Annotated in this window: 46 protein-coding genes, 4 tRNA genes, 3 rRNA genes and 1 pseudogene (1 of these 54 running past the window's edge); 32 read left to right on the forward strand and 22 right to left on the reverse strand. The window is 62.4% G+C overall.

The features are described 5' to 3' along the window. The 11 genes from secG to LOY42_RS03400 form a co-directional block, all read left to right on the forward strand. A protein-coding gene (gene secG, locus LOY42_RS03350; RefSeq protein WP_258599792.1) for a preprotein translocase subunit SecG crosses the window boundary here: on the forward strand, nt 1-20 show its end. It extends 373 nt beyond the left edge of the window; the window shows 20 of its 393 coding nt (coding positions 374-393); its start codon lies off the left edge, out of view; its stop codon occupies nt 18-20. 20 nt (nt 21-40) lie between these two features. Next, nucleotides 41-126: transfer RNA gene (locus LOY42_RS03355), tRNA-Leu, on the forward strand. A gap of 98 nt (nt 127-224) precedes the next feature. After that, nucleotides 225-301 (forward strand) — tRNA-Met (locus tag LOY42_RS03360). A 129-nt stretch (nt 302-430) separates the two neighbouring features. Continuing rightward, complete coding sequence (gene rimP, locus LOY42_RS03365; protein WP_038707604.1) at nt 431-889, forward strand: ribosome maturation factor RimP; 459 nt, start codon at nt 431-433, stop codon at nt 887-889. Between the two features lie 59 nt (nt 890-948). After that, nucleotides 949-2,430 (forward strand): transcription termination factor NusA, encoded by a 1,482-nt coding sequence (gene nusA / locus LOY42_RS03370; RefSeq protein ID WP_038706865.1) that lies wholly within the window; start codon nt 949-951, stop codon nt 2,428-2,430. A 27-nt stretch (nt 2,431-2,457) separates the two neighbouring features. Continuing rightward, complete coding sequence (gene infB, locus LOY42_RS03375) at nt 2,458-4,989, forward strand: translation initiation factor IF-2 (RefSeq protein WP_102683195.1); 2,532 nt, start codon at nt 2,458-2,460, stop codon at nt 4,987-4,989. 117 nt (nt 4,990-5,106) lie between these two features. Continuing rightward, a complete protein-coding gene (gene rbfA, locus LOY42_RS03380; protein WP_023629337.1) occupies nt 5,107-5,505 on the forward strand; it encodes a 30S ribosome-binding factor RbfA in 399 nt (132 codons plus the stop codon). Between the two features lie 3 nt (nt 5,506-5,508). Further along, the gene (truB, locus tag LOY42_RS03385; protein WP_046854068.1) at nt 5,509-6,426 is read left to right on the forward strand and encodes a tRNA pseudouridine(55) synthase TruB; all 918 of its coding nucleotides are present in this window, start codon (nt 5,509-5,511) and stop codon (nt 6,424-6,426) included. A 150-nt stretch (nt 6,427-6,576) separates the two neighbouring features. After that, nucleotides 6,577-6,846 (forward strand): 30S ribosomal protein S15, encoded by a 270-nt coding sequence (rpsO, locus tag LOY42_RS03390; protein WP_023629335.1) that lies wholly within the window; start codon nt 6,577-6,579, stop codon nt 6,844-6,846. A 248-nt stretch (nt 6,847-7,094) separates the two neighbouring features. Continuing rightward, nucleotides 7,095-9,200, forward strand: coding sequence for a polyribonucleotide nucleotidyltransferase (pnp, locus tag LOY42_RS03395; protein WP_023629334.1), 2,106 nt, complete (start codon nt 7,095-7,097; stop codon nt 9,198-9,200). A 260-nt stretch (nt 9,201-9,460) separates the two neighbouring features. Beyond that, nucleotides 9,461-9,811: a BON domain-containing protein gene (locus tag LOY42_RS03400; RefSeq protein WP_102683196.1), complete on the forward strand. Its 351-nt coding sequence runs from the start codon at nt 9,461-9,463 to the stop codon at nt 9,809-9,811. A 95-nt stretch (nt 9,812-9,906) separates the two neighbouring features. Here the strand turns inward: LOY42_RS03400 and LOY42_RS03405 are convergent, their stop codons facing one another. Continuing rightward, nucleotides 9,907-10,209, reverse strand: coding sequence for a putative quinol monooxygenase (locus tag LOY42_RS03405; protein ID WP_111533405.1), 303 nt, complete (start codon nt 10,207-10,209; stop codon nt 9,907-9,909). A 60-nt stretch (nt 10,210-10,269) separates the two neighbouring features. Between LOY42_RS03405 and LOY42_RS03410 the strand changes: the two genes are divergently transcribed. Continuing rightward, on the forward strand, nt 10,270-10,683 hold the full coding sequence (locus LOY42_RS03410; protein WP_046854071.1) for a VOC family protein: 414 nt from the start codon (nt 10,270-10,272) through the stop codon (nt 10,681-10,683). A 112-nt stretch (nt 10,684-10,795) separates the two neighbouring features. On the opposite strand, the gene LOY42_RS03415 is transcribed toward LOY42_RS03410, so the two are convergent. The 16 genes from LOY42_RS03415 to dksA all read right to left on the reverse strand — a co-directional run bounded on the left by LOY42_RS03415 (nt 10,796) and on the right by dksA (nt 31,319). Further along, entirely contained in the window at nt 10,796-13,732 is a 2,937-nt protein-coding gene (locus LOY42_RS03415) for a DUF748 domain-containing protein (protein ID WP_198754606.1), read from the reverse strand. 79 nt (nt 13,733-13,811) lie between these two features. Then, entirely contained in the window at nt 13,812-14,681 is an 870-nt protein-coding gene (locus tag LOY42_RS03420) for an oxygenase MpaB family protein (protein WP_139673706.1), read from the reverse strand. A gap of 31 nt (nt 14,682-14,712) precedes the next feature. After that, nucleotides 14,713-15,066 carry an antibiotic biosynthesis monooxygenase gene (locus LOY42_RS03425; RefSeq protein ID WP_102683200.1) on the reverse strand — a complete coding sequence of 118 codons (354 nt, stop codon included), beginning with the start codon at nt 15,064-15,066 and terminating at the stop codon, nt 14,713-14,715. A 37-nt stretch (nt 15,067-15,103) separates the two neighbouring features. Next, entirely contained in the window at nt 15,104-16,087 is a 984-nt protein-coding gene (locus LOY42_RS03430; protein ID WP_110701738.1) for a zinc-dependent alcohol dehydrogenase family protein, read from the reverse strand. A 171-nt stretch (nt 16,088-16,258) separates the two neighbouring features. Continuing rightward, a complete protein-coding gene (locus LOY42_RS03435) occupies nt 16,259-16,561 on the reverse strand; it encodes a helix-turn-helix transcriptional regulator (protein ID WP_023631021.1) in 303 nt (100 codons plus the stop codon). A gap of 78 nt (nt 16,562-16,639) precedes the next feature. Next, nucleotides 16,640-18,574: an acetate--CoA ligase gene (gene acs / locus LOY42_RS03440; protein ID WP_139673700.1), complete on the reverse strand. Its 1,935-nt coding sequence runs from the start codon at nt 18,572-18,574 to the stop codon at nt 16,640-16,642. Nucleotides 18,575-18,730: 156 nt separating this feature from the next. Continuing rightward, entirely contained in the window at nt 18,731-20,395 is a 1,665-nt protein-coding gene (pgi, locus tag LOY42_RS03445; protein WP_038706862.1) for a glucose-6-phosphate isomerase, read from the reverse strand. A gap of 190 nt (nt 20,396-20,585) precedes the next feature. Beyond that, nucleotides 20,586-21,449, reverse strand: coding sequence for a pantoate--beta-alanine ligase (gene panC, locus LOY42_RS03450; RefSeq protein WP_111533408.1), 864 nt, complete (start codon nt 21,447-21,449; stop codon nt 20,586-20,588). Then, on the reverse strand, nt 21,446-22,246 hold the full coding sequence (panB, locus tag LOY42_RS03455) for a 3-methyl-2-oxobutanoate hydroxymethyltransferase (RefSeq protein ID WP_139673697.1): 801 nt from the start codon (nt 22,244-22,246) through the stop codon (nt 21,446-21,448). The genes panC and panB overlap by 4 nt, the downstream gene beginning before the upstream one ends. 250 nt (nt 22,247-22,496) lie before the next feature. Further along, a complete protein-coding gene (gene folK / locus LOY42_RS03460) occupies nt 22,497-22,976 on the reverse strand; it encodes a 2-amino-4-hydroxy-6-hydroxymethyldihydropteridine diphosphokinase (RefSeq protein WP_111533410.1) in 480 nt (159 codons plus the stop codon). A 2-nt stretch (nt 22,977-22,978) separates the two neighbouring features. Beyond that, entirely contained in the window at nt 22,979-24,373 is a 1,395-nt protein-coding gene (locus LOY42_RS03465) for a polynucleotide adenylyltransferase PcnB (RefSeq protein WP_046854081.1), read from the reverse strand. Nucleotides 24,374-25,118: 745 nt separating this feature from the next. Then, nucleotides 25,119-26,561, reverse strand: coding sequence for a sigma-54 dependent transcriptional regulator (locus LOY42_RS03470; RefSeq protein ID WP_139673688.1), 1,443 nt, complete (start codon nt 26,559-26,561; stop codon nt 25,119-25,121). A 4-nt stretch (nt 26,562-26,565) separates the two neighbouring features. Further along, nucleotides 26,566-29,541: a sensor histidine kinase gene (locus LOY42_RS03475; protein ID WP_172670868.1), complete on the reverse strand. Its 2,976-nt coding sequence runs from the start codon at nt 29,539-29,541 to the stop codon at nt 26,566-26,568. Continuing rightward, nucleotides 29,525-29,701: a hypothetical protein gene (locus LOY42_RS03480; protein WP_003250005.1), complete on the reverse strand. Its 177-nt coding sequence runs from the start codon at nt 29,699-29,701 to the stop codon at nt 29,525-29,527. The genes LOY42_RS03475 and LOY42_RS03480 overlap by 17 nt, the downstream gene beginning before the upstream one ends. Before the next feature lie 184 nt (nt 29,702-29,885). Further along, nucleotides 29,886-30,773, reverse strand: coding sequence for a tRNA glutamyl-Q(34) synthetase GluQRS (gene gluQRS / locus LOY42_RS03485; protein ID WP_198754609.1), 888 nt, complete (start codon nt 30,771-30,773; stop codon nt 29,886-29,888). A 99-nt stretch (nt 30,774-30,872) separates the two neighbouring features. Next, nucleotides 30,873-31,319, reverse strand: coding sequence for an RNA polymerase-binding protein DksA (dksA, locus tag LOY42_RS03490; RefSeq protein WP_046854085.1), 447 nt, complete (start codon nt 31,317-31,319; stop codon nt 30,873-30,875). Between the two features lie 213 nt (nt 31,320-31,532). Here dksA and LOY42_RS03495 point away from each other — a divergent pair, with 213 nt between their 5' ends. Together LOY42_RS03495 and sfsA are read left to right on the forward strand one after the other, a co-directional pair. Beyond that, nucleotides 31,533-32,705, forward strand: coding sequence for a pyridoxal phosphate-dependent aminotransferase (locus tag LOY42_RS03495; protein ID WP_139673681.1), 1,173 nt, complete (start codon nt 31,533-31,535; stop codon nt 32,703-32,705). Between the two features lie 3 nt (nt 32,706-32,708). Beyond that, nucleotides 32,709-33,422: a DNA/RNA nuclease SfsA gene (gene sfsA / locus LOY42_RS03500; protein WP_139673678.1), complete on the forward strand. Its 714-nt coding sequence runs from the start codon at nt 32,709-32,711 to the stop codon at nt 33,420-33,422. Here the strand turns inward: sfsA and LOY42_RS03505 are convergent. Next, nucleotides 33,412-33,729: a Rieske 2Fe-2S domain-containing protein gene (locus tag LOY42_RS03505; RefSeq protein WP_139673676.1), complete on the reverse strand. Its 318-nt coding sequence runs from the start codon at nt 33,727-33,729 to the stop codon at nt 33,412-33,414. The two genes, sfsA and LOY42_RS03505, sit on opposite strands and share 11 nt — an antisense overlap. A gap of 162 nt (nt 33,730-33,891) precedes the next feature. On the opposite strand from LOY42_RS03505, the gene LOY42_RS03510 reads away from it, so the two are divergent. The 4 genes from LOY42_RS03510 to LOY42_RS03525 are packed head-to-tail and all read left to right on the forward strand — an operon-like array spanning nt 33,892 to nt 37,483. Next, entirely contained in the window at nt 33,892-34,776 is an 885-nt protein-coding gene (locus tag LOY42_RS03510) for a hemin ABC transporter substrate-binding protein (RefSeq protein ID WP_139673673.1), read from the forward strand. 50 nt (nt 34,777-34,826) lie between these two features. Beyond that, nucleotides 34,827-35,810: an iron ABC transporter permease gene (locus LOY42_RS03515; protein WP_172670917.1), complete on the forward strand. Its 984-nt coding sequence runs from the start codon at nt 34,827-34,829 to the stop codon at nt 35,808-35,810. Next, complete coding sequence (locus LOY42_RS03520) at nt 35,810-36,577, forward strand: heme ABC transporter ATP-binding protein (RefSeq protein WP_139673670.1); 768 nt, start codon at nt 35,810-35,812, stop codon at nt 36,575-36,577. Before LOY42_RS03515 ends, LOY42_RS03520 begins: the two co-directional genes overlap by 1 nt. Nucleotides 36,578-36,589: 12 nt before the next feature. Continuing rightward, nucleotides 36,590-37,483 carry a ChaN family lipoprotein gene (locus tag LOY42_RS03525; RefSeq protein ID WP_258599796.1) on the forward strand — a complete coding sequence of 298 codons (894 nt, stop codon included), beginning with the start codon at nt 36,590-36,592 and terminating at the stop codon, nt 37,481-37,483. Between the two features lie 171 nt (nt 37,484-37,654). Here LOY42_RS03525 and LOY42_RS03530 read toward each other — a convergent pair whose 3' ends face one another. From LOY42_RS03530 to LOY42_RS03540, 3 genes are all read right to left on the reverse strand, one after another. Beyond that, nucleotides 37,655-37,939 carry a TfoX/Sxy family protein gene (locus LOY42_RS03530; RefSeq protein ID WP_046854091.1) on the reverse strand — a complete coding sequence of 95 codons (285 nt, stop codon included), beginning with the start codon at nt 37,937-37,939 and terminating at the stop codon, nt 37,655-37,657. Nucleotides 37,940-38,206: 267 nt separating this feature from the next. Continuing rightward, nucleotides 38,207-38,560 (reverse strand): pentapeptide repeat-containing protein, encoded by a 354-nt coding sequence (locus LOY42_RS03535; RefSeq protein WP_102683213.1) that lies wholly within the window; start codon nt 38,558-38,560, stop codon nt 38,207-38,209. 100 nt (nt 38,561-38,660) lie between these two features. After that, the gene (locus tag LOY42_RS03540) at nt 38,661-40,223 is read right to left on the reverse strand and encodes a bifunctional aminoglycoside phosphotransferase/ATP-binding protein (protein WP_139673664.1); all 1,563 of its coding nucleotides are present in this window, start codon (nt 40,221-40,223) and stop codon (nt 38,661-38,663) included. A gap of 117 nt (nt 40,224-40,340) precedes the next feature. Between LOY42_RS03540 and mrcB the strand changes: the two genes are divergently transcribed. The 14 genes from mrcB (at nt 40,341) to rrf (ending at nt 55,887) form a co-directional block, all read left to right on the forward strand. Then, nucleotides 40,341-42,662 carry a penicillin-binding protein 1B gene (gene mrcB, locus LOY42_RS03545; RefSeq protein ID WP_102683215.1) on the forward strand — a complete coding sequence of 774 codons (2,322 nt, stop codon included), beginning with the start codon at nt 40,341-40,343 and terminating at the stop codon, nt 42,660-42,662. 26 nt (nt 42,663-42,688) lie between these two features. After that, a complete protein-coding gene (locus LOY42_RS03550; protein WP_110701708.1) occupies nt 42,689-43,468 on the forward strand; it encodes a tetratricopeptide repeat protein in 780 nt (259 codons plus the stop codon). After that, on the forward strand, nt 43,465-43,797 hold the full coding sequence (locus tag LOY42_RS03555; RefSeq protein ID WP_102683217.1) for a YqcC family protein: 333 nt from the start codon (nt 43,465-43,467) through the stop codon (nt 43,795-43,797). Before LOY42_RS03550 ends, LOY42_RS03555 begins: the two co-directional genes overlap by 4 nt. Before the next feature lie 407 nt (nt 43,798-44,204). Next, on the forward strand, nt 44,205-45,929 hold the full coding sequence (locus LOY42_RS03560) for an acetolactate synthase 3 large subunit (RefSeq protein WP_102683220.1): 1,725 nt from the start codon (nt 44,205-44,207) through the stop codon (nt 45,927-45,929). A gap of 1 nt (nt 45,930) precedes the next feature. Next, the gene (gene ilvN / locus LOY42_RS03565) at nt 45,931-46,422 is read left to right on the forward strand and encodes an acetolactate synthase small subunit (RefSeq protein WP_003250040.1); all 492 of its coding nucleotides are present in this window, start codon (nt 45,931-45,933) and stop codon (nt 46,420-46,422) included. A 54-nt stretch (nt 46,423-46,476) separates the two neighbouring features. Then, nucleotides 46,477-47,493: a ketol-acid reductoisomerase gene (gene ilvC, locus LOY42_RS03570; RefSeq protein WP_027917653.1), complete on the forward strand. Its 1,017-nt coding sequence runs from the start codon at nt 46,477-46,479 to the stop codon at nt 47,491-47,493. Nucleotides 47,494-47,643: 150 nt separating this feature from the next. Beyond that, on the forward strand, nt 47,644-48,495 hold the full coding sequence (gene pssA / locus LOY42_RS03575) for a CDP-diacylglycerol--serine O-phosphatidyltransferase (RefSeq protein ID WP_028691215.1): 852 nt from the start codon (nt 47,644-47,646) through the stop codon (nt 48,493-48,495). Between the two features lie 77 nt (nt 48,496-48,572). After that, nucleotides 48,573-49,586 (forward strand): protein-methionine-sulfoxide reductase catalytic subunit MsrP, encoded by a 1,014-nt coding sequence (msrP, locus tag LOY42_RS03580; protein ID WP_258599798.1) that lies wholly within the window; start codon nt 48,573-48,575, stop codon nt 49,584-49,586. Continuing rightward, nucleotides 49,586-50,194, forward strand: coding sequence for a protein-methionine-sulfoxide reductase heme-binding subunit MsrQ (msrQ, locus tag LOY42_RS03585; protein ID WP_139673655.1), 609 nt, complete (start codon nt 49,586-49,588; stop codon nt 50,192-50,194). Before msrP ends, msrQ begins: the two co-directional genes overlap by 1 nt. 504 nt (nt 50,195-50,698) lie before the next feature. Continuing rightward, nucleotides 50,699-52,235: ribosomal RNA gene (locus LOY42_RS03590) — 16S ribosomal RNA — on the forward strand. Nucleotides 52,236-52,321: 86 nt separating this feature from the next. Continuing rightward, nucleotides 52,322-52,398 (forward strand) — tRNA-Ile (locus LOY42_RS03595). A 24-nt stretch (nt 52,399-52,422) separates the two neighbouring features. Beyond that, nucleotides 52,423-52,498: transfer RNA gene (locus tag LOY42_RS03600), tRNA-Ala, on the forward strand. A gap of 245 nt (nt 52,499-52,743) precedes the next feature. After that, nucleotides 52,744-55,637, forward strand: a 23S ribosomal RNA gene (locus LOY42_RS03605). 134 nt (nt 55,638-55,771) lie between these two features. Next, nucleotides 55,772-55,887, forward strand: a 5S ribosomal RNA gene (gene rrf, locus LOY42_RS03610). Together the 16S, 23S and 5S rRNA genes with 2 tRNA genes alongside form the textbook arrangement of a ribosomal RNA operon. 814 nt (nt 55,888-56,701) lie before the next feature. Here rrf and LOY42_RS03615 read toward each other — a convergent pair. Beyond that, nucleotides 56,702-57,662: pseudogene (locus LOY42_RS03615) on the reverse strand (IS256 family transposase). Nucleotides 57,663-57,671: the final 9 nt, after the last annotated feature.

Raw genomic sequence — 57,671 nt, forward strand, 5'->3', positions numbered from 1 at the left:
CAGCCAAAGAGCAGCAGTAACGGGTTTCAAATGTAGTATTGCCGAGGTGGTGGAATTGGTAGACACGCAACCTTGAGGTGGTTGTGCCCATAGGGTGTAGGGGTTCGAGTCCCCTTCTCGGTACCAATTGAAGCATGAGAGCCCGCTTTAGCGGGCTTTCTTGCAGGTGGAGGTCGGATTGACCCAGCAAAGGGTTCAGTCTTATACTTTCGCCCCAGCTTTGTCGCGGGGTGGAGCAGCTTGGTAGCTCGTCGGGCTCATAACCCGAAGGTCGTTGGTTCAAATCCAGCCCCCGCAACCAGCTTCAGCAGAGCCCCTTTTCAGGGGCTTTTTGCTAGCCGAACAGTTTTGGCGTCGTTGTCCAACGGCGCTTTCAGGGATGGGCGCTTCGCCCATTTTTTATTTGCACAGCATGCACGAGGGGGTTCAGGTGTCGAGCAAGCTAGAACAGTTGCAGGCCTTGTTGGCCCCGGTTGTCGAGGGCCTGGGCTACCAATGCTGGGGGATCGAATACGTCTCCCAAGGCAAGCATTCGGTACTGCGTATCTATATCGACAAGGAAGGCGGCATCCTGGTGGAAGACTGCGAAGCCGTCAGCCGTCAGGCCAGCGCCATCCTCGATGTGGAAGATCCGATCAGCTCTGAATATACCCTCGAGGTGTCCTCTCCAGGCATGGACCGCCCGCTGTTCACCTTAGAACAGTTTGCAGCGCATGCCGGCGAGCAGGTGAAGATCAAGCTGCGTACGCCCTTCGAGGGCCGTCGTAACTTCCAGGGCCTTCTCCGTGGTGTGGAGGAACAGGATGTGGTGGTGCAGGTAGACCAGCACGAGTTCCTGTTGCCGATCGACTCGATCGACAAGGCCAATATTATTCCCAGTTTTGACTGAGACGTGCCGGGCCCGGCGGATGTTCCGGGGCCAATGGCTTGCGCAAGGCGAGGCGTACGATGAGCAAAGAAGTACTGCTGGTTGTTGAATCGGTATCCAACGAGAAAGGTGTACCGCCAGGCGTCATTTTCGAAGCGCTGGAAGTGGCCCTGGCCACTGCAACCAAAAAACGTTTTGAGGACGAAGTCGACCTGCGTGTGGAAATCAACCGCCACACCGGTAGCTACGAGACCTTCCGCCGCTGGACCGTGGTCGATGAAAACGACCTGGATGATCCGGCGATCGAGACCTGGCTGGAAAAGATCCAGGACACGCACCCGGATGCCAAGATCGGTGACGTGATCGAAGAGAAGATCGAGTCGATCGAGTTCGGTCGCATCGCCGCGCAGACCGCCAAACAGGTCATCGTGCAGAAGGTCCGCGAGGCCGAGCGCGCCCAGGTGGTCGATGCCTACCGCGAGCGCGTGGGCGAGATCATCTCCGGTACTGTCAAGAAGGTCACCCGCGACAACGTCATCGTCGACCTGGGCAACAATGCCGAGGCGCTGCTGGCGCGTGAAGACATCATTCCCCGTGAGACCTTCCGTGTCGGCGTGCGTCTGCGTGCGCTGCTCAAGGAAATCCGCACCGAGAACCGCGGCCCGCAGCTGATCCTGTCGCGCACCGCGCCGCAGATGCTGATCGAGCTGTTCCGCATCGAAGTGCCGGAAATCGCCGAAGGCCTCATCGAAGTCATGGCCGCCTCCCGTGATCCGGGTTCGCGTGCCAAGATCGCCGTCCGCTCCAAGGACAAGCGCATCGACCCGCAGGGTGCCTGTATCGGCATGCGTGGTTCGCGCGTCCAGGCCGTATCCGGCGAGCTGGGTGGCGAGCGTGTGGATATCGTCCTCTGGGACGAGAACCCGGCGCAGTTCGTCATCAACGCCATGTCGCCGGCAGAGGTTGCCGCGATCATCGTTGACGAGGACGCCCATGCGATGGATATCGCCGTTGCCGAGGACAACCTGGCCCAGGCGATTGGCCGTGGTGGCCAGAACGTCCGCCTGGCCAGCCAGCTGACCGCATGGACCCTGAACGTGATGACCGAGAAGGACATCCAGGCCAAGCAGCAAGCTGAAACCGGCGACATCCTGCGTAATTTTGTCGAGGAACTGGAAGTCGACGAGGAGCTGGCACAAGTGCTGGTCGACGAAGGCTTTACCAGCCTCGAAGAAATTGCCTACGTACCGTTGGAAGAAATGCTCAACATCGATGGCTTTGACGAGGAAATCGTCAATGAGCTCCGCGCTCGAGCCAAGGACCGTTTGTTGACCAAGGCCATCGCTACCGAAGAAAAACTGGCAGACGCCCATCCGGCCGAAGACCTGCTCTCCCTTGAGGGCATGGACAAGGACCTGGCGGCGGAACTGGCGGTGCGCGGCGTGGTTAACCGCGAAGACCTGGCCGAGCAGTCGATCGACGACCTGCTCGACATCGACGGCATCGACGAAGAGCGTGCCGGCAAGTTGATCATGGCCGCCCGAGCCCACTGGTTCGAGTAATTAGGCGCGGCCTGAGGAGAGAAGTGCATGACGCAAGTCACGGTGAAAGAACTGGCCCAAGAGGTCGAGGCACCGGTAGAGCGCCTGCTGCAGCAGATGCGTGAGGCAGGTCTGCCGCACACCGACGCCGGTCAGGTAGTGACCGACAATGAGAAGCAGACCCTGCTGACTCATTTGAAGAGCAGCCACAAGAGCAAGGCGGAAGAGCCGCGCAAGATTACCTTGCAGCGCAAGACCACCAGCACTCTGCGTGTCGCCGGTAGCAAAAGCATCAGCGTAGAAGTACGCAAGAAGAAGGTATTCGTGCAGCGCAGCCCGGAAGAGATCCAGGCTGAGCAGAAACGCGAACAGGAAGAGCGCCGTGCGGCTGAAAACGCAGCCCGCGACAAAATTGAAGCCGAAGTTCGCCAGCGTAACGAGGAGCAGGCACGCCGTCAGGCCGCTGAAACTCCGGCCGTTGCGCCAGTGGCCAAGGCTGAACCTGCTGCTGCCCCGGTAGTGGCCAACGCACCGGTGTCCGAAGACGCTGCTGCGCGTGCTGCCGAGCGCAAGAAGGACGAGACCCGTCGTAACGAAAGCCGCACCCGTGATGACGATCGTCGCGGTGGTGGCCAAGCTACCGCCGGCCGTGGCGAAGCGCCGCGCATGTCGGTCAAGGTCAAGGTCAAGGAGAAGGAAAAGGCTCCGACTCCGCGCGCCGCGCCGCGTACCACCGATGAAGAAAGCGATGGTTTCCGTCGTCGCGGTGGCAAGGGTAAAGGCAAGAAGCGCAATGCGCATGGCTTCCAGAGCCCGACTGGCCCGGTTATCCGTGACGTGGCGATCGGCGAGACCATCACTGTCTCCGATCTGGCCAACCAGATGTCCGTCAAGGGCGCTGAAGTGGTCAAGTTCATGTTCAAGATGGGGACTCCGGTCACCATCAACCAGGTGCTCGACCAGGAAACCGCTCAGCTGGTAGCAGAAGAGCTGGGCCACAAGGTAACCCTGATCAGCGACACTGCCCTGGAAGACTCCCTGGCCGAATCGCTGAAGTTCGAAGGCGAGACCACCTCTCGTGCGCCGGTCGTGACCGTCATGGGCCACGTCGACCACGGCAAGACCTCGCTGCTCGACTACATCCGTCGTGCCAAGGTTGCTGCTGGCGAGGCCGGTGGTATCACCCAGCACATCGGTGCCTACCACGTCGAAACCGACCGTGGCATGGTCACCTTCCTCGACACCCCTGGCCACGCTGCGTTCACGCAAATGCGCGCCCGTGGTGCCAAGGCGACCGACATCGTCATCCTGGTGGTGGCGGCGGACGACGGTGTGATGCCACAGACCCGCGAAGCCGTACAGCATGCCAAGGCAGCTGGCGTACCGCTGGTCGTTGCAGTGAACAAGATCGACAAGCCAGGCGCAGACCTCGACCGCATCCGTAACGAGCTGTCCGTCGAAGGCGTGACCTCCGAGGAGTGGGGTGGTGATACCCCGTTCGTCAAGGTTTCGGCGAAGATGGGTACCGGCGTCGACGAGTTGCTCGAAGCTGTCCTGTTGCAGGCCGAGATTCTCGAACTCAAGGCTACCCCGACCGCCCCTGGTCGTGGTGTCGTGGTCGAGTCGCGTCTGGACAAGGGCCGTGGCCCGGTGGCGACCATCCTGGTTCAGGACGGCACCCTGCGTCAGGGCGACATGGTCCTGGTCGGCTCCAACTATGGCCGCGTGCGTGCCATGCTCGACGAGAACGGCAAGCCTGTGAAGGAAGCCGGCCCGTCGATCCCGGTCGAGATCCTCGGCCTGGATGGTACGCCGGATGCCGGCGAAGAGATGTCGGTGGTTGCCGACGAGAAGAAAGCGCGTGAAGTTGCGCTGTTCCGTCAAGGCAAGTTCCGTGAGGTCAAGCTGGCCCGTGCTCACGCCGGCAAGCTGGAAAACATCTTCGAGACCATGGGTCAGGAAGAGAAGAAAACCCTCAACATCGTCCTCAAGACCGACGTGCGCGGTTCCCTCGAGGCGCTGCAAGGTTCGCTCGGCGGCCTGGGCAACGACGAAGTTCAGGTTCGCGTCATCGGTGGCGGCGTCGGTGGTATCACCGAAAGCGACGCCAACCTGGCGCTGGCGTCCAACGCTGTACTGTTCGGCTTCAACGTGCGTGCCGATGCCGGCGCGCGCAAGATCGTCGAGCAGGAAGGTCTGGATATGCGTTACTACAACGTGATCTACGACATCATCGAAGACGTCAAGAAAGCCCTGACCGGCATGCTCGGCAGCGATGTTCGCGAGAACATCCTGGGTGTCGCCGAAGTCCGTGACGTGTTCCGTTCGCCGAAGTTCGGCGCCATCGCTGGCTGTATGGTCATCGAGGGTACCGTGTACCGCAACCGTCCGATCCGCGTTCTGCGCGACGACGTGGTGATCTTCGAAGGCGAGCTGGAGTCGCTGCGTCGCTTCAAGGACGATGCGTCCGAAGTACGCAACGGCATGGAGTGCGGTATTGGCGTCAAGAGCTACAACGACGTCAAGGTCGGCGACAAGATCGAAGTGTTCGAGAAAGTCCAGGTGGCTCGTACCCTGTAAGGGCCGAGCGTGGTGCAGGCCCCGCCCCAGGGCGGTTGCCTGAACCTCTGAAGGTAGCGCCCGGTCAGGCTTCGAGCTTGACCGGGCGTTTGCCGCTTTAAGATACAGGTAGCAAGAATGGCAAAAGAATACAGCCGTACCCAACGTATCGGTGATCAGATGCAGCGTGAGCTTGCAGAGCTGATCCGCCGTGAAGTCAAAGACCCGCGTGTCGGCCTGGTGACCATCACCGCCGTCGACGTCAGCCGTGACCTCGGCCATGCCAAGGTGTTCATCACCGTCATGGGCGAAGAAACCCCGGACGCCGTCAAGCAGTCGCTCAAGGCCTTGAACAGCGCCGCCAGCTTCCTGCGTCTGCACCTGGGGCGCTCGATGCAACTGCGCAGCGTGCCGCAGCTGCATTTCCACTTCGATGAAAGCGTGAGCCGCGGTGTGCATCTGTCGGCGCTGATCGAACGTGCGGTGGCCGAAGACCGCCAGCACCAGGATGCCGACGCGCCGGACACCAAGGAGTAAGCGGTGGCCCAGGTCAAACGTATCCGCCGCAACGTCAGCGGCATCATCCTGCTCGACAAGCCGCTGGGGTTCACCTCCAACGCTGCCCTGCAGAAGGTCCGCTGGCTGCTCAACGCAGAGAAGGCCGGCCACACCGGCAGCCTCGACCCGCTGGCCACCGGCGTGCTGCCGCTGTGCTTCGGCGAGGCCACCAAGTTCTCGCAGTACCTGCTCGATTCCGACAAGGGCTACGAGACAGTGATGCAGATGGGCCAGACCACCACCACCGGGGACGCCGAAGGCGAAGTGCTGAAGACCCGCGACGTGACCGTTGGTCGCGCCGACATCGAAGCGGTCATCCCGCGTTTTCGCGGTGAAATCCAGCAGGTGCCGCCGATGTACTCGGCCCTCAAACGCGACGGCCAGCCGCTGTACAAACTGGCGCGCGCAGGAGAGGTAGTGGAGCGCGAGGCGCGTTCTGTTACTATTGGCCGGCTGGACCTGCTGGAGTGCGAAGGCACCCGGGCACGCCTGTCGGTTGGCTGCAGCAAGGGAACCTATATTCGCACCCTGGTGGAGGATATGGGCGAGGCGTTGGGCTGTGGTGCCTACGTCGCCGAGCTACGCCGCACCCAGGCCGGCCCCTTCGAGCTGGCCCAGACCGTCACGCTCGAAGAGCTGGAACAGGCTCACGCCGAAGGTGGCAACGAAGCGCTCGATCGCTTCCTGATGCCCTCGGACAGCGGCTTGCAGGACTGGCCATTGGTGGTATTGTCCGAGCACAGCGCGTTCTATTGGCTACATGGCCAGGCAGTACGTGCGCCGGACGCGCCGCAATTCGGCATGGTCCGCGTACAGGATCACAATGCCCGCTTCATCGGTATCGGTGAGGTGAGCGAAGACGGGCGCATTGCGCCGCGTCGACTGATTCGGTCGGAATGACCGATACCACAGGGCGAGGTCAACGCTTTGCCCTGCGGATTCGAGGATGGCTGTCAGTAGGCACGGTCATTACTCTTTTTATTAATACAGGGATCCAGTCCCTGGCCTATTGGACCCCGCTTGCGGGATCCGTTTATCAGGAGAAGCCAAATGGCCCTCAGCGTCGAAGAAAAAGCTCAGATCGTTGCAGACTATCAGCAAGCCGCCGGCGACACCGGTAGCCCGGAAGTACAGGTTGCCCTGCTGACCTTCAACATCAACAAGCTGCAAGGCCACTTCAAGGCCAACGAAAAAGACCACCACTCCCGTCGTGGTCTGATCCGTATGGTCAACCAGCGTCGTAAGCTGCTGGATTACCTGAAGGGTAAAGACACCACTCGTTACAGCGCCCTGATCGGTCGCCTGGGCCTGCGTCGCTAATAGCGGCCTGGCCAGTGGTGTTGCATGGTGTGTCGCATTCTTCGGCAACGCTGCCTGCCAGCGTCGCCGTCGGACACGCCGCGCGATCTGCGAGGTTGGCAGCCTGGTGTGCCGAGCGGTTTATCCGCCCGGCGCCAGGCTCCCAGCCTCGTGTTGTATCTGGACGGTCAATGGGGCCGATTCCCCGTTCTGCCCAAGAATTCGCAAGAACCAGTTCCCCCAAGAGCCACTGAAAAAGGTAGGAAACCGTGAACCCGGTAATCAAGCAATTCCAGTTCGGTCAATCGACCGTTACCCTCGAAACGGGCCGTATTGCCCGTCAGGCCACCGGCGCCGTGCTGGTCACCGTCGACAACGATGTCACCGTACTGGTGACCGTGGTCGGTGCCAAGCATGCCGATCCGAGCAAGGGCTTCTTCCCGCTGTCCGTGCACTACCAGGAAAAGACCTACGCCGCTGGCAAGATCCCAGGTGGTTTCTTCAAGCGTGAAGGCCGCCCATCCGAAAAAGAAACCCTGACTTCGCGCCTGATCGACCGCCCGATCCGCCCGCTGTTCCCTGAAGGTTTCATGAACGAAGTGCAGGTTGTCTGCACCGTGGTTTCCACCAGCAAGAAGACCGATCCGGACATCGCTGCGATGATCGGTACCTCGGCTGCCCTGGCCATCTCGGGCATTCCGTTCGAAGGCCCGATCGGCGCCGCCCGCGTTGCCTTCCACGAAAGCACCGGCTACCTGCTGAACCCGACCTACGAGCAGCAGGCCGCCTCGAGCCTGGACATGGTCGTTGCCGGTACCGAGTCGGCCGTACTGATGGTTGAATCGGAAGCCAAAGAGCTGACCGAAGACCAGATGCTGGGCGCCGTACTGTTCGCCCACGACGAATTCCAGGCTGTGATCAAGGCTGTCAAAGAGCTGGCCGCCGAAGCCGCCAAGCCGACCTGGGACTGGAAACCTGCCGTTGCCAACACCGAGCTGTTCAACGCCATCCGCGCCGAGTTCGGCGAAGCGGTGTCGCAGGGCTACACCATCACCGTCAAGGCCGACCGCTACGCGCGCCTGGGCGAGCTGCGCGATCAGGCGATCGCCAAGTTCTCCGGTGAAGAAGGCCAGCCGTCGGCTGGCGAAGTGAAAGACATCTTCGGCGAGATCGAATACCGCACCGTTCGCGAAAACATCGTCAACGGCAAGCCACGTATCGACGGTCGCGACACCAAGACCGTGCGCCCGCTGAACATCGAAGTCGGCGTTCTGCCGAAGACCCACGGTTCGGCCCTGTTCACCCGTGGCGAAACCCAGGCCCTGGTCGTCGCGACCCTGGGTACCGCCCGTGACGCCCAGCTGCTGGACACCCTCGAAGGCGAGAAGAAAGACCCCTTCATGCTGCACTACAACTTCCCGCCGTTCTCGGTAGGTGAATGTGGTCGCATGGGCGGTGCTGGCCGTCGTGAAATCGGCCACGGCCGTCTGGCCCGTCGTTCGGTGCAGGCCATGCTGCCGGCCGCCGACGTGTTCCCGTACACCATCCGCGTGGTATCGGAAATCACCGAGTCGAACGGCTCCAGCTCCATGGCTTCGGTCTGCGGTGCCTCCCTGGCGCTGATGGACGCGGGCGTACCGATGAAGGCGCCGGTTGCCGGTATCGCCATGGGCCTGGTCAAGGAAGGCGAGAAGTTCGCCGTACTGACCGACATCCTGGGTGACGAAGACCACCTCGGCGACATGGACTTCAAGGTAGCCGGTACCGCCAAAGGCGTCACCGCGCTGCAGATGGACATCAAGATCAACGGCATCACCGAAGAGATCATGGAAATCGCCCTGGGCCAGGCCCTGGAAGCGCGCCTGAACATCCTCGGCCAGATGAACCAGATCATCGGCGAGTCGCGTACCGAACTGTCGGCCAACGCACCGACCATGATCGCGATGAAGATCGACACCGACAAGATCCGTGACGTCATCGGCAAAGGCGGCGCCACCATTCGCGCCATCTGCGAAGAGACCAAGGCTTCGATCGACATCGAAGACGACGGCTCGATCAAGATCTTCGGCGAAACCAAGGAAGCCGCGGACGCTGCCAAGCAGCGCATCCTGGGCATCACCGCCGAAGCCGAGATTGGCAAGATCTACGTCGGCAAGGTCGAGCGCATCGTCGACTTCGGTGCCTTCGTCAACATCCTGCCGGGCAAGGACGGCTTGGTGCACATCTCCATGCTGAGCGATGCTCGCGTCGAGAAGGTCACCGACGTGCTGAAAGAAGGCCAGGAAGTCGAAGTACTGGTACTGGACGTGGACAACCGCGGCCGTATCAAGCTGTCGATCAAGGACGTTGCCGCTGCCAAGGCATCGGGCGTCTAAGCCTTTCGAGGCTGAAAGGAGGACCCTTCGGGGTCCTTTTTTTATGCCTGCCGCAAAATAGTTGAGAGCATGCATCTTGCACGTGGCTTTTTTCCCGGGATTGCAAAATGCACGGTACTAACTTCTTATTGATTTGTTTAACTCATTGATTTCAAAGGTTTTATAGGGCGTGCAAAAACTGGCACAGCCCCTGCAGCTACCTTACTACCTGACGCCAGGAACCACGGCGCAGACCTTTCGAAAAAACAGGAGTGACTCACATGAAGAAGTTCGCCATTGCTGCCGCTACTGCTACCGCTCTGACCCTGACCATGGCTAACGCGGCTTTTGCTGCCCAGTCCACCCAGGCCCCGATGACGCTTGCGGCCGGTGAGGTGACCAAAGCCAAGGAAGCCACTTCCGACACCTGGATCACCACCAAGGTGAAGGCTGACCTGATGACCGAGAAAGGCGTGCCGGGCAGTGACATCAAGGTTGAAACCAACAAAGGCGTAGTGTCCCTGTCCTCGGACGTGGCCATTACCGATGCGCAGAAGGAAATGGCGGTTGCCATCGCCAAGAAGATCAAGGGCGTACAGGCCGTCTCGGCTGATGGCCTGAAAGCCGAATAAGGATTGTCCCGTCGGCCAAAAGGATTTGGCCACCCCTTCAAGCAAAAGCCCCGGCAATCGCCGGGGCTTTTCTATTGGCATTCAGGAAAGCGGCTTCAGTTCACCGGGTTCCGGGCGATCACATCGCTCTCGAAACACACCTGCTCTTCGATCAGCGGCTCCACCAAGGGGCGGCTGTCCCGAAAATGCGCGGTCCGGGTATGCGCCTCGTACGCCTCATCGTCCTGGTAGATCTCGTACAGGTAGATGACATCGGCATTCTCCCGATCCTGCGAGACATCGAATACCAGGCAACCCGGCTCGGTGGCGACCGACGCTGCGGCGTTGGCATTGATGGCTGCCAGGAAGGCATCGGCGGTGCCGGGTTTCACGCGCGTCTTGATAAATAGGCAGTACACATGACGTTCCTTTTGTTTTAAATTCTATTATGAATTGTATACAAAAAAGGAGCCGCGCTCATGTCCGATCTACCTGCCCGCCCAGGCCGTCTCAATGGCTTGCGGCACATCGCCCTGCTGGTCCCCAACCTGGAGGAGTGCGAGCGTTTCTACGTGGATGTGCTGGGCATGGAGGTGCTCAACCGTGCCAATGAAGACCTGGTCTATCTCACCTGCGGCAACGACAACCTGTCGCTCGGGCGCGGCGCAGGTGCTGCCAACGGGCTGCAGACCTTGGATCATTATGGGTTCATCGTCGACAGCGTGGAGGAGTTGGAGGCCTGGTATCAGTACTTCAAAGCCCATGGCGTGACGCTGCTGGATCGCCCGTTCAATCACGGCGATGGCGCGCGCAGCTTCCATTTGCTGGACCCGGCGGGGAACAAGGTGCAGCCGCTGTATCACCCGGCGGTATCGGGGCAGCGGCTGGCCTGACCGTATCTATCGCCTGCGCTGGCCTCATCGCCGGCAAGCCGGCTCCCACAGAGGTCCGGTGCTGTATCTGTGGGAGCCGGCTTGCCGGCGATGAGGGCGACTCGGTCGAGGGTTACTCGGCATCCAGGTGCATCGGCGTCACCACGCGGCCATCGCTCTCGGCCTGGCCGAGGTTGGTGTCGATGAAGTACACGCGGTCATCTTCCAGCTGGCCCTTGTCCACCAGATAGTCCTTGATGCTGCTGGCCCGCTCCTGGCCCAGGTTACGCAGCAACACGGCGCTTTCCGCCCAGGACTTGATGACCGCCTCGCGCAGCTTGGCGCTGCGCTCGTCACGGCCCAGGTCCTGCCATTCAGCCGGGGGCTGCTGTTTCAGGCGGGTACGGTAGATGCCCTCGAGCATCGCCGGCTTGTCGCTGTCGTCCACTACCAGCAACGAAGCATTGGCGGGCACCTTATCGCCCCGACGCTGGAGGATCTTGTACCAGGTCGCCTGGTACTCGCGCTCCAGGCGCTGCTGGGCAATCAGCGGGCCGTCACTGCTCTGGGCCGCCGTGCCTTCGATTTCCAGGCGCAGCTCGGGGCGCTCCTTGAGGGCCGAGGCGAGCTTGTCCAGGGATGTTTGCACGTCGGGGGTGAGGTCGCTGGAGCCCGGCGCGAACGAGACATTGCCCAGATCCTCCGCGCCGCCACCGGCGACCAGCCCGCCAAGCAGCTTGAACGGCGCCTGCGCCGCGCGCAGCACCAGGTTGCGCAGGGTCTGCCAGACGATCGGCATCACGCTGAACTGTGGGTTGTTGAGGTCGCCCGACACTGGTAGCTCGATGGAAATCCTGCCTTCGGTATCCTTGAGCAAGGCCACCGCCAGGCGGATCGGCAGGTCCACGGCATCCGGGCTGTCGACCTTCTCGCCCAGCTGCAGTTGCTCGATCACCACCTTGTTCTCGGCCTTGAGCTGGCCGTTGGTGATCAGGTAATGCAGATCGAGGTTCAACCTGCCCTTGCGGATACGCATACCGGCGAACTTGCCGGAGTAGGGCGTCAGGGTTGTCAGCTCGACACGCTTGAAGCTGGTGGCGATGTCGAGGCTGGCCAGTGGGTTGAACGGGTTGAGCGCGCCCTTGATGGTCACAGGCGCGTAACGGTCCACCTTGCCCTTTATGTCGACCTTGGCCGGGAGCGGCTTGCGGTTGTCGATGGTGCCGATCTGGCCGTTGAGCTGCTGTACCGCGGTGGCGAAGTTAGGTGTCAGGGTCAGGTCGGCGAAGTTGGCCGAGCCGTCATTGATGCTGATCTGGCCGATGCGGATGCCCAGTTCCTTGCCGCTACCGGCAGCGGCGGGCTTGCTCGGGGCCGTGGCAGGCTTGTCGGCGGGTTGCGGGATCAGCAGGTCGTCGACGTTGGTGGTGCGGTCTTCGTTGATGATGAAGCGTGCGTAGGGTTGCAGCAGTGTCACCTTGTCGATGGACAGGGCGTCGCCGTGCACATACGACAGGCCATCGACGTTGACCTGCTGCCATTTGACGAAGTCGCGGTTCTTGATGGTGTCCAGTGTATGCAACTGGTTGGCCTGGGCCTTGCCGGTAATGCTGAAGGCCAGTGGCTCGGTACTCTTCAGATCGACCTTGAGGTCGCTGGAAAGCATGCCGCTGCGCAGCTCCAGGCGGATGAACGGGCTGATGTAGGCCTGCGCCACCCGCAGGTCGATATCGCGGGTGGCGACGTCGAGCTTGGCCGAGACCGGTGCCAGGTTGACCTGGCCTGCGGCCTGCAGCTTGCCCTGCTTGCCCACGCCGGTGTCGAGCTTGAGGGTGAAGGGCGACTGGTTGAGGCTGTCGAAATTCTGCAGGTCGAGGTTGAGCGGGCCGACATCCAGGGCCACGGGCTCTTTCTGGCTACGGTCTGCCAGGTGGACCATGTAGTTGCGCGCCTGCACGTCCTTGAGCAGGACCTGCCAGGGCTTGCTCGGCTCTTTGGCAGCCTGTTCTTCCGGGGTTGGCTCGGCGGCGGCGGGCTCGGCCTTCTCCTTTGGCGTGGCCTTGGCCGGCTGGCTGGCGAACAGCTTCTGCCAGTCGAGCTGGCCGTCCTTCTCCAGGGCCGCCCAGGTTTCCAGCTTGTCGCTGCGGATCTTGCCGACGGTGACCAGTTGCTTGGCCAGGTCGATGGAGGTTTCACTCACCTCCAGGCTGGCCAGGCGCGCCAGTGGGCGACCATCCGGGGCCTTGATGGCGAAGGGCGCGACCCGCACCGAAGTGTTGTCCAGCAGCAGTTCGGTTTCCTTGGAAAGGTTGAGCTTGTAGTGGGTGTCGAGACTGACCATGCCGTCTTCCAGCACCAGCGGCACGGCGTCGCGCACGTAAGGCCAGAAGAGCTTCATCTTGCCGTCGGTGACTTTCAGCGTGCCCTCGGAAGCGATCGGCGTCAGGCTGAGCGTGCCGGTCCAGTCGATGCGCCCACCCGCCGGGCCGTTGGCCACCAGGGTCATGTCGGCGTTGTCGTCGGGGAGGGTGCTGAGGTTCTTCAGTTCCAGGTTCATCGAGTCGTAGAGAAACTCGATCGGCTCGCTCGGGCGCAGGTCCTGGAAGTGCAGGTAGCCCTCGCTCAGCTTGATGCTGGCGATGCGCAGCGGGAACGGGTCGCTTGGCGGTTCCTCGGCCTTGGGCTCGCTGGGCGGGAGCTTGAACAGCTGGGCCAGGTTGAGGCTGCCGTCCTTGGCGAACAGCAGCTCGGTGCGCGGCTTGTCCAGCTCCACCGCGTCCAGGCGCACGGCCTTGGTCCATAAGCTGTCGAGGGACAGGTTGGCGTAGAGACGTTCGAAGCCGACCTGCTCCTTGCCGGGCTCGCCGATCTGCAGGCCCCACAGGGTCAGCTCGAGGCTGAACGGATTGAGCTCGATGCGCTGCAGGTGTGCCGGCACCGTGGCGTACTGCGCCAATTGCTGGTTGGCGATGCGCAGGGCGATGCCGGGGAGAATGAAAAAGCCGAGCAGGCTGTACAGGGCCACGAGGGCCACGAGTGCGCCGAGGGCGCGGGTCAATCCTTTGGGCATGTGTCGCTTCGTCTGTATCAGGCTGGAGTGCTTGGAGTATGGCACGTTAAATCGGTTCCGATGAACGGACCAAAATACCTCATTCGACGCCCATGCGCCGCCTGGCGCGCTGCGCCGAGCCATTGCGCATGGCCCAGCGCAGCACTGGCGCGGTATTGCTCAGGCCCAGGCGGATCATGCGCCGCTCGACCGCGCCCTGGTGCAGGCCCAGCATTGCGCTGGCCCAGTCCGGCAGCAGGTCGATGCCGGCCTTGAGCATCAGCTTGCCTACTGGTTCGGCCAGACGGCTGGGGGCCGGGGCCTTGAGCAGGATATCGACCACCTCGAGGCTGCGCGCATCGCACTGCAACTGCGGGCGCATGCGCTGCAGGTAGGCATCCACCTCGGCACAGGAGCGGGGCACGTCGCGCGCGCCCAGGCGTTCGGCGATCAGGGCGATCTCGTTGTAGTAGGCGTCCTGCGCGCTACGCGGCAGATCAGGATTGCGGTAGCGCAGGTGGGCGGCGAGGAAGCTGCTGACTTCAGCCACATGCACCCAGGTCAGCAGGTCGGGGTCGCTGGCGGCGTAGGGGCGGCCATCGGCGGCGGTGCCGACCACCTTGAGGTGGATGGTGCGGACCTTGTCGATCAGCCACTCGGCATCACGGGTCGAACCGAAGGTGGTGCCGGAGATGAACTGGCTGGTGCGCCGCAGGCGGCCGAGCAGGTCCTGACGAAAGTTCGAATGGTCCCAGACCCCGGCCAGGGCCAGCGGATGCAGCAGTTGCAGCATCAGCGCGCTGATGCCGCCCACCAGCATGCTGGGAAAGTCGCCATGCACCTGCCAGCTGATGCTCTGTGGGCCAAACAGGCCGGGATCGCCCTTGGGCGACTCCAGGTCGAGCTGGCCTAGGGCCAGCCCGGTGAGGCTCATGACTTGGGTTTCGATGCGGCGACGCAAGGCTTCCATGGCGACCTGTGCTGGCCGCCATGGCGGCCGTCTATGAGGTTGGGCAATTGTCGTCCAGTCGGGCACTGCCCGGGCTGGTGGGCGCATTCGTTTCGAACGCGCCGCCCTGCACATGATAAACCGTAGGCTCCTCGGAAAAATATGGTGTCAGCCGGGCCATGAAGACCTGGTGGTCTTCACTGGCCTCGAAACCCGGCGCATGGTCCTCGAGTGTTTGCCATTGCACGATCAGGTTGAATTGATGGGGGCTCTCGACCCCTTGCGCGAGCATATGGCTGACGTGACCCTTGGCTCGGCTGAGCAAAGGGGCGACCTCGGCGAACGCGTGCCGGAAGTCGTCGACGTGGGTTGGGCGTACGGGAAGCAGGGCGATTTCGTAGATCATGGCGGTCCTTGAAGTCGAGAAGGGTGGCAGGCGCGCCTCAAACGCTGGCGAGATCGGCCATGGGCGCGACCGCAATGGCGATCTTCCCTTGCAGGCCATTGTTGGCGCTTTGCAGCCGGGCATGGGCGAGGGGAACCTCAGCGAGGGTGTAGACGGCGCCCACGTGTGGCTTCAGTTGCCCGCGCTCGACCAGCGCGCTCAACTCGTCGAGCTTGCCGCGGTGTTGCCGGGTGAAGACGAAGTGGTAACTCGCGTTGCGGCCCCAGGCCTGGATCAGGTTCTGCGGTTGCGCGATGTCCACGATCGACACCACGCGCCCCAGTTGCGCCAGGACGTCTGGGCTGCGTGCCAGGGTATCGCCACCAATGGTGTCGAAGACCACGTCGACACCTTGGCCCCCGGTTTCCCGCAGGACGACCTCGACATAATCCTGATGCTCATAATCGATGACCACGTCCGCGCCCATTTGCCGCACGAATTCGGCGTTGGCCTCGCGCACGGTGGTGAACACCCTGGCGCCCATGGCCTTGGCCAGTTGGATCGCCACGTGGCCGACACCGCCGGCACCGCCGTGAACCAGGATGCGCTCGCCCACCCTGAGTGCCGCGCGCACCACGAGGGCCTCCCAGGCCGTACCGCCTACCAGGCTCAGGCTGGCCGCCTCCAGATGGCTTAGCGAAGGCGGCTTCAGGCCGACAATGCCTTCGGCGGCGACGTGGTACTCGGCATAGCTGCCCGCCCCGTCGAAGATCTGCGGTGTGTACCAAACCTCGTCGCCCGGCCTGAACGCGGTCACACCCGGCCCGACGGCTTCGACGACGCCGGACACGTCGTGCCCGGTAATGGCCGGGAGAGGCACCAGGTCGGGGTAGTCGCCACGCCGGACCTGGTAATCCAGCGGGTTGATGGAGGTGGCATGCACTCGGACCAGTACCTGTCCGGCCTGCGGCACCGGTTTGACGACATCGCGATAGGCGAATGCGTCCGTGCCGCCAAAGGAATCCAGTATCAACGCTTTCATGGTGTTTCCTTGCTTCGGTAAAAAGGGATATCGGGAAATATCGATTTATAAAGTGGAATGAAGATGCTGTTCTATGCCTCGGCACCTGCCAGATGCCGCAGTTGTTGCCTCCTTGAGTTCGGTAAAACGGGATATCGGGAAAAGTCGATATATAGAGGTAAAAGTAAAACCCTACAACTCACTCCCGATCAGCTCGGCGAGCGCGCTGATGGCGGCTTCGTTACGCTTGTAATAGGTCCACTGGCCAATGCGCCGGACTTCGACCAGGCCTGCGCGCTGCAGGGTGGCCAGGTAGTCGGATACCGTCGACTGCGATAGCCCCACGCCTTCCTGGATGCTGCTCACACAGACGCCCACCGTATGAACGTCACCTTCGTCCTGGGGAGGAAAGTGTTTCACCGGGTCTTTCAGGCCTTTGAGGATCTCGAGACGGGTACGGTTCGAGAGTGCCTTGAATATGTCGAGCAGTTCCATGGCGCGATAATATCGGGATTTACCGATATGTCAATGCGGTAAACGATGATCGGGGCGGCGGTGGCCGCCCCGAGGGTTCTACTGGTTGAGACGTTTGTCTATCAGCCCCTGGACCACGCTGGGGTCGGCGAGGGTGGATGTATCCCCCAGGTTGTCCAGTTCGTTGCAGGCGATCTTGCGCAGGATGCGCCGCATGATCTTGCCCGAACGGGTCTTGGGCAGGGCGGGCGCCCACTGGATCAGCTCGGGCTTGGCGAAGCTGCCGATTTCCTTGCTGACCAGGGCCAGCAGTTCGGCCTTGAGCGCATCATCCGGTTCTATGCCGTTCATGGGGGTGACGAAGGCATAGACGCCCTGGCCCTTGAGGTCATGGGGATAACCGACCACCGCGGCTTCGGCGACGCTGTCGTGCAGCACCAGCGCGCTCTCTACCTCGGCGGTACCGATACGGTGGCCGGAGACATTGATCACATCGTCGATGCGCCCGGTGATCCAGTAGTCGCCATCGGCGTCGCGGCGGGCGCCGTCGCCGGTGAAGTAATAGCCGGGCATGGGCTTGAAGTAGGTGTCGACCATGCGCTGGTGATCGCCGTAGACGCTGCGGATCTGCCCGGGCCAGCTGGCCTTGATCGCCAGCAGGCCGGCGCCTGGCCCCTCGATGAGCTTGCCTTTTTCATCCAGCAGCACCGGCTGCACGCCGAACATCGGTTGGGTGGCGCAACCGGGCTTGAGCCTTTGTGTGCCGGGAAGGGGCGTGAGCATGATGCCGCCGGTCTCGGTCTGCCACCAGGTGTCGACGATGGGGCAGCGTTTCTGCCCGACCGCCTCGAAGTACCATTCCCAGGCCTCCGGGTTTATCGGCTCGCCGACGCTGCCGAGCAGGCGCAGGCTCTGGCGCGATGTGCCCTGCAGCGGGCCGGAGCCTTCACGCATCAGGGCCCGCAACGCGGTGGGCGCGGTGTAGAAGATGTTCACCTGATGCTTGTCCACCACTCGCCAGAAACGCGAGGTGTCGGGGTAGTTGGGCACGCCTTCGAACATCAGCGAGATCGCGCCGTTGGCCAGCGGGCCATAGACGATATAGCTGTGGCCGGTGACCCAGCCGACGTCGGCGGTGCACCAGAACACTTCGCCGTCGCGGTAATCGAATACCAGCTTGAAGGTCATCGTGGCCTGCAGCAAGTAGCCGGCGGTGCTGTGCAGCACGCCCTTGGGTTTGCCGGTGCTGCCGGAGGTGTAGAGGATGAACAGCGGGTCCTCGGCGCTCATCGGTTCGGGCGGACAGTCGTCGTCGGCCTTTGCCGTTGCCTCGTGGTACCAGAGGTCACGGCCTTCGCTCCAGCCGACGTCACCGCCGGTGCGCTTGACCACGAGCACGCTGCTGACGGCCGGGCAGCTGGCCAGCGCCTTGTCGACATTCTGCTTGAGCGGTATGCGCTTGCCGCCGCGCACCCCTTCGTCGGCAGTGATCACGGTACGGCAATCGGCGTCGAGGATGCGGTCGCGCAGGGCATCGGGGGAGAAACCGCCAAACACCACCGAGTGAATGGCGCCGATGCGGGTGCAGGCGAGCATCGCGTAGGCGGCCTCGGGGATCATCGGCATGTAGATGCACACCCGGTCGCCTTTGTTCACACCCCGGGCTTTCAGGGCATTGGCCAGCCGGCACACCTGGCGGTGCAGCTCGCGGTAGCTGATGGCCTTGCTGTCCTTGGGATCGTCGCCCTCCCAGAGCAGGGCGGTCTGTTCGCCGCGGGTGGCCAGGTGGCGATCGATGCAGTTATGGCTGACATTCAGCTGGGCGCCGTCGAACCAGCGCGCCGTGCCGGTCTTCAGGTCGCATTGCTGCACGCTCGACCAGGGCTTGATCCAGTCCAGGCGCTTGGCCTGCTCGGTCCAGAAGGTGTCGGGGTCGTCCACCGACTGGCGATAGAGGCGGCGGTAGTCGGCGTCGGAGGGTGTAGCGGCCTGGCTGACGGCCAATGCCTCGGGATAGTCGCGGATATCGAACATGGCGGGTGGTCCTGCTCTTGTTAGGGGCGAGGGACTGCAACGGCTATTCGATGGACAGTTTAGAAGGTGGGGGTGTTCCCGGGCGGAAAGCATCGCGGGGCAAGCCGCATCGGCGCACCGATGCGATTTACCCCGCAATTGACGGCTACAGGTCGATCAGCCGCGGTGACGGCCGCGGAAGTAGTTGATCAGGCCTTGGGTCGAGCCATCCTCGGCGCTGTCTTCCTGGGCGCCGACCAGGCGCTGGTACACACCCTTGCCCAGTTCCTTGCCCAGCTCCACGCCCCACTGGTCGAAGGCGTTGATGCCCCAGACCACGCTTTGCACGAACACCTTGTGTTCGTACATTGCCACCAGCGCGCCAAGGCGGCGAGGGCTGATGCGCTCGACCACCAGGGTGTTGCTCGGGCGGTTGCCCGGGATCACCTTGTGCGGCGCCAGCTTGGCGATGTCGTCCTGGTTCAGGCCCTTGGCGCGCAGTTCGGCCTCGGCTTCCTCGCGGGTCTTGCCGAGCATCAGTGCCTGGCTCTGCGACAGGCAGTTGGCGTACAGCCACTGGTGATGGTCGGCCACCGGGTTGAAGCTCACTACAGGCACGATGAAGTCGGCCGGGATCAGCTGGGTGCCCTGGTGCAGCAACTGGTGGTAGGCATGTTGGCCGTTGCAGCCGACGCCGCCCCAGATCACCGGGCCGGTTTCGGTCTGTACCGGCGTGCCATCGGTCAGCACGCTCTTGCCGTTGGACTCCATGTCCAGCTGCTGCAGGTGCTTGGTGATGTTGCGCAGGTAGTGGTCGTACGGCAGGATCGCGTGGCTGCGGGCGCCCCAGAAGTTGCCGTACCACACGCCCAGCAAGGCCAGCAGCACCGGCATGTTCTTCTCGAACGGCGCGGTCTGGAAGTGCTGGTCCATGGTGTAGGCGCCGGACAGCAGCTCCTTGAAGTTGGCGGTGCCGATGGCCAGGGCGATCGGCAGGCCGATGGCCGACCACAGCGAGTAACGCCCGCCGACCCAGTCCCACATCGGGAAGATGTTCTCTTCGCGGATGCCGAAGGCCACGGCCGCGGCCTTGTTGCTCGACACGGCGATGAAGTGGCGGTACAGCTCGGCTTCCGATCCGCCCTGGGCCAGGTACCAGGTACGCGCGGCCATGGCGTTCTTCAGGGTTTCGAGGGTGTTGAACGACTTCGACGACACGATGAACAGGGTGGTCTCGGCGCGCAGGTTGGCCGACAGTTCATGGAACTCGCTACCGTCGATGTTTGCCAGGTAGTGGCAGCGCACGCCGCGCTGGGCGTAGGGCAGCAGAGCCTCGGAGACCAGCTCGGGGCCCAGGAACGAGCCGCCGATGCCGATGTTGACCACGTCGGTGATCGGCTTCTCGCTGTAGCCGCGCCACAGGCCGTCGTGGATGCGCCCGACCAGTTCGGTGATCTGGTTGAGCACCTTGTGCACTTCAGGCATCACGTTGACGCCGTTCACGCTGAGCTTGTCGCCGACCGGGCGGCGCAGGGCGGTGTGCAGCACCGGGCGGCCTTCGGAGGCGTTGATGATCTCGCCGCTGAACATCGACTTGATGGCTGCTTCCAGGTCGACTTCCTTGGCCAGGTTGACCAGCAGGTCTCGGGTCTGCTCGGTGATCAGGTTCTTCGAGTAGTCGAGAAACAGGCCGCAGCTGCTCAAGGAGAACTGGTCGAAGCGCTTGCCGTCGGCGGCGAAGGCTTCGCGCATGCTGAAGCCCTGCATGGCGTCGCGGTGTTGCTGGAGCGCCTGCCAGGCGGGCAGCGCCGTCACATCGTGGGGGGTACGGTAATACGCCATTGCGGGTGGTTTCCTTGTTGCATGGTCAGGCTTGGACAGCGGCAGTCATTGCCGGTTGCAAGCTGGACATTATAGGCATTGGCGCCAAGGCGGGAATGGGGGGAGGCGGGCGGCGCGGATTAAAAATTGTCACTGACCTGATACCCAGGGCACGCGTGGGGCGACGTTGAGCCGCTCCCACGCGTCGAGCTCAGGCGGTCTGCTCTTCGAGGTGCAGATAGAGATTGTCGATCAGCCGGGTGTTGCCCAGGTAAGCTGCGGCGATCACCACCAGGTCACGGTCATCGACCTGCGCCGGGCGCAGGGTGACGGCGTGGCGTACCTCCAGGTAATCCTTACGCAATCCAGCGGCTTCGAGTTGCGCCTGGCCCTCGGCGATCAGCGCCGCGTAGTCGCGCTGGCCACGGCGCAGGGCCTCGGCCATGCTGCTCAGCACTCGGTATAGCGCCGGCGCGGCGGCACGCTGTTCCGGCGTCAGGTAGCCATTGCGCGACGACAGCGCCAGGCCATCCTCGGCGCGTACGGTCGGCTCGCCGATGATCTGGATCGGCATGTTCAAGTCGCGGACCATGGCACGGATCACCGCCAGTTGCTGGAAATCCTTCTCGCCGAACACGGCCAGGTCCGGCTGGACCATGTTGAACAGCTTGCTGACCACGGTCGCCACGCCTTCGAAGTGGCCAGGACGGCTGGCGCCGCACAGCCCTTCGGACAGTTGCGGCACGCTGACGCGGGTCTGCACGGTCATGCCGTCGGGGTACATCTCCTCGACGGTAGGGGCGAACAGCAGGTGGCAGCCGGCCTGGAGCAGTTTCTCCTGATCGGCGGCGAGGGTGCGCGGGTACTTGTCCAGGTCTTCGCCGGCGCCGAACTGCAACGGGTTGACGAAGATGCTGGCGACCACGAAGTCGGCGCGCTGGGCGGCCTTGGTCACCAGGGCGGCGTGGCCGCTGTGCAGGTTGCCCATGGTCGGCACGAAGGCGATGCGCTTGCCCTCGCCACGGGCGCGGGCCACGGCGGCGCGCAGCTCACGGACGGTCTTGACGGTATTCATGCGCTGAACCCATGTTCGCTGCCGGGGAAGCTGACTTCCTTGACCGCGCGGACATAGGCGGCCAGGGCACTCTGGATGTCCGGCTGGCCAGCCATGAAGTTCTTCACGAACTTCGGCACGCGGCCGCTCAGCGACAGCCCGAGCATGTCGTGCAGCACCAGCACCTGGCCATCAGTGGCATTGCCGGCACCGATGCCGATCACCGGAATGCTCACGGCCTGGGAGATTTCCGCGGCCAGCTCGCTGGGTACGCACTCGAGCAACAGCATGGCCGCGCCGGACTGTTCCAGGGCGATGGCGTCGGCGCGCATCTGCCGTGCCTGGGCTTCCTGGCGCCCCTGGACCTTGTAGCCGCCCAGCACGTTGACCGTCTGCGGGGTCAGGCCCATGTGCGCGCAAACCGGCACGCCGCGTTCGGCCAGCAGGCGGATGGTCTCGCCCAGCCAGGCGGCGCCTTCGATCTTGAGCATGTGGGCGCCAGCGCGCATCAGTTCGGCGGCGTTGGCGAAAGCCTGCTCGGGTGTGGCGTGGGCCATGAACGGCAGGTCGGCGAGAATCAACGCCCCATCGTTGCCGCGTTTAACGCAGGCGGTGTGGTAGGCCATGTCACGGTTGGTGACGGGCAGGGTGCTGTCATGGCCCTGCAGGACCATGCCCAGGGAGTCGCCCACCAGCAGCACTTCCACGCCGGCCTGGCTGGCTGCCTTGGCGAAGGTCGCGTCGTAGCAGGTCAGCATGGTGATTTTTTCACCCTTGGCCTTCAGGCCGTGCAGGGTGGTCAGGGTTACTTCAGGCATGTAGGGGAGTCCTCGTTCAGGCGCTGTGAACAACAACTGCGTACAACGCGTGTATTCATCTTCCGGAGCGGCACATCATCGGTCGTGATGTTCGGGCACAGATCCGTCCGAGCCTAAATGGGTGATTGCGGCACAGTAGCGCCGCGGGACGCCTATAGTCGTGAGCGAGGTGGGGGAAGTCAACCAGCCGTGTTACCGCATTGTTACGGCGTGGGTGTTACTGGCGTTACCGCCGTCTGAAACGCCCGATTTACAGGCGTTCCAGGCCGACGAACGGGCAGTCCTCGAGCAGTTGCGCGAGGGGGCGGCCGTCGGCAAGGCGGAAGCTGGCGGGCACCAGCTCGGCGAGCGGGTACAGCACGAAGGGGCGGGCGTGCATGTGGTAGTGCGGCACTTTCAGGCGCGGGGCATCGATGACCTGGTCGCCGAACAGCAGCATGTCCAGGTCGAGGGTGCGTGGGCCCCAGCGCTCCTTGCGTACGCGGCCCTGGCCGTTTTCGATGGCCTGCAGGGCGTCCAGCAGGTCCAGCGGTGTCAGTGCCGTGTCGATGGCCGCCACGGCGTTGGTGTAGCGTGGCTGGCCCGGCAGCAGCGAATCGCTGGTGTAGAGCGCCGAGGCCGCCGTCAGGCGCGTCTCGGCGATCAGGTCCAGCGCCTGCAGGGCGCTGCGCAGCTGCTCGGCGGGCTCATCCAGGTTGCTGCCCAGGCCGATGTACGCACGGGTGGTCATGCTCAGTCCCACGCCTGCTCGTCGTCACGCTTGCGCTTGCCGCCACTGCGCTTGCGCTTGCGTGGGCCGGCACCGGCGCCAGCAGCGTCGTCACGGTTGCCCAGTTCGCGGATCATGTCGCGGCGCTGGCTGTCGTTGGCGTCCTGGTAGTCGGTCCACCATTGGCCCAACCCGTCGGTTTCCTCGCCGGCGCTTTCACGCAGCAGCAGGAAGTCGTAGCCAGCGCGGAACCGCGGGTTGTCGAGCAGCATGTCGGCGCGCTTGCCGCTGCGCCTTGGCAGGCGCTCCTGCATGTCCCAGATCTCGCGGATCGGCAGGGTGAAGCGCTTGGGAATGGCGATGCGTGCGCACTGTTCGGCGATCAGGTCGTGGGCCGCGCCGTTCATGGCCGGGATCGGCGGCACGCCTTGGCTCTGCAGGTACAGTACGCGGCTTGGCAGGGCTGGCCAGAGCAGCGCGGCGAACAGGAAGGCGGGTGTCACCGGCTTGCCCTGCTTGACGCGCAGGTCGGTGTTGGCCAATGCCTGGCTGATCAAGCTGTGGGTGTAGCTCGGACGTTCTTCCAAGGCATGGCTGCTGGCCGGGAACAATGGCTCGAACAGTTGCAGGTCGACCAGCATCTCGAAGGTGATCGCCCCCTGGCCGTTGAGGAACAGCTTGAGGCTTTCCTCGAACAGGCGCGCGGGTGGGATGTCGCGCAGCATCGGCGCCAGCTCGCGGATCGGCTGCACGGTGTGCTTCTCGATGCCGAAGTCCAGCTTGGCGGCGAAGCGCACGGCGCGCAGCATGCGTACCGGATCTTCCTGGTAACGGTGGGTCGGATCGCCGATCAGGCGCAGCAGCCGGTTACGGATGTCGTGGACACCGTTGGCGTAGTCGAGGATGCGCTCGCTGACCGGGTCGTAGTACAGGGCGTTGATGGTGAAGTCGCGGCGTTGCGCGTCTTCTTCCAAAGTGCCGTACACGTTGTCGCGCAGGATGCGACCGCTGGCATTGTGCGACGAACGGTGGCTATCGGACTGGTCGTCATCGGAGTGGGGCGCGCGGAAGGTGGCGACCTCGATGATGTCACGGCCGAAATGCACGTGGACCAGCTTGAAGCGCCGGCCGATGATACGGGCGTTGCGGAACTCCGCGCGGATCTGCTCGGGGGTGGCGCTGGTGGCCACGTCGAAGTCCTTGGGCGTGATGCCCAGCAGCAGGTCGCGCACGCAGCCACCGACCAGATAGGCCTGGTAACCGGCCGCCTGCAGGCGCTCGACAATGCCCACGGCATGGCGGCTGAACTGGCTGCGCTGCAGCGAGTGCTGGCTCTTGTTGATCACTTCAGGCGTGGTGCGCCTGTGGTGCTGGCCACGAACGGGCGGGCGGAACGACTGGAACAGCTTCTTCAGCATGGGATGCACTGTTTGAAGGAATGATCGGCCAAGGATAGGAGAATGGCCGCATGATGGGCGGGGATTCTAGCATTTACTGGGGAATGGTGTAGGCGGTGTGCCAAGCAGGATGCAGAAGTGAGAAACGACATGGGGAGCCGAAGCTCCCCATCAAGTCGTTGCGTGCTCTTATTGTTCTTCTGCCGGGCTTCTTGTTTTTGTTGAATGCCCTGTCCACAAATCTCGAAGCTTGTGGACGACCCCCAAACCGGGGGTGAAGAGCAAACGGATTGCTTTGGTCGCCGAGTTGATGCTGATCTGTCGATCCAATCAGTTCAGGTGCTGCTTTTGAGTGCAGTTTTTGTTGTTCTCTGCCTGATCGTGGGGCAAGCCCCAAACACAACGCCTCTCCAAAAGAATCAGTTAGCTGCGCCTCCGCCGTCTTGTTTTTATTGTGCGTGAGCCGTTTCGTCTTGTTCTTATTCTGAGTTGCAGTGCTTGTTATTGTTCTTGTACCAGACATATAGCAGGTGCCGTGCCAACTTTTGAAAACCCAATGAAATCGGGGGGTTCAGCGTTTCAGGCAGGTTTTGCCGCGGGGCAAATGTAGAAATTTCGTTACCTTACGCCTCGGGGGATGTTACGCCCGGCAGGGTAGGTAACAGATTTTTGCGGTAACTGATGTGTTACCCCCAAACGACCGCGGGGCAAGCCTGCCCCCACGCGCTGTGGGAGCGGGCTTGCCCCGCGATCGGATTACACAGAATCAGTTGTCGCTGGTGGCGTTGCTCTTGCGCCGCGGGATGCCCAGGCGCTGGCGGCGTTCCCACAGGCATTTGCGGCTGACGCCCAGCTTGCGGGCCAGTTCGGTTTCGGTCATGTGGTCCTGGTGCTCGAGCACGAAGTGCTGGAAGTAATCCTCCAGCGACAGGTCCTCGGTCGGCTCATGGCTGGCGCTGTTGCTGCTGGCAAGCGCCGGCAGGTTGTCCAGCATGTCGTCGTCTTCCAGGTCGCTAAGCTCGATGTCGATGCCCAGCAGGTCGGCGGAAATTTCCGCGCTTTCGCTGAGGATTACCGCGCGCTCCACCGCGTTTTCCAGCTCGCGCACGTTGCCCGGCCAGCTGTAATGGCGGATGGCTTGCTCGGCATCGTGGGAAAAATGCAGGTCGTCGCGGCCGATCCGTGCGCTCTGGCGGGCAAGGAAGGCATTGGCGATCTCGTTGACGTCGCTGCCGCGCTCGCGCAGGGCTGGCAATTTCAGGGCGATCACATGCAGGCGGTAGTACAGGTCTTCACGGAACTGCCCGGCCTTGGCCAGGTTCTTCAGGTCGCGGTGGGTGGCCGCGATCAGGCGCACGTCGACCTTCTGTGATTGCACCGAACCCACCCGGCGGATCTCGCCTTCCTGCAGCACCCGCAGCAGGCGGGCCTGGGCTTCCAGTGGCAGCTCGCCGATCTCGTCGAGGAACAAGGTGCCACCATCGGCGGCTTCGACCAGCCCCGCCCGACCCGCGCTGGCGCCGGTGAAGGCACCCTTCTCGTGGCCGAACAGTTCCGACTCGATGAGGGTTTCCGGGATCGCCGCGCAGTTCACCGAGATCATCGGTGCCTTTGCCCGGCGCGAGAGGTTGTGCAGGGCGCGGGCGACCAGCTCTTTACCGGTGCCGGATTCGCCCTGGATCAGCACATTGGAGTCGGTTGGCGCGACCTTGCGAATCTTCACGAACATGTCCTGCATCGGCGGGCAGGAGCCGATGATGCCGATCTCGCCGTTGGCGGCGGCGGGGCTGGCCTTGTCCGTGCTGGCCTTGCCATTGGCGGTCCGGGGCTCGCCGGCCGGCGCCGAGGCCGGGGCGTTCACCCGGTCGCGCAGGATACGCGCCACGGCCTGGAGCATCTCGTCGTGGTCGAAGGGCTTGGCGATATAGTCCACCGCGCCCATTTTCATCGAGTCCACTGCCGAGCGCAGGCTGGCGTAGCTGGTCATGATCAGTACCGGCGTGCCCTGGCCGAGCTTGATCAGCTCGGTACCCGGGGCACCCGGCAGGCGCAGGTCACTGACGATCAGGTCGAAGGTGGCAATGCTGAAGCGTTCCTGGGCTTCCTGCACCGAGCCGGCTTCGCTGACCTGGTACTGGTTCCGCTCGAGCAGGCGACGCAGGGCCGAGCGGATGATGGTTTCGTCTTCGACGATCAGAATATGCGGCATTGATTCAATTCTCTCGACGGTCTCGAATTTCAGGGGACGTCGCTACGACATGCCGGGGCAGGGTCACGCGGATCCGGGTACCACGTTGGCGCTCGATGTCGGCCGGGCTGTCGATGGTGATTTGCCCATAATGCTCTTCCACGATGGAATAGACCAGAGCGAGCCCCAGTCCGGTTCCTTCGCCCGGGTCCTTGGTGGTGAAGAAGGGTTCGAACAGGCGGTCCATGATGCTTTTCGGAATACCGCTGCCTTCATCTTCGACGACCAGGTCGACGGTGTGCTCGTTGATTTCACTGCGCACGCGCACGGCGCTGCCGGGCGGCGAGGCGTCGCGGGCGTTGGAGAGCAGGTTGATCAGCACCTGGGCCAGGCGTTGCGGGTCGCCCTCGACCCAGTGTTGCGGGTCGCAGAGGTTGAAGAACTGTACTTCGAAATTGCGCCGGTTCAACGCCAGCAGACCAATGGCATCCTGCGCCACCTCGGCCAGGCACACTGGCTCCTCGCTGTTCTGCTGGCTGCCGCCGGCGTGGGCGAAGCTCATCAGCGACTGGACGATGCGCGACACGCGCTTGGTCTGCTCGAGGATCTGGCTGGACAGTTCGATGATCTCGCCGTCGCCCTCGCGTTCTTCGCGCAGGTTCTGCGCCAGGCAAGCGATGCCGGTGATCGGGTTGCCGATCTCGTGGGCCACGCCCGCGGCGAGGCGGCCGATGCTGGCCAGGCGCTCGGAATGCACCAGCTTGTCCTCCAGCGCCTGGGTCTCGGTGAGGTCCTCGACCAGCAGCACCAGGCCGCTGTTGCCCGGGGCCAGCGGCTCGTCGATGGCCGCCTTGTGCAGGTTCAGCCAGCGCGGCTGGCCATCGAGGACCAGGCGCTGCTTGTGCAGATGTTCGTCGGGCACGTTGATGAAGCCTTGCAGCAGGCCGCGCCAGGGTTCGGCGATGGTCACCAGGCGTGAGCCGACCACATGCTTGGCGGCGATGCCGGTGAGCTCCTCCATCGCCTTGTTCCACATCAGGATCTCCTGGTCCTTGGCCAGCGAGCACACGCCCATGGGCAGTTCCTGCAGGGTCTGGCGGTGATAACGGCGCAGGGCGTCGAGCTCGGCGGCAAGGCCGGTCAGGCGCGAGTGATAGTCCTCGAGGCGGCTCTCGATAAAGTGGATGTCCTCGGTGACGTAGTTCTCGTTGCCGGACTTGTACGGCAGGAAGGTCTCGACCATGTCCTGCGCCACGCTCGGCCCCATCAGGCCGGACAGGTTGGCCTCGATGCGGTCGCGCAGGCGCCGCAGGGCATAGGGGCGGCGCTCGTCGAAGGGCAGGTAGAGGTCGCGCAGGGCCTGCTCCACCTCTTTTTGCGCAGCCTTGGCGCCCAGCGGCTTGGCCAGCTGGGTGGCGAACTCCTGGGGCGAGGCGGCATGCAGTTCGCGGCGTTGCGGGCGACGCACGTTGTCCACCGCGCAGGCCTCGGCGGCGCTGACCTCTTCGCTGCTGGCATTGGTGAACAGCGAAATCAGGGTGAACAGCAGGACGTTGGCCGCAAGCGAGGCGATGGCCGCCATGTGCCAGCTGGTGTCGTCCAGCACGTAGATCATGTCCAGCAACGGGATGTAGAAGCCCTGCAGGTTGCCCAGCAGCGGCAGCAGCATGGTCACCATCCACACCAGCATGCCGGCCAGCAGGCCGGCGATGAACCCTCGTCGGTTGGCGGTCGGCCAGTACAGCACCGAAAGCACCCCGGGCAGGAACTGCAAAGTGGCGACGAAGGCGACGATGCCCAGGTTGGCCAGGCTCTGGTGGTTGTTCTGGGTGAGGTAGAAGACGAAGCCGGCGGTGATGATGGCGACGATCAGCGCCCGGCGCGTCCACTTCAGCCAGCGGTAGATATTGCCTTCGGCCGGCGGCTGGTACAGCGGCAGCACCAGGTGGTTCAAGGCCATGCCCGACAGCGCCAGGGTGGTGACGATGATCAGCCCGCTGGCGGCCGACAAGCCACCGACATAGGCCAGCAGCGCCAGCGCTTCGTTGTTGGCGGCGATGCCCAGGCCCAGGGTGAAGTACTCGGGGTTGGTGCTGGCGCCCAGGCGCAGGCCGGCCCACAGCACCAGCGGCACGGCCAGGCTCATCAGCAGCAGGAACAGCGGCAGGCCCCAGCTGGCGCTGACCAGCGAGCGCGGGCTGAGGTTTTCGGTGAAGGCCATGTGGTACATGTGCGGCATGACGATCGCCGAGGCGAAGAACACCAGCAGCAGGGTGCGCCAGGGGCCTTCCTGCAGCGGGGTGTGCAGGGCGGCGAGGGCGGTCTGGTTCTGCAGCAGCCAGACCTCCAGCCCATGCGGGCCACCGAACACGCCGTACAGCGCATAAAGGCCGATACCGCCCAGCGCCAACAGCTTGATCACCGATTCGAAGGCGATGGCGAACACCAGGCCTTCGTGCTTTTCGCGGGTGGCGATATGGCGTGAGCCGAAGAAGATGGTGAACAGGATGATCAGCACGCAGAAGGCAAACGCCACCCGCGCCTTGACCGGCTCGCCGGTGAGGATGCTGATCGAATCGGCTACGGCCTGGATCTGCAGGGCCAGCAAGGGCAGCACGCCGATCAGCATGAAGATGGTGGTCAGCGCGCCGGCCCAGGTGCTGCGGAAGCGAAACGCCAGCAGGTCGGCCAGTGAGGAGAGCTGGTAGGTGCGGGTGATCTTGAGGATCGGATAGAGCAGCACCGGGGCCAGCAGGAAGGCCCCGGACACCCCCAGGTAACAGGCAAGGAAGCCGTAGCCATATTGATAGGCCAGGCCGACCGAGCCATAGAAGGCCCAGGCACTGGCGTAGACGCCCAGCGACAAGGTGTAGGTCAGGGGGTGGCGAATGATCGCCCGCGGGATCAGCCCGCGCTCGCTGATCCAGGCCACGCTGAACAGCACCAGCAGGTAGGCGGCGCTGATCAGGATCATCTGGGTCAGGCTAAAGCTCATCGGCATCTCGTTGGCTCTGCAGGATGAAGGTGACGACGATGAGGATCAGCCAGAGCAGGTAGGGACGGTACCAGGCACCGGTCGGCTCGATCCACCAGTCCATGATGGCGGGGGAGAACAGGTAGATCCCCACCACCAGAAGCAGGACCAAACGATAGATGTACATGCTGGCCTCGATGGGTTGGGCGCTGCGGTTTGGACTTATTATTGGCGCAAATGGCTGGGGCGATGCTAGCGGGAATCGGGGCTGTTAGCCAAGGGTTTGAATTTGTTGGGCTTTTGAGCCTGGTTTTGCTTGTTCTGGCCCTATCGCGGGGCAAGCCCGCACTCGCGATAGGGCCGCTACTGCCTCAGCGCAAATCAGCCTCGGGCACCGTCATCTGCCGCGCAATGTGCTCCGGCCGCCACTGCTGGCGCGCCACCGCCAGCACCTCGGCCGGGCTGGCCCCCGCCAGTGCCGGATCGGTCTGCTGCCCCAATGCCCGCAGGGCTCGCAACAGCAACGGCGTCGCCTGGTCGGCCTCTAGCGGCGGCGAGCGATACGACTTGCCCAGCTTGTGCCCGTCGGGCTGCACGATCAACGGAATGTGCAGGTAACGCGGCTGCGAGAACCCCAGCAGCTCCTGCAGGTACAGCTGGCGGGGCGTGTTGTCCAGCAGGTCGGCGCCGCGCACGATGTCGGTAACGCCCTGCCACGCATCGTCCAGTACCACCGCCAATTGGTAGGCATAGAGCCCGTCACGGCGCTGGATGACGAAGTCGCCCACCTCGCGTCCCAGGTGCTGTTCGAAGCTACCCTGGACGCGATCCGTGAAGCGGTAGATCAGTTCCGGCACGCGCAGGCGAATGGCCGCGCCTTGCCGGGGATGCCCGGCGTTACGGCAAAAACCTGGATAGATACCATCGTATCCTTCCAGTTGCTTGCGCGAGCAGGTGCAGGCATAGGCCAGGCCCATGCTGAACAAACGGTCGACCACGGCGGCATAGGCCTCGTGGCGCTGGCTCTGGAACACTACTTCGCCGTCCCACTCCAGGCCGTAGCGCTCCAGGGTCTGCAGGATCGCATCGCGTGCCCCAGGCATTTCCCGGGGCGGGTCGGTGTCTTCCATGCGCAGCAACCAGCGGCCATCGACCGCGCGGGCGTCGAGCCAGGAGGCGAGGGCGGCCACCAGCGAGCCGAAGTGCAGAAAGCCGCTGGGGGTGGGGGCGAAGCGGCCGATGTAGCGGGAGTCATTCATGGATTGCACAGCTATATAAATGAAGACGGGGCGTACCGATTGCAGGAGCGGGCAAGCCCGCCTCCACAACCAGTACGCCCCGTCTGCGAGGTTCTGGAATCAGCCTTTACCGACAGTCTTTTCCTTCTTCTCGGCAATTTCCTTGCAGTCGAAGCACAGGTCGGCGGTCGGGCGGGCTTCGAGGCGGCGCAGGCCGATCTCGATACCGCAGGAGTCGCACCAGCCGTACTCTTCGTCCTGAATCTTCTGCAGGGTCTTGTCGATCTTCTTGATCAGCTTGCGCTCACGATCACGGTTGCGCAGTTCCAGGGCGAATTCTTCTTCCTGGCTGGCACGGTCAGCCGGGTCTGGGAAGTTGGCTGCCTCGTCCTTCATGTGCGTCACGGTCTGGTCCACGCTCGTCATCAACTCAAGCTTCCATGCTCCCAGAAGCTTGGTGAAGTGCTTGCGCATGGGCTCCCCCATGTACTCTTCGCCCTTGGTTTCTTTATAGGGCTCTACACCGTACATGGACTGACTGGTTTTTTGCTTTTCTACGGTGGACATGAATAGACCGCCTCTCACTCATCTGATCCAATGCGCAGGCTTGCTTCCATCGCCGGCACCCGCCGGCCCTGCGACTGCGAGCCGCCGAACTTACCAGATAGATCCGGGGTGCGCTACCCCGCCCTATTCCTGCTATTGACAGCAGGGCGGGCGGCACGTTCGCTGCGGCGCACAGGTAGAATCACCAGTTTAGACCCAATTGAGAGAAGGCCCATGGCTCAGCCACACAGTGCGCGCAGTCGCGCCATCGAACCCTTCCACGTGATGGCCCTGCTGGCGCGCGCCAACGAGCTGCAGGCCGCCGGCCATGATGTGATCCACCTGGAGATCGGCGAGCCGGACTTCACCACCGCCGCGCCCATCGTCGCCGCAGGCCAGCAGGCTTTGGCCGATGGTCACACCCGCTACACCGCCGCCCGCGGGCTGCCGCAACTGCGCGAAGCGATTGCCGGGTTCTATGGCCAGCGCTACGGTGTGGACCTCGACCCCGAGCGGGTTCTCGTTACCCCGGGTGGCTCAGGCGCCTTGCTGTTGGCCAGCAGCTTGCTGGTCGACCCGGGCAAGCACTGGCTGTTGGCCGATCCGGGGTACCCGTGCAACCGCCACTTCCTGCGCCTGGTCGAAGGCGGCGCGCAGCTGGTGCCGGTGGGGCCGGAGGTCAATTACCAGCTGACCGCCGATCTGGTCGAGCGTCACTGGGACAAGGACACGGTCGGTGCCCTGGTGGCGTCGCCGGCCAACCCGACCGGCACGGTGCTCGACCGTAACGAGCTGGCCAGCCTTTCCAAGGCTACCCGCGAGCGCCATGGGCATCTGGTGGTGGACGAGATCTACCACGGCCTCACCTACGGCATGGAGGCGCCGAGCGTGCTGGAAGTCGACGATGAGGCCTTCGTCCTGAACAGTTTTTCCAAATATTTCGGCATGACCGGCTGGCGCCTGGGCTGGCTGGTGGCGCCGCCGTCGGCGGTGGCGGACCTGGAAAAGCTGGCGCAGAACCTCTACATCAGTGCTCCGAGCATGGCCCAGCATGCCGCGCTGGCCTGCTTCGAGCCGCAAACCCTGGCCATCCTCGAGGAGCGCCGCGCCGAGTTCGCCCGCCGCCGCGACTACCTGTTGCCGGCATTGCGTGAGTTGGGCTTCGGTATCGCCGTGGAGCCGCAAGGCGCCTTCTATCTGTACGCCGATATCAGCGCGTTCGGCGGCGATGCCTTCGCGTTCTGCAGGCACTTCCTCGAAACCGAGCACCTGGCATTCACCCCGGGGCTGGACTTCGGTCGTTACCAGGCCGGCCACCACGTGCGCTTTGCCTACACCCAGAACCTGCCACGTCTGGAGGAGGCGGTGCAGCGCATCGCCCGTGGCCTGAAAAGCTGGCAGGGCTGACGGATGCTGTTTCCGCAACTGGAACAGGCGCGACTGCTGCGCCGCTATAAACGCTTCCTGGCCGACATCGAACTGGCCACCGGCGAGCAGCTGACCATTCACTGCCCCAACACCGGCTCCATGCTCAATTGCATGCGCGAGGGCGGGCAGGTCTGGTTCAGCCGCTCCAACGATCCCAAGCGTAAGCTGCCCGGTACCTGGGAGATCAGCGAAACGCCCCAGGGGCGGCTGGCCTGTGTCAACACCGGGCGCGCCAATGCGGTGGTTGAAGAAGCGCTGCGGGCCGGGGTGATCAGCGAACTGGCCGGGTTCACCACGCTCAAGCGTGAAGTGGCGTATGGCGAGGAGCGTAGCCGTATCGACTTCTACCTGGAGTTCGCCAATGGCGACAAGGCCTATGTCGAGGTCAAGAGCGTGACCCTCGGTTATCCCGATACCGCCGTGGCGGCGTTCCCTGACGCCGTCACCCAGCGTGGGGCCAAACACCTGCGCGAGCTGGCCGCCCTGGCACGCCAGGGCATCCGTGCAGTGCAGCTGTATTGCGTGAACCTGACCGGCATCGAGGCCGTGCGCCCGGCCCAGGAGATCGACGCCGCCTACGCCCAGGCACTGCGCGCCGCGGTGGCGGAAGGGGTGGAGGTGCTGGCCTACGGCACGCGCCTGGATGCCCAACAACTGGTCATCGACCGGCCGCTGCCGGTATTGCTCAATCCGTAAGCCAGATGCCCTGGCTGTCTTCCCGGCAGTCCAGGGCATCCAGCCATTCGCCCGCGCAGGGGCCAGTAATGCATTCGCCGCTTTCTATCAGGAACTGGGCCCCGTGATGGGCGCACTGGATCAGGCTCGCGCTGTCATCGAGAAAGCTGTCCGCCGCCCAGTTCAGCGGGATGCCCCGGTGCGGGCAGCGGTTGCGATAGAGGTGGACCGTGCCCTGGCGGCGCACGCCGAACAGCGCTATGCCGGCTACGCTGAAGGCGCGGCCGTGGCCCTCGGCGAGGTCGTTGGAGGCGCAGAGAAAATGCATCGCAGCGGAGTCTTCCGGTTAAGCCGTGTGACAAAGGGATGGCTTGACGCTTCAATGCGAATAATTATCAAATTGCCCGCATTCGTCGCGCCAGGCTGTCTATGGTGCGCACTTGTGCCGCCCGCCACAAGGTGTGCTGCCCGCCCTCTGCAAAGGAATCCGATGATGCGCCGTCCCGCTGCCTTGATTGCCCTGTGCGCCGCTCTTGCCCTGTCTACCCACACCATGGCCGCCGAGCTGCCACAGCGCTGGGTAAGCGCCGGCGGTGCCTTGAGCGAGTGGATCAGCGCCCTGGGTGGTGAGCAGCGCCTGGTCGGCGTCGACACCACCAGCCAGCATCCTGAGTCGCTCAAGGCGCTGCCCAGCATCGGTTACCAGCGCCAGTTGTCGGCCGAAGGCATCCTCAGCCTGCGTCCTGACGTGCTGGTGGGCACCGAGGAAATGGGGCCACCGCCGGTGCTGGCGCAGATCCGCAAGGCCGGGGTGCGGGTCGAGCTGTTCTCCAGCAAGGCCGAAGTGGGCGCGGTTGACGAGAACCTCAAGCACCTGGGGGCATTGCTCGGCGACGAGCACAAGGCCAAGACGTTGGCTGCCGATTACCGTCAGCAGCTGGAGGCGTTGCACAAACAGGTCGAGCAGGCCCAGGCCGGGCAGAAGGCGCCTGGGGTGTTGCTGCTGGTCGGGCATGCCGGCGCCAAGCCGATGATCGCCGGGCAGGGCACTGCCGGGGACTGGGTGCTGCGCCAGGCGGGTGGGCGCAATCTTGCCGATCACCAGGGCTACAAGAACTTCTCGGTGGAAGCCCTCGCCGCGCTGAATCCGGACGTGGTGGTGTTCTCTGACCGTGCCCTCAGCGGTGAACAGGCCTTGCAGGCACTGATCAAGGAAAACCCGGCCCTGGCGACGTCCCGCGCGGTGCGCGACAAGCGCCTGCTGTCGCTCGACCCGACGTTGCTGGTCGGCGGCCTAGGCCCGCGCCTGCCGGCCACCCTGCATGAGCTGGCAGCCAGCTTCTATCCCGCCGCCAAGGCCAGCCTCAATCCATGATGCCGCGGGTTCGTCCACGTACGTTGTTCATTACCCTGGCCTTGTTGTGCCTGCTGGCGGTGTGGCTGTCGTTGGCGCTGGGGCCGGTCAGCCTGCCGTTGTTCGATACCCTGCGCGCCGGCCTGCGCCTGGTCGGGTTGCCGGTCAGTGGCGAGGGCCTGGAACAGGCCGAGATGATCCTCGGCCAGATCCGCCTGCCGCGAACCCTGCTGGGTCTGGCGGTCGGCGCCGTGCTGGCGTTGTCCGGCGTGGCGATGCAGGGGTTGTTCCGCAACCCACTGGCCGATCCGGGGCTGGTCGGTGTCGCCAGCGGCGCCGCCCTGGGGGCCGCGGTGGCGATCGTCGGCGGCAGTTGGCTGGGCGGCATTCCTGACTGGTTCGCGCCTTATCTATTGTCGTTGTGTGCCTTCGTCGGTGGCCTGGGCGTGACCGCGATGGTCTATCGCCTGGGGCGGCGCGACGGCCAGACCAACGTGGCGACCATGCTTCTGGCCGGTATCGCGATGACCGCGCTGGGCGGCTCGGCGGTGGGCCTGTTCACTTACCTGGCCGACGATGCCACCCTGCGCACCCTGACCTTCTGGAACCTGGGCAGCCTGAACGGCGCCAGCTACGAGCGGCTGTGGCCGTTGCTACTGGTGGCGGCGGCCGTGGCCTTGTGGCTGCCGCGCCGGGCACAGGCGCTCAACGCGTTGCTGTTGGGGGAGTCGGAGGCCCGGCACCTGGGCATCGAGGTCGAAAAGCTCAAGCGCGAGCTGGTGTTCTGCACCGCGCTCGGCGTGGGGGCTGCGGTCGCCGCCGCCGGCCTGATCGGCTTCATCGGCCTGGTGGTGCCGCACCTGGTGCGGCTGGTGGCGGGGCCGGATCATCGGGTGCTGCTGCCGGCCTCGCTGCTGGCGGGCGGTACCTTGCTACTGTTCGCCGACCTGGTCGCGCGCCTGGCCCTGGCCCCGGCGGAGTTGCCGATCGGCATCGTCACCGCCTTTATCGGGGCGCCATTCTTCCTGTTCCTGCTGGTGAAGGTGCGCAACTGATGCTCGACGTCCAAGGGCTGTCCCTCAAGCGCGGTGGCAGCCAGGTGCTGCACGACATCAACCTCACGTTGCGGCCAGGGCAGGTGCTGGGTGTGCTCGGGCCCAATGGCGCCGGCAAGAGTAGCCTGCTCGGCGCCCTGTGTGGCGAACTGGCGCCCAGCGCCGGGCGCGTGCAGCTCGATGGGCGCGGACTGGACGCCTGGTCGGGCCAGGCGCGGGCGCAACGCCTGGCGGTATTGCCACAAGTGTCCAGCCTTGGCTTTGCCTTCAGTGTCGCGGAAGTGGTCGGCCTCGGCCGCCTGCCCCATGCCAGCGGCCGTCAGCGCGACCGGGAAATCACCGAGGCGGCGCTGGAGGCGGCGGATGCCCAGCACCTGGTCGAGCGCAGCTACCTGGCGCTGTCCGGTGGGGAACGCCAGCGCGTGCACCTGGCGCGGGTGCTGGCCCAGCTGTGGCCGGGCGAGCCCGGCACCACGCTGTTGCTGGATGAACCCACTTCTGCGCTGGACCCGCTGCATCAGCACACCACGCTGCAGGCGGTACGCAGTTTCGCCGACCGTGGCGCGTCGGTGCTGGTGATCCTGCATGACCTGAACCTGGCGGCGCGCTACTGTGACCATATTCTCTTGTTGGAGCAGGGCCGCAGCCATGCACTGGGCACACCGCAACAAGTGCTGACACCGACGGCGCTGCGGGCGGTTTTCGGCATTGACGTCCTGGTGCAACCTCACCCGGAGCGCGGCCATCCGTTGATCATCACTCGCTAGGAGCCATTCGCCATGCGCCATCCCTTGCTGTCCGGCTTGTCCATCTGCCTGGCGCTGGCGCTCGGCGGTTGCCAGGCGAGCCTGCCACCCGTGCCTGCCTGGCAGGGGGCCGAAGGCCGCGACAACGTCCAGTTGGGGCAGATCATCGAGTTGTCCACCGGCCAGGCATTGAGCCCTGGGCAGTTGGTCCAGCGCCTGGCCGATGCGCCACGCGTGCTGGTGGGTGAAAAGCACGACAACCCCGACCACCACCGCCTGCAGCTCTGGTTGCTGCGCGCCCTGGAGAGCCGCCGCGCGCAGGGCAGCCTGCTGTTGGAAATGCTTGAGCCGCAACAGCAGGCGCTGGTCGATGCGCAGAAGGGCAAGGTAACGCCTGCAGCCGACCTACCGAAGGCGCTCGCCTGGCAGCCCGGCTGGGATTGGGCGCTGTACGGGCCGATCGTGCGCGAGGCCCTGGGCCAGCCATACCCGCTACTGGCGGCGAACCTGTCGCCCGATGAGGTCCGCCAGGCCTATCGCCAGCCAGCGAAACCACCTGGCGAGCGCTCCAATGCGCCGGTAGTGGTGCAGGCGCTGCTGGCGCAGGTGCGTGCCGGGCATTGCAACCTGCTGCCGGAAAGCCAGCTGCCAGCGATGCTGGCGGTGCAGCAGCAGCGCGACCGACGTATCGCCGAGCGGCTGCTGGCCGCGCCGCAACCGGCATTGCTGCTTACCGGCAGCTACCATGCGCGCAAGGATCTCGGCGTGCCGCTGCACCTGGCCGACCTCGACGCCAAGCCTGAAGACAGGGTGCTGTTGCTGGCGGAAGTGGGGGAAACGGTCGAGCCGGCCATGGCTGACTTCGTCTGGTACACACCGGCGACACCGGAACAGGACTACTGCGCCCAACTGCGCAAGGACCACTGAATCGCAGGCAAAAAAAGACCCGGCAAAAAGCCGGGTCAATAACCGTGATTAGCCTGATGAGGAGATAATCTGAGCGTCCGAACCAGGGAGCATTCAGGTTACCCAACCGGTCTCGCGACCAGTTGTGATAATCATAACGATTCTCATTTCGGAGTCAATGCTTTTGCAGAATTATTTTTCGTTCTTCTGTGATTGGGCTGGGCATTTGGCATCGAGCTGCTGGTTCAGCGCTTGCTTGCGTTCGACCGGCAGGTCATTCCAGTGCATGTCCAGCAGGGCGCCCTCGATGGCATACAACAACACCTTCGAAGCCCGGAACCCTCGCGTTCTCACGGCCTGATAGGCACCCACCGCGCCAAGCCGGCGCAGGTCCGATGCACTGTGGATGCCGACAGCATGCAGCCATTGCGCGGAGGTCTTGCCAAGGTTTTTCAGATGCTGCAATTCATCGTTCATCGAGCCTCCTGGCGATGGCTGAACGGGTCGTGGGGATAAATCGCGAGCAGGTCAATGAGGAGTGTAGCGGGGGTTGTGGATTACGCGGCCTTTTGCCATCGGGGCCGACGGGATGTAGCGTTCTGGCTGAGCGGGAGCGGGCAAACGTGGGAGCGGGCTGGCCCCGCGACGGCGATCGCAGGGGCTGATGCTATCGCGGGGCAAGCCCGCTCCCACGTGTATCCGTTCCGCAAGGCTCGTGGCCACAGCCTTGTGCAGGCCAGGCGCTTACCCGTGGCGTGGGCTGCGATAGCGCATCCGCGTCCCGAACTTCACCGACATCAGGATCTCGTCGGCACTCAGCTCGGCCGGGAAATACGTCCCGGAGATTTGCGCATGCGCCAGGCTCGCCCCTTCCAGGCCATTTTCCCGCAGGTCCAGCCCACGCAGGTCGGCGGCGCGGAAGTAGGCATCGGTGAAGTCGATGCCACGCACATCCAGGTCGCGCAGGTCCAGGCCACGGAAATCACCGCCGCGAAAGTCGATGAGCGAGTCGGTGGGCTTCTCGCGGTTGAACGCCGCGATCTTCTCGTCGCGGATCATCGCAAACAGTACGTTGTCCAGCTGACGGGGTTGATTCATGGCGGCGCCTCCTCCGTGGGGTGTGATGATATTTTAATGCCATCACTGGAGGGGCGCCGGACTTCAGGCGTGAACTGTCGACTGCTTCACGCCTGGCGGGTCAGAGGCCGGGCAGGCGTTGGCGAATCTGCTCGATCACCTTGTTCATGTTGTTGGCGTCCTGGGTGTCGACGCGGGTGCTTTGCGCCAGTTCCTCGGCATCCAGCGGATCGCGGCTGGCCTGTTGCGCCTTGACCACCTCCAGGGTGGCGTCCGACGGGTCGACGGCCTCGGCCTGGCGTTGCGCCAGCCAGCTGGCGATCACCGCGTCCGGGGCTTGGCAGTCGAGGATCAGGAATGGCACGCCGGTCTCACTGGCGACCTCGGCCGCTGCCTTGCGCTGCTCATGCTTGAGGTAGGTGGCGTCGAGTACCACCGGGAACCCGGCGTGCAGGATGATCTCTGCCAGCTCGTGCAGGCGCTGGTAGGTGGCAACGCTGGCCTGCTTGTCGTAGATGCCGGCCTCCAGATGACCGGCATCGGCCGCCGATTGCTTGCCGAACAGGCGCTTGCGCTCGACGTCCGAGCGCACGCGCACTGCGCCGAGCGCCTCGACCAGGCGCATCGCCACGTGGCTCTTGCCCACCGCCGAGACGCCCTGGGTGATGGCCAGCAGGCGCGAAGGGATGGCGCTGTAGCTCTCTGCCAGGTTGGCATAGTTGCGGTAGGTGCGCAGGGTGGTGGCGCGCTGCACGCCATCGGCTTCGGCCGGCATGCTGAACAGCGCGACCTTGGCCCGCACCAGGGCACGGTAGGCCTTGTAGAAGTTCAGCAGCTCCAGGCCCTGGTAGTCGCCGGTCAGCTCCAGGTACTGGCTGATGAAGCGCCGCGACAGGCACTTCAGGCCGCGGTCCTCGAGGTCCATGGCCAGGAAGCCGACGTCGGCGTAGACGTCGGTCAGGCGGAAGGGCTCGTTGAACTCGATGCAGTCGAAGATCACCACCTGGCCGTCGATCAGGGTGGCGTTGCCCAGGTGGATGTCACCGTGGCATTCGCGGATGAAGCCATTGGCCTTGCGCGCTTCGAGCAGGCCGTGCAGGCGCTTGAAGCTGTCCTGGGCCCAGGCTTGCAGTGCGTCCAGTTGCTGCAGGTCGGCCTTGTCGCTGAGGAACGGGCGGATCTGTTCGAAGTTCTGCTCCACCGGTGCCATCACCGCGTCCGGGGTGCCCAGGGGGTGTTCGACCGGCACCTTGGGCGCCTGCAGGTGGAACTCGGCGATCTGCCGGGCCATCTGGTCGATATGGCCGGCGTTCAGCTCGCCGTTGGCCTGCAGGGTGCTGAGCATCTGGCCTTGGGGGAACTGGCGCATCTTCAGCGCGTATTCGATCGCCGGGCCTTCGCCGTCGATCTGCGGCGCTTCGACGCTACCGGTGATCGGCAGCACTTCCAGGTACAGACCTTCGGTCAGGCGCTGGTTCAGGCGCAGCTCTTCGTTACAAAAATGCCCGCGCTGGTCGAGGCCGGTGAAGTCGAGGAAGCCGAAGTTCATCGGTTTCTTGATCTTGTAGGCAAACTCGCCGGTAAGCAGGACCCAGGAGATATGCGTCTCGATGAGCTCGAAGCCCGCGACAGGGTGCGGATAGAGGGCGGGGTTCTGTAGCGCGCTGATCAGGGCTTGGCTCACGGATCATCCTTCAGGGGTCAGGGAATTCGAATCGAACATTATGGTCAATGGTGCCGTCCCTGCAAACCGCCGAGGGGCGTCTGCCTCCCTTTTCCAAAGTGCGTATAATCCGCCGCCATGACTCGTACCCGAAATTCCCGCACTCCTAAAAAACGCCCGACCGGCCGTGCCCGTGCCTGGCTGGGCTGGGCGCTCAAGCTCAGCCTGGTCGGCCTGGTACTGATCGCCGGCTTCGCGGTCTACCTCGACGCCACTGTCCAGGAGAAGTTCTCCGGCAAGCGCTGGACCATCCCGGCCAAGGTGTATGCCCGGCCGCTGGAGCTGTTCGTCGGCCAGAAGCTGAGCCGCAACGACTTCCTCACCGAGCTCGATGCCCTCGGCTACCGTCGGGAAAGCGCGGCCAACGGCCCGGGGGCGGCGTCGGTCAACGGCAATACCGTCGACCTCAATACCCGTGGCTTCCAGTTCTACGAGGGCATGGAGCCGGCGCAGTTCGTGCGCGTGCGCTTCTCCGGCGATTATGTCGCGGGCCTCAGTGGTGCCAACGGCGGCAAGCTCGACGTGGTGCGCCTTGAGCCGCTGATGATCGGCGGCATCTACCCGAAGAACCTCGAAGACCGCATCCTGATCAAGATCGATCAGGTGCCGCCGTATCTGGTGGAAACCCTGATCGCCACCGAGGACCGCGACTTCTACAGCCACTTCGGCGTGTCGCCCAAGTCCATCGCCCGGGCCGTCTGGGTGAACACCTCGTCCGGCGCCATGCGCCAGGGCGGCAGTACCCTGACCCAGCAGTTGGTGAAAAACTTCTTCCTCACCAACGAGCGCAGTCTCAGTCGCAAGCTGACCGAAGCGATGATGTCGCTGCTCCTGGAAGTGCACTATGACAAGCACGAGATCCTCGAGGCCTACCTGAACGAAGTGTTCATCGGACAGGACGGCCAGCGCGCCGTGCACGGCTTCGGTCTGGCCAGCCAGTTCTTCTTCAGCCAGCCGCTGCAGGAGCTCAAGCTGCACCAGATCGCCCTGCTGGTGGGCATGGTCAAGGGCCCGTCCTACTACAACCCACGCCGCCACCCCGAGCGCGCCCTGCAACGGCGCAACCTGGTGCTCGACCTGCTCGCCGAGCAAGGCGTGGCCACTCAGGACGTGGTCGACGCGGCGAAGAAGATGCCCCTGGGCGTGACCAAGCGTGGCAGCCTGGCCGACAGTTCGTTCCCGGCCTTCCTCGACCTGGTCAAGCGTCAGCTGCGCCAGGACTACCGCGACGAAGACCTTACCGAAGAAGGCCTGCGCATTTTCACCAGTTTCGATCCGATCCTGCAGATGAAGGCCGAAACCGCCATGAGCGAGACCTTCAAACGCCTGGCCGGGCGCAAGGGCGCCGACGAAGTCGAGTCGGCGATGGTCGTCACCAACCCGGAAACCGGTGAGGTGCAGGCGCTTATCGGCAGCCGCCAGTCGGGCTTCGCCGGTTTCAACCGTGCCATCGACGCGGTGCGGCCGATCGGTTCGCTGGTCAAGCCGGCGGTCTACCTGACCGCGCTGGAGCAACCGAGCAAGTTCACCCTCACCAGCTGGGTGCAGGACGAGCCGTTCTCGGTCAAGGGCGCCGATGGCCAGGTATGGCGGCCGCAGAACTACGACCGCCGCCCCCATGGCACCATCTACCTGTACCAGGGCCTGGCCAACTCCTACAACCTGTCCACCGCCAAGCTGGGCCTTGAAGTGGGCGTGCCCAACGTGATCAAGACCATCGGTCGGCTGGGCGTGCAGGTCGATTGGCCGGCGTTCCCGTCGATGCTGCTGGGCGCCGGCGGCATGTCGCCGATGCAGGTTGCGACCATGTACCAGACCATCGCCAACGGCGGCTTCAACACGCCGATGCGCGGTATCCGCAGCGTGCTCACCGCCGAAGGCGAGCCGCTCAAGCGCTACCCGTTCCAGATCCAGCAGACCTTCGACCCAGGCTCGATCTACCTGGTGCAGAACGCCATGCAGCGGGTGATGCGCGAAGGTACCGGGCGCTCGGTATACAGCGTGCTGCCGAGTTCGCTGACCCTGGCCGGCAAGACCGGCACCAGCAACGACTCGCGCGACAGCTGGTTCTCCGGCTTCAGCCAGGACCTGCTGGCGGTGGTCTGGCTGGGCCGCGACGACAACGGCAAGACGCCGTTCACCGGAGCCACCGGCGCGCTGCAGGTGTGGACCAGCTTCATGAAGAAGGCCGACCCGCTGCCGCTGGACATGCCGCAGCCGGACAACGTGGTGCAGGCCTGGATCGACCCTTACAGCGGCCAGGGTTCCGACGGCAGCTGTCCGGGAGCGGTGCAGATGCCGTATATTCGTGGCAGTGAACCGCCCGCAGGCGCCGCCTGTGGCGGCGAGCAGAACCCGGCCGAAGAGGTGATGGACTGGGTCAAGGGCTGGATGAATTGAGCGCGAGCTTCTGAAGAGGGTGTGAAGTGAACAAGTGGTGGATTCCTGCCGTGGCGGCAGTGACCGTTCTGCACGGCTGTACCAGCGTCCCGCGTGGCAATATTCCGGTGGTCGATTCGAGCACCCGGGTCTCCAACAGCGAGCGCGTCTCGGCCAACCGCACGTCGGCTTATCCGACCAGCGGCGGCAGCAGCCAGGCCCAGTCATTGCCGGAAGACTCCGGCGTCACCGTGATGATCCCGCAAGGGACAGGCGGCGCGCCGATCCAGTCGTTCCCGGCAGGCACGGGCCCCGCACCGATCAGCACCGGTCCGATCACCCCGGGCCCGGTCAGCAGTGGGCCGATCACGACCAACCCCAACCCGATTGCCGACGAACCGTTCGACATCGCCTCGATGAGCAACCCGGCGCCGGTGACCAGCGCCCCGACCGGTATTCCGCGTGGCAACGCGTCCAGTGGTGGCTTGTCGGCCGACGAGCAGCTCGACGGCCCGGTGCTGGCCTTGCTCACCACTGCCCAGCAGCAGCAGGGCAGCGGCGACTTCAACGGCGCCGCGTCGAGCCTGGAGCGTGCCCAGCGCATTGCCCCGCGTGAGCCGCAGGTGTTGTTCCGCCTGGCCCAGGTGCGTCTGTCCCAGGGCGATGCCGCGCAGTCCGAGCAACTGGCGCGCCGTGCCCTGACCTACGCCAACGGTCGCCCAGACCTGCAGGCCCAGCTGTGGAGCACCATCGCCCAGGCCCGTGAAAAACAGGGTGACAGCGCAGGTGCCGCCCTGGCGCGGCAGAAGGCGCGGGTCAACCTGTGATGGAGCAGCGCATTCTCGATATTGCCGACCAACTGCTGTTGATCGAGCAGGAGCTCAAGGTCCAGGGCTGGTGGAGCGACGCCACCCCCAGTGCCGAGGCGTTGGCCAGCGTGGAACCGTTCGCGGTGGACCGCATGGCCTTCGAACAGTGGCTGCAGTGGATATTCCTGCCGCGCATGAAGCTGATCCTCGAGCACGGGCACCCGTTGCCCAACGCCTCGGGCATCCTGGTGATGGCCGAGACGGTGTTCGTCGACCGTCCGGAACAAAGCCGCGAGCTACGGCGTTTGCTCGCAACTTTCGACCAATTGATCGCGCCTTCCGCCTGATTTCTACCGTTTTTCCTTCAAGGGCCGCAGATTGTGGCCCTTTTTTATGGAAATCTTATTTTTCCTGCTGCTGCTCGCGCCATTAGTGGTGGTGAGAATTCATCTTGATGAAAAATTGGCAATAATTTCTCTTGACTTGTGAGCGCCGAATCACAAGAATCCAGATTCCGCTGTAGAGGGACTGCCAGAAGCAGACCCGCTAAGCAGATCATGAGGCGCACACCCGCGCCGACTTGTAACACCCCGCAACGCGTTACCTCGCGCTGGGTGGGAAGGCCCGCAACACACCAGGGTATTCCCAATACTTGCTCAGTCAGTGCTGACGTTCGCTCATGCTCTGCTTGGCAGTAAACCTAATAAGACCCGCTCAGTGAGGGCGGTATTCTGGCGTTTTAGAGGTGAACAACGTGGAGCTCTTATCCGGCGCTGAAATGGTCGTCCGCTTTTTGCGCGACGAAGGCGTTAAGCACATCTACGGGTACCCTGGCGGTGCTCTCCTTCATGTTTACGATGCCTTGTTCAAGGAACCGGAAGTCCAGCACATCCTGGTTCGTCACGAGCAGGCCGCCACCCATATGGCGGACGGTTACGCCCGTGCCACCGGCAAGGCCGGTGTGGTACTGGTGACTTCCGGCCCAGGCGCGACCAATGCCATCACCGGCATTGCCACCGCCTACATGGATTCCATCCCGATGGTCATCCTGTCTGGCCAGGTGCCCAGCACCATGGTCGGCACCGATGCGTTCCAGGAAACCGACATGATCGGTATCTCCCGGCCGATCGTGAAGCACAGCTTCATGGTCAAGCACGCCTCGGAAATCCCCGAAGTCCTGAAAAAAGCCTTCTATCTGGCGCAGTCCGGCCGTCCCGGTCCGGTCGTGGTCGACATTCCAAAAGATATGACCAACCCGGCCGAGAAGTTCGAGTACATCTACCCGAAAAAGGTCAAGCTGCGTTCCTATAGCCCGGCCCTGCGCGGCCACTCCGGGCAGATCCGCAAGGCAGCCGAAATGCTCCTCGCGGCCAAGCGCCCAGTGGTCTACTCCGGCGGCGGCGTCATTCTCGGCGGTGGCTCCGAAGCCCTGACCGAAATCGCCAAGTCGTTGAACCTGCCGGTCACCAACACCCTCATGGGCCTTGGTGGCTACCCGGGCACCGACCGCCAGTTCCTCGGCATGCTCGGCATGCACGGCAGCTACACCGCCAACCTGGCCATGCACAACGCCGACGTGATCTTCGCTGTCGGTGTGCGTTTCGACGACCGGGTGGTCAACGGCCCGGCCAAGTTCTGCCCGAATGCCAAGATCATCCACATCGACATCGACCCTGCGTCGATCTCGAAAATGATCAAGGCCGACGTACCGATCGTCGGTCCGGTCGAGAGCGTATTGAGCGAAATGCTCGGCATCCTCAAGGAAATCGGCGAGCAGCCCGACAAGGCGGCGCTCGATGCCTGGTGGAAGCAGATCGACGAATGGCGTGGCGACGGTGAGCTGTTCCCCTACGACAAGGGCGACGGCAACATCATCAAGCCGCAACAGGTCATCGAGACCCTGTGCGAAGTGACCAAGGGCGATGCCTTCGTCACCTCCGACGTGGGCCAGCACCAGATGTTCGCGGCGCAGTACTACCGCTTCAACAAACCCAACCGCTGGATCAACTCCGGTGGCCTGGGCACCATGGGCTTCGGTTTCCCGGCGGCCATGGGCATCAAGCTCAACTTCCCCGACCAGGACGTGGCCTGCGTCACCGGTGAAGGCAGCATCCAGATGAACATCCAGGAGCTGTCCACCTGCATGCAGTACGGCCTGCCGGTGAAGATCGTCAACCTGAACAACGGTGTGCTGGGCATGGTTCGCCAATGGCAGGACATGTCCTACAACGGTCGCCACTCGCACTCCTATGTCGAGTCGCTGCCGGACTTCGTCAAGCTGGCCGAGGCCTATGGCCATGTGGGCATTCGCATCACCAGCCTGAAAGACCTCAAGCCGAAACTGGAAGAGGCTTTCGCGATGAAGGACCGCCTGGTGTTCATCGACATCGCGGTCGACCGGACCGAGCACGTCTATCCGATGCAGATCAAGGACGGCTCGATGCGTGACATGTGGCTGAGCAAGACGGAGCGTACCTGACATGCGGCACATCATCTCCCTGCTGCTGGAAAACGAACCCGGTGCCTTGTCTCGCGTGGTCGGCCTGTTCTCCCAGCGCAACTACAACATTGAAAGCCTGACCGTGGCGCCGACCGAAGACCCGACCCTGTCGCGTCTGACGCTGACCACCGTTGGCCATGACGAAGTGATCGAACAGATCACCAAGAACCTCAACAAGCTGGTCGAAGTGGTCAAGCTTGTCGACCTGTCGGAAAGCGCCCACATCGAGCGCGAACTGATGCTGGTCAAGGTCAAGGCCACCGGTGCCCAGCGCGCCGAGATCAAGCGCACCACGGATATCTTCCGTGGCCAGATCGTCGACGTGACCGCCAGCGTGTACACCGTGCAACTGAGCGGCACCAGCGACAAACTGGACAGCTTCATCCAGGCCATCGGCACCGCATCGATTCTCGAAACCGTGCGCAGTGGCGTCACCGGCATTGCCCGTGGCGACAAAGTGCTCAGCATCTAACTTCAAAAATAGCGATGGCTCCACAGGGGCCGAGATATAACCAGGGGTATTTTCATGAAAGTTTTCTACGACAAAGACTGCGACCTCTCCATCATCCAGGGCAAGAAAGTCGCCATCATCGGCTACGGCTCCCAAGGTCACGCCCAGGCGTGCAACCTGAAGGACTCCGGTGTGGACGTTACCGTCGGTCTGCGTAAAGGCTCGGCCACCGTTGCCAAGGCAGAAGCCCACGGCCTGAAAGTAGCCGACGTGGCCACCGCCGTCGCTGCCGCCGACCTGGTCATGATCCTGACCCCGGACGAATTCCAGGGCCAGCTGTACAAGAACGAGATCGAGCCGAACATCAAGAAAGGCGCCACCCTGGCCTTCTCCCACGGTTTCTCGATCCACTACAACCAGGTCGTTCCGCGTGCCGACCTCGACGTGATCATGATCGCGCCGAAGGCCCCGGGCCACACCGTGCGCTCCGAGTTCGTCAAAGGTGGCGGCATCCCTGACCTGATCGCCATCTACCAGGACGCCTCGGGCAACGCCAAGAACGTCGCCCTGTCCTACGCCGCTGGCGTTGGCGGTGGCCGTACCGGCATCATCGAAACCACCTTCAAGGACGAGACCGAAACCGACCTGTTCGGTGAGCAGGCCGTTCTCTGCGGCGGTACCGTCGAGCTGGTCAAGGCCGGTTTCGAAACCCTGGTCGAAGCGGGCTACGCCCCGGAAATGGCCTACTTCGAGTGCCTGCACGAGCTGAAGCTGATCGTTGACCTCATGTACGAAGGCGGTATCGCCAACATGAACTACTCGATCTCCAACAACGCCGAGTACGGTGAGTACGTCACCGGCCCTGAAGTCATCAACGAAGAATCCCGCAAGGCCATGCGCAACGCTCTGAAGCGCATCCAGGACGGCGAGTACGCGAAGATGTTCATCAGCGAAGGCGCCACCAACTATCCTTCGATGACCGCCAAGCGTCGCAACAACGCCGCTCACGGCATCGAGATCATCGGCGAGCAACTGCGTTCGATGATGCCGTGGATCTCGGCCAACAAGATCGTCGACAAGACCAAGAACTGAGTCTTGCGTCGATAATGAAAAACGCGGCTTCGGCCGCGTTTTTTCGTTTGCGCGGTCAGCTTCTGGTATAAAGCGACCAGTGGCTCGCTGTCAGAACCGTTTTGCAGAGCCCATGTCGAACATATTCCACCCTGTTGCAAGGTACTTTTCATGAGCGAACGTCCCGAAGAGCCGAACAAGCCCTCCGACGCCGAAAGCCTGCTACCTGTCGATGAGCACGTTGAAGAAGGCCACGACGCCGAAGGGCGCAAGGTGCGTCACCGCGGTATCTATCTGCTGCCCAACCTGTTCACCACCGCGAACCTGTTCGCCGGCTTCTATTCCATCATCAGCTCGATGAGCGCGCAGAGCGCCCTGAGCGCGGGTGATCCACGCGAGGCGAGCAAGTACTTCGCCTTCGCCGCCATCGCCATTTTCGTCGCCATGGTCCTCGACGGCCTCGACGGCCGCGTGGCGCGCATGACCAATACGCAAAGCGCCTTCGGTGCCGAGTACGACTCGCTGTCGGACATGGTCGCCTTCGGCGTGGCCCCGGCGCTGCTGGCGTTCGGCTGGGCCCTGGGCGACATGGGCAAGGTCGGCTGGATGGTCGCCTTTATCTATGTGGCCGGCGCGGCCCTGCGCCTGGCGCGCTTCAACACCCAGGTCGGCACCGCCGACAAGCGCTACTTCATCGGCCTGGCCAGCCCGGCGGCGGCCGGCGTGGTGGCCGGTACCGTCTGGGCGTTCAGCGACTACGGCATCCAGGGTTCCAAGCTGTCGTTCCTGGTGGCTTTGCTGGTGGCTGCCGCCGGCATGCTGATGGTCAGCAACATCAAGTACAACAGCTTCAAGGAGCTCGACCTCAAGGGCCGCGTGCCCTTTGTCGCGATCCTCGCCGTGGTGCTGGTGTTCGCCGTGGTGTTCAGCGATCCGCCGCGCATCCTGCTGCTGATCTTCCTCGCCTATGCTGCATCGGGGCCGATCCAGTTTCTGTTGCGGGCGCGCCGTCGCAAATCCTGACAAGGATTTAATCGCGGAATAACCTGCCGGCTCCATAGTCTTACGTGTACATCAGTGACCCGTACTGTGGAGCCGCCATGCTCATCAAGCTTCCCCGATCCAGCGACTGCAAGTCGTCCGAGATCACCCCCGAAGGTTTCTACCTCTCCCGTCGCAAGCTGCTGGGCGCCAGCCTTGCAGGTGCAGCCCTGGGCGCCTTGCCCCGATTGGGCGCCACGGCGGAGGTTTCCCGCTATGCCGATGTCGAGGCGGGCAGCGCGCCAGGCTGGTTCACCGACAAGCTCGGCGCCACGCGCTGGCAGGCGGTCACCGTCAGCGGCGAGGCGATCACGCCGTTCAAGGACGCGACCCACTACAACAACTTCTATGAGTTCGGGCCCGACAAGGGCGACCCGGCGGCCAATGCCGGCAGCCTGAAGACCGAGCCGTGGAGCCTGGTGGTCGATGGCGAAGTGGCCAAGCCCGGGCGTTATGCGCTGGAGGATTTCGTCAAGCCTTACCAGCTTGAGGAGCGGATCTATCGCCTGCGCTGCGTGGAGGCCTGGTCGATGGTGATTCCCTGGCTGGGCTTCCCGTTGGCCGAGGTGCTCAAGCAGGTCGAGCCAACCTCCAAGGCGCGCTATATCCGTTTCGAAACCCTGGAAGACTCCAAGAGCATGCCAGGGCAGCGCTCCGGCTTCGCCCTGATCGACTGGCCGTATGTGGAGGGCTTGCGACTGGACGAGGCGATGAACCCGCTGGCGATTCTGGCGGTTGGCATGTATGGCCGTGAGCTGCCCAACCAGAACGGCGCGCCGCTGCGCCTGGTGGTGCCATGGAAGTACGGCTTCAAGAGCATCAAGTCGATCGTGCGCATCAGCCTGGTGGCCGAGCAGCCTGCGACTACCTGGCAGGGTTTGGCGCCGGACGAGTACGGCTTCTATGCCAACGTCAACCCGACGGTCGACCACCCGCGCTGGACCCAGGCCCGCGAGCGGCGCCTGCCCAGCGGGCTGTTCAGCCCCAATGTGCGCGATACGCTGATGTTCAACGGCTATGCCGATGAAGTGGCGTCGCTGTATACCGGCCTCGACCTGCGGAAGAACTATTGATGCGCTATCCGTGGCTGCGCCTGGCGATCTTCGTGATCGGGTGCCTGTTTCCCGTGTGGTGGTTGTATGAGGCAGCCATGGGGTTGCTCGGCCCGGATCCGGGAAAGATCATGGTCGATCGCCTTGGCCTGGGGGCGCTGGTCTTCCTGTTGATCACCCTGAGCATGACACCGCTGCAGCGGTTGACGGGGTGGTCGGGGTGGATCGTGGTACGGCGGCAACTGGGGCTGTGGTGCTTTGCTTATATAGTGCTGCACCTGACGGCGTACCTGGTGTTCATCCTGGGGCTGGACTGGGGGCAGTTTGGCGTCGAGCTGCGCAAGCGGCCTTACATCATTGTCGGTGCATTGGGTTTTCTTGGCTTGCTGGCGCTGGCGGTCACGTCCAACCGGTATAGCCAGCGGCGCCTTGGGGCGCGGTGGAAGAAGCTGCACCGGCTGGTCTATGTGATTCTCGGGCTTGGGCTGCTGCACTTCCTGTGGATAGTACGCTCGGACCTGAAGGAGTGGGCGGTGTACGCCGCTATCGGGGTCTTTCTCTTGGTGCTGCGTATACCCCCGGTGTGGCGGCGTGTTCCACGGCTGGTGGGGCGGGGGAGGGCGGCCTGAAATCTTTCTTTAATAAAAGGTTGACGCCCTCTCAGAACCCCTTATAATGCGTGCGCCCCACTTCCGACGTAGTCGAAACGCAAAACCTCTTTTTAATCAATAAGTTGAGTGTTTCAGGTAGTGTCGGAAGTGCTTCGGTCATCTGGTCGGCAGCGGTGAAAAAGGCAGTTGACAGCAGGTTGTAACGCTGTATGATTCGCCTCCCGCTACGAGAGATCGCAGCGAGTCAAGTGTTTGAAGTTGAACGGGTTTCTCGCAAAATACTTCAAAATAAACGCTTGACAGCAAATGAGGAAAGCGTAGAATGCGCGCCTCGGTTGAGATGAAAAGCTCTTGGCCAAACGCTCTTTAACAAATTGAATCAAGCAATTCGTGTGGGTGCTTGTGAGTACGGACTGATAGTCGCCAAGATTATCAGCATCACAAGTGGCCATGCGAGAAATCACATAGTCATTTGAGATTGCTGAGCCAAGTTTAGGGTTTCTTAAAAACCCAAGCAGTATTGAACTGAAGAGTTTGATCATGGCTCAGATTGAACGCTGGCGGCAGGCCTAACACATGCAAGTCGAGCGGATGACGGGAGCTTGCTCCTTGATTCAGCGGCGGACGGGTGAGTAATGCCTAGGAATCTGCCTGGTAGTGGGGGACAACGTTTCGAAAGGAACGCTAATACCGCATACGTCCTACGGGAGAAAGCAGGGGACCTTCGGGCCTTGCGCTATCAGATGAGCCTAGGTCGGATTAGCTAGTAGGTGAGGTAATGGCTCACCTAGGCGACGATCCGTAACTGGTCTGAGAGGATGATCAGTCACACTGGAACTGAGACACGGTCCAGACTCCTACGGGAGGCAGCAGTGGGGAATATTGGACAATGGGCGAAAGCCTGATCCAGCCATGCCGCGTGTGTGAAGAAGGTCTTCGGATTGTAAAGCACTTTAAGTTGGGAGGAAGGGCAGTAAGTTAATATCTTGCTGTTTTGACGTTACCGACAGAATAAGCACCGGCTAACTCTGTGCCAGCAGCCGCGGTAATACAGAGGGTGCAAGCGTTAATCGGAATTACTGGGCGTAAAGCGCGCGTAGGTGGTTCGTTAAGTTGGATGTGAAAGCCCCGGGCTCAACCTGGGAACTGCATCCAAAACTGGCGAGCTAGAGTATGGTAGAGGGTGGTGGAATTTCCTGTGTAGCGGTGAAATGCGTAGATATAGGAAGGAACACCAGTGGCGAAGGCGACCACCTGGACTGATACTGACACTGAGGTGCGAAAGCGTGGGGAGCAAACAGGATTAGATACCCTGGTAGTCCACGCCGTAAACGATGTCAACTAGCCGTTGGAATCCTTGAGATTTTAGTGGCGCAGCTAACGCATTAAGTTGACCGCCTGGGGAGTACGGCCGCAAGGTTAAAACTCAAATGAATTGACGGGGGCCCGCACAAGCGGTGGAGCATGTGGTTTAATTCGAAGCAACGCGAAGAACCTTACCAGGCCTTGACATGCAGAGAACTTTCCAGAGATGGATTGGTGCCTTCGGGAACTCTGACACAGGTGCTGCATGGCTGTCGTCAGCTCGTGTCGTGAGATGTTGGGTTAAGTCCCGTAACGAGCGCAACCCTTGTCCTTAGTTACCAGCACGTTATGGTGGGCACTCTAAGGAGACTGCCGGTGACAAACCGGAGGAAGGTGGGGATGACGTCAAGTCATCATGGCCCTTACGGCCTGGGCTACACACGTGCTACAATGGTCGGTACAGAGGGTTGCCAAGCCGCGAGGTGGAGCTAATCTCACAAAACCGATCGTAGTCCGGATCGCAGTCTGCAACTCGACTGCGTGAAGTCGGAATCGCTAGTAATCGCAAATCAGAATGTTGCGGTGAATACGTTCCCGGGCCTTGTACACACCGCCCGTCACACCATGGGAGTGGGTTGCACCAGAAGTAGCTAGTCTAACCTTCGGGAGGACGGTTACCACGGTGTGATTCATGACTGGGGTGAAGTCGTAACAAGGTAGCCGTAGGGGAACCTGCGGCTGGATCACCTCCTTAATCGAAGACATCAGCCTGCTGATGAGCTCCCACACGAATTGCTTGATTCATTGTGTAAAGACGATGCTGTAACGCGACCCTGTTATAGGTCTGTAGCTCAGTTGGTTAGAGCGCACCCCTGATAAGGGTGAGGTCGGCAGTTCAAATCTGCCCAGACCTACCAATTACTTGGTGCGGCCTAGAATACGGGGCCATAGCTCAGCTGGGAGAGCGCCTGCCTTGCACGCAGGAGGTCAGCGGTTCGATCCCGCTTGGCTCCACCACTCTTTCAGGTTTCGCAGCACTGCTCAGAACTTAGAAATGAACATTCGGCGATGAATGTTGATTTCTGACTTTTGTCAGATCGTTCTTTAAAAATTCGGATATGTGATAGAAATAGACTGAACACCCGTTTCACTGCGGGTGGATCAGGCTAAGGTAAAATTTGTGAGTTCTGCTCGAAAGAGCGACGTGCGAATTTTCGGCGAATGTCGTCTTCACAGTATAACCAGATTGCTTGGGGTTATATGGTCAAGTGAAGAAGCGCATACGGTGGATGCCTTGGCAGTCAGAGGCGATGAAAGACGTGGTAGCCTGCGATAAGCTTTGGGGAGTCGGCAAACAGACTGTGATCCAGAGATCTCTGAATGGGGGAACCCAGCCAGCATAAGCTGGTTATCTTGTACTGAATACATAGGTGCAAGAGGCGAACCAGGGGAACTGAAACATCTAAGTACCCTGAGGAAAAGAAATCAACCGAGATTCCCTTAGTAGTGGCGAGCGAACGGGGACCAGCCCTTAAGCTGGTTTGAGATTAGTGGAACGCTCTGGAAAGTGCGGCCATAGTGGGTGATAGCCCCGTACACGAAAATCTCTTGCCAGTGAAATCGAGTAGGACGGAGCACGAGAAACTTTGTCTGAACATGGGGGGACCATCCTCCAAGGCTAAATACTACTGACTGACCGATAGTGAACCAGTACCGTGAGGGAAAGGCGAAAAGAACCCCGGAGAGGGGAGTGAAATAGAACCTGAAACCGTATGCGTACAAGCAGTGGGAGCCTACTTTGTTAGGTGACTGCGTACCTTTTGTATAATGGGTCAGCGACTTATATTCAGTGGCGAGCTTAACCGAATAGGGGAGGCGTAGCGAAAGCGAGTCTTAATAGGGCGCTTTAGTCGCTGGGTATAGACCCGAAACCGGGCGATCTATCCATGGGCAGGTTGAAGGTTAGGTAACACTGACTGGAGGACCGAACCGACTACCGTTGAAAAGTTAGCGGATGACCTGTGGATCGGAGTGAAAGGCTAATCAAGCTCGGAGATAGCTGGTTCTCCTCGAAAGCTATTTAGGTAGCGCCTCATGTATCACTGTAGGGGGTAGAGCACTGTTTCGGCTAGGGGGTCATCCCGACTTACCAAACCGATGCAAACTCCGAATACCTACAAGTGCCGAGCATGGGAGACACACGGCGGGTGCTAACGTCCGTCGTGAAAAGGGAAACAACCCAGACCGTCAGCTAAGGTCCCAAAGTCATGGTTAAGTGGGAAACGATGTGGGAAGGCTTAGACAGCTAGGAGGTTGGCTTAGAAGCAGCCACCCTTTAAAGAAAGCGTAATAGCTCACTAGTCGAGTCGGCCTGCGCGGAAGATGTAACGGGGCTCAAACCATGCACCGAAGCTACGGGTATCACCTTTTGGTGATGCGGTAGAGGAGCGTTCTGTAAGCCTGTGAAGGTGAGTTGAGAAGCTTGCTGGAGGTATCAGAAGTGCGAATGCTGACATGAGTAACGACAATGCGAGTGAAAAACTCGCACGCCGAAAGACCAAGGTTTCCTGCGCAACGTTAATCGACGCAGGGTTAGTCGGTCCCTAAGGCGAGGCTGAAAAGCGTAGTCGATGGAAAACAGGTTAATATTCCTGTACTTCCAGTTATTGCGATGGAGGGACGGAGAAGGCTAGGCCAGCTTGGCGTTGGTTGTCCAAGTTTAAGGTGGTAGGCTGAGATCTTAGGCAAATCCGGGATCTCAAGGCCGAGAGCTGATGACGAGTGCTCATTAGAGCGCGAAGTGGTTGATGCCATGCTTCCAAGAAAAGCTCCTAAGCTTCAGATAACTGGGAACCGTACCCCAAACCGACACAGGTGGTTAGGTAGAGAATACCAAGGCGCTTGAGAGAACTCGGGTGAAGGAACTAGGCAAAATGGCACCGTAACTTCGGGAGAAGGTGCGCCGGTGAGGGTGAAGCACTTGCTGCGTAAGCCCACGCCGGTCGAAGATACCAGGCCGCTGCGACTGTTTATTAAAAACACAGCACTCTGCAAACACGAAAGTGGACGTATAGGGTGTGACGCCTGCCCGGTGCCGGAAGGTTAATTGATGGGGTTAGCGCAAGCGAAGCTCTTGATCGAAGCCCCGGTAAACGGCGGCCGTAACTATAACGGTCCTAAGGTAGCGAAATTCCTTGTCGGGTAAGTTCCGACCTGCACGAATGGCGTAACGATGGCGGCGCTGTCTCCACCCGAGACTCAGTGAAATTGAAATCGCTGTGAAGATGCAGTGTATCCGCGGCTAGACGGAAAGACCCCGTGAACCTTTACTATAGCTTTGCACTGGACTTTGAGCTTGCTTGTGTAGGATAGGTGGGAGGCTTTGAAGTGGGGACGCCAGTTCTCATGGAGCCATCCTTGAAATACCACCCTGGCAACCTTGAGGTTCTAACTCAGGTCCGTTATCCGGATCGAGGACAGTGTATGGTGGGTAGTTTGACTGGGGCGGTCTCCTCCCAAAGAGTAACGGAGGAGTACGAAGGTGCGCTCAGACCGGTCGGAAATCGGTCGTAGAGTATAAAGGCAAAAGCGCGCTTGACTGCGAGACACACACGTCGAGCAGGTACGAAAGTAGGTCTTAGTGATCCGGTGGTTCTGTATGGAAGGGCCATCGCTCAACGGATAAAAGGTACTCCGGGGATAACAGGCTGATACCGCCCAAGAGTTCATATCGACGGCGGTGTTTGGCACCTCGATGTCGGCTCATCACATCCTGGGGCTGAAGCCGGTCCCAAGGGTATGGCTGTTCGCCATTTAAAGTGGTACGCGAGCTGGGTTTAGAACGTCGTGAGACAGTTCGGTCCCTATCTGCCGTGGACGTTTGAGATTTGAGAGGGGCTGCTCCTAGTACGAGAGGACCGGAGTGGACGAACCTCTGGTGTTCCGGTTGTCACGCCAGTGGCATTGCCGGGTAGCTATGTTCGGAAGAGATAACCGCTGAAAGCATCTAAGCGGGAAACTTGCCTCAAGATGAGATCTCACTGGAGCCTTGAGCTCCCTGAAGGGCCGTCGAAGACTACGACGTTGATAGGTTGGGTGTGTAAGCGCTGTGAGGCGTTGAGCTAACCAATACTAATTGCCCGTGAGGCTTGACCATATAACACCCAAGCAATTTGCTAACGCAGATTGCGGTGGTGAAGACGAAACGAACCGAAAGTTCGCGACGAACCACAAATATCGCATATCCGAATTGGCTGGCATGTCTGCAAAGACGTACTGGCAACCGAATTTCTTGACGACCATAGAGCATTGGAACCACCTGATCCCATCCCGAACTCAGCAGTGAAACGATGCATCGCCGATGGTAGTGTGGGGTTTCCCCATGTGAGAGTAGGTCATCGTCAAGATTCATTTCGCAAAACCCCTATCTGCGCGAGCAGGTAGGGGTTTTGTCTTTTCCGCGTCCCGAAAAGCAACGCCACCTCTGCTGTGGAATACACAGCGTGGGAGCGGGCTTGCCCCGCGATAGGGCTGGTCCAGGCAAACGGATCTCACCGAGCAACCCAAAGCCCCAGGAAGCCGCTCCCACACGTTTATACTGCCCCCATGCAAACGTTACCCTGGACGATCAAATGAATTCCTTTGACGACTTGCTAGCCGAAGCCAGTGCTGCAGATGTAACCGGCTGGGGCTTCGACTGGCTGACAGGACGCGCCTCCGAGCAGCGCCCACCCTGGGGCTACGCCTAGCTCCTTGCACAGCGTCTGGAAGGCGTACGCGCCGCGCTGGATCTCGATACCGGCGGCGGGGAGGTGCTAGGCGAGGCCCCACGCTTTCCGCCCCTCATGTGCGCAACTGAAGGGCTGTTGGCCAGCCTGACCGAAGACGACCTATTAGCTATGTGAGCCCCTACGATGAAATGGCTTCCTGAATCTATCGGAACGGCAGGCTTTTGCCTGTTCGTCGCGGGCCTCTATGACCAGTTCGGGGTGGGGATGGCCCTGATGCGCGGTGGCAGTAAACAATGCAGGTAGGAGCCAGGCCAACCAATGTAACTCCGATCAATACCTGGCTGGGATACCCTAGCAGGGCGGAGATGGCGAAAGTTCTCAACCCCGCTTCGACGGCGCCTTCACTGCGGTGTTATTCGTTCCCGTTCAAGATGATTGTGTCCCAGGAAGTGGTGTAACTCATCATGGCTCTGGCCACTGAGTTTGCCGTTTAGTTGATCACGGCCGACAGCTTGGCCTGTGGATTATCGCTGACCGCTTCGAAGGCCTCCAACTGCATGTAGCGTCTTTGCAGGCACCACTCGTCGTTCTGCTCCAGCAGCATCGCGCCTACCAGCCGTGTGATGGCCGGATCGTTGGGAAAAATCCCCACGACATCGGTGCGGCGTTTGATTTCAGCGTTGAGCCGTTCAAGCGGGTTGGTGCTGTGTAACTGCTGTCGGTGCGCTTTTGGAAACGCCATGTGAGCCAGCATTCAGGCCTTCGTGGGCGTCGGAGATGACCAGCTTCACGCCCCGTAAGCCACGTCGCATGAGGCTGCGCAGGAAGTCTGTCCAGAACGGCTCGGCCTCCGATGGCCCAACCCACATGCCCAGGACTTCGCGGCCACCGTCAGTGTTCACGGCCACGGCGATTATTACGGCGACCGAGACGATGCGCCCGGCCTCCCGCACCTTGACGTAGGTGGCATCGATCCAGAGGTAGGGCCAGTCACCTTCAAGTGGCCGATCAAGAAACGCATGAACGCGTTCATCAATCTCGCCTGCCAGCCGTGACACCTGGCTTTTGGAAATGCCGGTCATGCCCATGGCCTTCACCAGCTCATCTACTGAACGCGTTGAAACGCCTTGAATGTAGGCCTCCTGAATGACCGCCGCCATGGCCTTCTCGGCGGTGCGTCGAGGTTCGAGGAAGCCCGGAAAGTAGCTGCCTTGGCGCAACTTGGGGATCTTCAGGTCGACGTCGCCGGCACGGGTTTGCCACAGGCGGTCACGGTAGCCATTGCGGCTGTTTGTCCGGTCTGGGCTTTTGACATCGAAGCCGGCACCGCACAGGCCTTCGACATCGAACTCCATCATGCGCTGGGCAACGAACTGGATCATTTGCTTGAGCAGATCAGCATCTGCCCCTTTCTCAACCAACTCGGTCAATGCGATAGTGGGCTTGGTCATCGTGGTTTC

The sequence above is a fragment of the Pseudomonas sp. B21-023 genome, assembly GCF_024749165.1.
Lineage (GTDB): Bacteria > Pseudomonadota > Gammaproteobacteria > Pseudomonadales > Pseudomonadaceae > Aquipseudomonas.

Bases quoted from the DNA above. Each gene is read 5' to 3' on its own strand.
- LOY42_RS03425 (WP_102683200.1), bottom strand. From the start codon at position 15,066: ATGATCTACGAAATCGCCCTGCTTCCCGTACGCCCAACCCACGTCGAC.
- ilvN (WP_003250040.1), top strand. From the start codon at position 45,931: ATGCGGCACATCATCTCCCTGCTGCTGGAAAACGAACCCGGTGCCTTG.
- gluQRS (WP_198754609.1), bottom strand. From the start codon at position 30,773: ATGAATGACTCCCGCTACATCGGCCGCTTCGCCCCCACCCCCAGCGGC.
- pgi (WP_038706862.1), bottom strand. From the start codon at position 20,395: ATGGCGTATTACCGTACCCCCCACGATGTGACGGCGCTGCCCGCCTGG.
- panC (WP_111533408.1), bottom strand. From the start codon at position 21,449: ATGAATACCGTCAAGACCGTCCGTGAGCTGCGCGCCGCCGTGGCCCGC.
- LOY42_RS03420 (WP_139673706.1), bottom strand. From the start codon at position 14,681: ATGGAAGCCTTGCGTCGCCGCATCGAAACCCAAGTCATGAGCCTCACC.
- nusA (WP_038706865.1), top strand. From the start codon at position 949: ATGAGCAAAGAAGTACTGCTGGTTGTTGAATCGGTATCCAACGAGAAA.
- LOY42_RS03410 (WP_046854071.1), top strand. From the start codon at position 10,270: ATGTCCGATCTACCTGCCCGCCCAGGCCGTCTCAATGGCTTGCGGCAC.
- LOY42_RS03465 (WP_046854081.1), bottom strand. From the start codon at position 24,373: ATGCTGAAGAAGCTGTTCCAGTCGTTCCGCCCGCCCGTTCGTGGCCAG.
- rbfA (WP_023629337.1), top strand. From the start codon at position 5,107: ATGGCAAAAGAATACAGCCGTACCCAACGTATCGGTGATCAGATGCAG.
- rpsO (WP_023629335.1), top strand. From the start codon at position 6,577: ATGGCCCTCAGCGTCGAAGAAAAAGCTCAGATCGTTGCAGACTATCAG.
- sfsA (WP_139673678.1), top strand. From the start codon at position 32,709: ATGCTGTTTCCGCAACTGGAACAGGCGCGACTGCTGCGCCGCTATAAA.
- LOY42_RS03495 (WP_139673681.1), top strand. From the start codon at position 31,533: ATGGCTCAGCCACACAGTGCGCGCAGTCGCGCCATCGAACCCTTCCAC.
- LOY42_RS03480 (WP_003250005.1), bottom strand. From the start codon at position 29,701: ATGTACATCTATCGTTTGGTCCTGCTTCTGGTGGTGGGGATCTACCTG.
- mrcB (WP_102683215.1), top strand. From the start codon at position 40,341: ATGACTCGTACCCGAAATTCCCGCACTCCTAAAAAACGCCCGACCGGC.
- dksA (WP_046854085.1), bottom strand. From the start codon at position 31,319: ATGTCCACCGTAGAAAAGCAAAAAACCAGTCAGTCCATGTACGGTGTA.
- msrP (WP_258599798.1), top strand. From the start codon at position 48,573: ATGCTCATCAAGCTTCCCCGATCCAGCGACTGCAAGTCGTCCGAGATC.
- msrQ (WP_139673655.1), top strand. From the start codon at position 49,586: ATGCGCTATCCGTGGCTGCGCCTGGCGATCTTCGTGATCGGGTGCCTG.
- pssA (WP_028691215.1), top strand. From the start codon at position 47,644: ATGAGCGAACGTCCCGAAGAGCCGAACAAGCCCTCCGACGCCGAAAGC.
- LOY42_RS03475 (WP_172670868.1), bottom strand. From the start codon at position 29,541: ATGCCGATGAGCTTTAGCCTGACCCAGATGATCCTGATCAGCGCCGCC.
- LOY42_RS03535 (WP_102683213.1), bottom strand. From the start codon at position 38,560: ATGAATCAACCCCGTCAGCTGGACAACGTACTGTTTGCGATGATCCGC.
- LOY42_RS03530 (WP_046854091.1), bottom strand. From the start codon at position 37,939: ATGAACGATGAATTGCAGCATCTGAAAAACCTTGGCAAGACCTCCGCG.
- panB (WP_139673697.1), bottom strand. From the start codon at position 22,246: ATGCCTGAAGTAACCCTGACCACCCTGCACGGCCTGAAGGCCAAGGGT.
- LOY42_RS03415 (WP_198754606.1), bottom strand. From the start codon at position 13,732: ATGCCCAAAGGATTGACCCGCGCCCTCGGCGCACTCGTGGCCCTCGTG.
- LOY42_RS03510 (WP_139673673.1), top strand. From the start codon at position 33,892: ATGATGCGCCGTCCCGCTGCCTTGATTGCCCTGTGCGCCGCTCTTGCC.
- LOY42_RS03520 (WP_139673670.1), top strand. From the start codon at position 35,810: ATGCTCGACGTCCAAGGGCTGTCCCTCAAGCGCGGTGGCAGCCAGGTG.
- infB (WP_102683195.1), top strand. From the start codon at position 2,458: ATGACGCAAGTCACGGTGAAAGAACTGGCCCAAGAGGTCGAGGCACCG.
- LOY42_RS03470 (WP_139673688.1), bottom strand. From the start codon at position 26,561: ATGCCGCATATTCTGATCGTCGAAGACGAAACCATCATCCGCTCGGCC.
- LOY42_RS03400 (WP_102683196.1), top strand. From the start codon at position 9,461: ATGAAGAAGTTCGCCATTGCTGCCGCTACTGCTACCGCTCTGACCCTG.
- ilvC (WP_027917653.1), top strand. From the start codon at position 46,477: ATGAAAGTTTTCTACGACAAAGACTGCGACCTCTCCATCATCCAGGGC.
- LOY42_RS03435 (WP_023631021.1), bottom strand. From the start codon at position 16,561: ATGGAACTGCTCGACATATTCAAGGCACTCTCGAACCGTACCCGTCTC.
- LOY42_RS03430 (WP_110701738.1), bottom strand. From the start codon at position 16,087: ATGAAAGCGTTGATACTGGATTCCTTTGGCGGCACGGACGCATTCGCC.
- LOY42_RS03505 (WP_139673676.1), bottom strand. From the start codon at position 33,729: ATGCATTTTCTCTGCGCCTCCAACGACCTCGCCGAGGGCCACGGCCGC.
- acs (WP_139673700.1), bottom strand. From the start codon at position 18,574: ATGTTCGATATCCGCGACTATCCCGAGGCATTGGCCGTCAGCCAGGCC.
- folK (WP_111533410.1), bottom strand. From the start codon at position 22,976: ATGACCACCCGTGCGTACATCGGCCTGGGCAGCAACCTGGATGAGCCC.
- LOY42_RS03525 (WP_258599796.1), top strand. From the start codon at position 36,590: ATGCGCCATCCCTTGCTGTCCGGCTTGTCCATCTGCCTGGCGCTGGCG.